This window comes from Rhizobium sp. 05L429 (genome assembly GCF_056397645.1).
The window spans coordinates 57672-115342 of sequence record NZ_JBFTNV010000031.1; the positions used below are offsets into that span (position 1 = coordinate 57672).

Here is a 57671-nt window from a genome sequence, read left to right on the forward strand (position 1 = left end):
TTGTTGTCTTTGAATAGATGTGAGGTTTCGCAATGAACAGAAACACTCGACGCGCCCGCGCCATCGCAATTGCCCAGGCAAAGCCTGATGCAAAGCTCACTGCCCTGCACTATCTGATGCTCGCCGCCGGCGCGACTGCCGCCAGCATTGCGGTTCTTCTGTCCCACTTCATCTGATCCCATCGCAGCTTGAAATGGAAGTTTCCGATATCGCGACTGCCATGTCGCGGTTTTGCGGCGCGCAATTTGCAACTATTGTGCGATCTTCGATAATGCGCTCTTACCGCTTATCCGAAAATTAATATCTAATCTGACACATTGTAGACGAATATTTGGGTGTTTCCGGTCTCGCCGGAAATGAACTGGCAATGATTGCCGCCCGCATCAGGGTCTCCCAGTTGTTTAGTAGATCAGCTMGATATGCACCCGGCTGGCGCCAGAAGGCTGCCTGCGGGAGGAGTGGTGTATGAAAGGCACGACGCGCCATGTTCATTGATAAGATTCTTTCTCGCTTCAAGATTCAGACCAAGGTTCTGATCTTCGTTCTGCCATTCGTCATCACCATTTCAGCCGTCGGTCTGACCGGTCTTTATGCCTCCGGGCTGCTGCAAGGCCGCATGGAGATTTCCAACAGCGTTCTCCAGTCGCTGAGCGGGTTCAAGGATCTCTACGCCTCGATGGACGACTTCCTGCAGACAACCAACGAGCAGGCGCGCGATAAGCTGTATGCTGATATCAAGACCCAGGGGCAGACGCTGAACGCCACTATGGCGCAGATCGGCGACAATTCCGGTCATGCCAACCTGCAGGCCGCCATCGAGGGCACGAACGGCATTTCGGATACCGTCGGCAAGCTCTGGACCCTGCACGAGCAGGAAATGGCCGTTCGCAAGTCGATCGACGATGCCCAGAAAGTGATGATCACCAACCGCTTCAACGTCAGCTACGACGCCAAGCAGTTGGAAGAGAACGTCCGCACCGATGAAGGCAATGCGACCGCGACGCTGCGCGCAGCCGACCGTCTGCTGAAGGGCGGCGATACGCTGGCAACCGCCATGAATGATTTCAGTAAGGCGCAGACTTCGGCCGACAAGCTGAAAGTCGTGACCGATACGCTTCCTGCGATCGTCAAGGCGCAGCGCATGATCGAAATCTCCGTGCCGCAGAACCAGAAGAGCATGACCCAGTCGATGGCGCAGACCGTCAGCGATCTGAAGGCTCAGGCTGCAGCGCCGGAAGCGGGCACGGATGAGGGCGTTGCCAATCTCGGCCGTCTCGTTTCCCGTTTCCGCCAGATGTCGACTTACACCCAGCTCACCGCCACGCAGATGATGCGCGAGGCGACGACGACGTTCGTGGAGCTCGACAGCCGCATCGCGCAGACCAACTCGGTGCTGGAAGATACGCGGCGCCTTGAAAGCTCCATCTATTCGCTGCAGCTCGTGCTTGCCGATTTCAACGCCAAGCCGAACAAGGAAAATCGCGTCCGTCTCAACCAGGAAATCGCGACGCTCAACACCATGCTGAACACCCTCCAGGCAAGTGCCAAGGGTATGAATTTCGCCGGTGACATCGTTGACGCGATTTCGCCTGCTCTCGTCTCGATGGAAAAGGGCGCGCAATCCCTCGTCGATGTGATCAATCAGCGCACGACCGATTATGTCGCCGCGCGGCAGCAGCTCGACGGCGTCTGGGGACAGTTGACCAGCTTCGCGGAAGAGCAGAAGCAGACCGCCGGCACCGAGCGGGATCAGGCCAACAGCATCTCCGTCGGCACCACTGCGCTCGGCATCCTGGTGTCCATCGTCGGTGGCATTGCCCTCGTGCTGACGCTCCAGCGGCCGATCGCCCAGATCACCGCAGCCATGCGCCGCATCGCCGAAGGTGCGCTCGACACAAACATCTCCGGCGAGAAGCGTTCCGATGAAATCGGCGACATTGCCCGCGCACTCGGCATCTTCAAGGAAAATGCCATCTCCAAGATCCGTATCGAGGAGCAGAGCGACGAAGAGCGTCAGGCCGCCGAGCACGAGCGTCAGCGCAACGATGCCGAAAAGCAGGAGATGGATCGCCAGATCGAATATGCCGTCAACCAGCTTGCTGCCGGTCTCGAGCGCATGTCGCAGGGCGATATCTCGACGACGATCGAGACGCCCTTCATCGGCCGTCTCGAACAGCTCCGTCAGGATTTCAACGGCTCGATGATGCGCCTGCAGGCCACGATGAGCCAGATCCGCGACAACGTCGAGATGATCCAGGGCAACGGCAATCAGATGGCTCAGTCCGCCGAGGATCTTGCCAAACGCACCGAACAACAGGCCGCATCGCTGGAAGAAACTGCCGCCGCCGTCGATGAGATCACCGTCACTGTCCGCTCGTCCGCCGAGCGCGCCAAGGATGCCGACCAGATCGTTCGCCAGGCCAAGCGCAGCGCCGATGACTCCGCCGTCGTCGTCAACAATGCGATCGACGCCATGGGCCGCATCGAGGATGCGTCGCGCCAGATCGAGCAGATCATCGGCGTCATCGACGAGATCGCTTTCCAGACCAACCTCCTGGCGCTCAACGCCGGCATCGAAGCCGCCCGCGCTGGTGAAGCCGGCAAGGGTTTTGCCGTCGTTGCCATGGAAGTCCGCGAGCTTGCCCAGCGCTCTGCCGCTGCCGCGCAGGAAATCAAGGGCCTCATCAACAAGTCGACGAACGAGGTGAATTCCGGTTCGCAGTTCGTACAGGAAACCGGCACGGTTCTCGCCAAGATCAGCGCCCAGATCGTCACGATCAGCCAGCATGTCGAAATGATCGCCCGCGCCAGCCACGACCAGTCGAGTGCGCTGCAGGGAGTCAATTCCACCGTCAACCAGATGGACCAGATGACCCAGCAGAACGCCGCGATGGTGGAAGAGACCACCGCCGCAAGCCGCGAACTGGCAAACGAGGCGGACGCGCTGTTGCATCTTGTGCAGCAGTTCAAGATCGACGGCGACAGCGACATGCAAGTCTACCGCGCCGCTTGAGCAGGATTTTCGCGGATCTTAAATGGCCCCGTTTCGGGGCCATTTGTCTTTCCGAGAAAATCACGCGATGATTTTGTAAGAATTCGGCAGATTGAAAGTTTTTCGCGTCGATACCAGAAAACCGTCTTCCAATGGCGGCGCGTTAACAGCAGCAGAAGAAATGGAATGCTACGGCCGAAGAAGGTTAAGAGAAAATTTTCCTTAACGTTTATCAATTAACTTGGCGCTGGTTGTACCCGCCAGGAGTTGTTGATGCCGCGTTTCTTTTCCACGTCCATTGTGCGCCAGATCGTTGCGATCACGCTGCTTCTGCTTGCGGTCAGCACCGCGGCGATTGTCGGCGTGACCTATTACAATCTCGGCAGCTATGTCATGGAGAGTGCGGTATCCGACGCAAAGGATGCAAGCCGCTCGATGGCGGTCCTCTACGGAGCAAGCGATAGCAATGTCCGCATCGACGTGAAGGATAATATGCTTTCCGGCGTCGCCGAAGACAAGATCCCGGCCTTTGCGGATTACTCACTCGTCGACCGTACGGCGCAGTCGATTGCCGGCGTCGCCACCATCTTCGAAAAGCAGGAAAACGATTACGTCCGCGTCTCCACCAACGTAAAGAAGGAAAACGGCGACCGTGCCGTCGGCACCAAGCTCGCCGTGGATCACCCCGCCCAGCCTGTGCTCGCACAAGGTAACGCCTATTATGGTCCGGCGGACCTCTTCGGCCGCAAGTTCATGACGGGGTACTTCCCGATCAAGAATCCGTCCGGTGCGACGATCGGAATCCTCTTCATCGGCATACCCATGGAAGTCTACTACGAGCGGATGAACCATCTGCAGATGCTGGTTCTCAGCGTCGGCCTTGTGGTGATGCTGCTCGTCGGTGTGTTCGCATCCTATGCAATCCGCCGCTCCATAAAGCCGATGCTGGCACTGACATCGAGCGTCCACGCCATTTCGTCGGGCGATCTCGTCAGTGCCATCCCCTGCGTCGAAAAGAAGAACGAATTCGGTGAGATCGGCCGTGCCCTTGCTCTCTTCCGCGACAGCGCGATGGCGCGCCAGGAACTGGAAACGCAGGCCGCCGAACAGCGCGCCCTGAACGATTCCGAGCGCAGCCGCAACGACGCGGAGAAGCGCACGCTCGACGGCCAGATCGATTTTGCCGTCGATCAGCTTGCCGCCGGTCTCGGCCGCCTGTCACAGGGCGACGTCTCACAGACCATCGAAACGCCCTTTGTCGGCCGGCTCGAACAGCTCCGCATGGACTTCAACAGCTCGCTTTTGCGCCTTCAGGATACGCTCACGCGCATTCGAGCGAGCGCCGCTTCCATCCAGCGCAACAGTGGCTCGGTTTCGGCTTCGGCTGACGAACTCTCCAGGCGCACGGAATCCCAGGCCGCAAGCCTGGAGGAAACGGCCGCCGCCGTCGAGGAGATCACCGTCACGGTTCGCTCTTCCGCCGAGCGCGCGCATGAGGCAAACAACGTTGTTGCGGCGACCAAGCGGACGGCCGACAGTTCCGGAGCCGTCGTCAGTGACGCGGTCGCTGCCATGAGCCGCATCGAGAACGCCTCGCAGCGTATCGAGCAGATCATCGTCGTCATCGACGATATCGCCTTCCAGACAAACCTGCTCGCATTGAACGCCGGCGTCGAAGCGGCGCGCGCCGGTGAGGCCGGAAAGGGCTTTGCCGTCGTTGCCCAGGAAGTACGTGAACTTGCACAGCGCTCCGCAACTGCCGCCAAGGAGATCAAGACGCTGATCGACCAGTCGACGCGCTAGGTCAATGCCGGTTCCGAGCTCGTGCAGAAGACCGGCAGCGTGCTCGCTTCGATCAGCCATGAGATCATCGCGATCAGCGGTCACGTCGAGACCATCGCCACGGCGAGCCGCGACCAGTCGGCCGCCCTCCAGGATGTCAACAGCTCTGTCAACGCCATGGACCAGATGACCCAGAAGAATGCGTCCATGGTCGCGGAAGCCACCCAGGCAAGCCGTATGCTAGCCGAAGAGGCTGATATGCTGATGGCGCTCATCGAGCAGTTCCGCCTTGCCGAAAGCGCAGCAGGTCATGGCCGCGCGAGACAGGCGGCCTGACATCCGCATTCGTCTTCCACCGACCGCACCTTTGGGCGACCGGTGGCCTTGTCTGCCGGCAGTGTCAGCCAGGCTGCAATTTGCACCAGGAAGCTGCTCCCAGCTTTGTTGTAAAAGGCGTCCTCTTCCCTTATCCGATCGCGTCTTGTTTGCTGCAGCAATGTTGCTCGCTGCATTCGGCCGGCAATGTCTGCGATTATGAGATTATCGATCATCGTGATGCCCTCTCGTTTATGGACATCAATTGATCTACACATCAAAATTCGCTTCTTGAACAAGTAGATTCCCATTATGTTTTTCATTCATGAAAAACAGCAATTGGGACTCCTATCAGCTTTTCCTGCAGGTCGCCCGCACCGGTGGCCTGACGGGCGCAAGCGCTGCCACCGCTCTCAGCCCAGCGACGATCGGCCGGCGCATGCTCGATCTCGAACAGGAACTCGGCCGCGCCCTGTTCCACCGCAGCCAGACCGGCTACCGCCTGACATCAGATGGGCAGACTCTCGTCGATCATCTGCTGGAGATGGAAGCGGCCGCCCGCAAGGTGGAGGTTTGGCGGCAATCGGCTGACGGCGGCGCCACCGTCAGGATTGCTGCCGGCACCTGGATATCCTGGCTGCTCACGGAGAATTTTGCGGCAATCCGCACGCCGGGCGATGCGTTCTCAATCTCTTTGACGATCGGCGAAGCGCGGGCGAACCTGAACTACCGTGAAAGTGATATCGGTATCCGGGCTTTCGAGCCGGAGGAAAGCAATCTCGCCGCCCGTCTGCTGGGMGAGGTCGCCTATGCCATCTATATCAGGCGCAATGCCAACCAGGACGATCTCAGATGGATCGCCGTCGGCGAGGAGGATGCGATCTCCGCCTATCTGCGCTGGCCATACCGGAATGCTCGATCCGCGATCGTCGCAACGCTCAACCGTCCGCGCTCCCTGCCGGATCTGGTGCGTGCCGGCGTCGGCAAGGCAGTGCTTCCCTGTTTCGTCGGCGATCTCGATCCAGAGCTCGAACGTTGCGGCGGCGAGTTGCCGGAACTGCGCCATCGCCAATGGATCGTCATGAATGCCGAGGATCGCCACCGTCCGGAAATCCGCACGGTCGCCGACCGGATAACGAAGCTTTTGAAAAGTTACACGGATCTCTTCGCCGGCAAGCGCGCCAGCCGCGGGTAGCTGGACATGTTCTACGGCATCAGCCAGCGCACGAGCCCCACCTGGCTGTTTACGCCGAGCTTCGAATAGATGTTCTTCAGATGCGAGCGTGCAGTCTCGTAGCTGACATCGTTCGTCCGCGCGACTTCGCGCAGCGACAGGCCAGCAGCGATACCGGCAGCGATCCGCATTTCCGCCGCGGTCAGCTGGTCGATGCGGGGCAGCGTATCTTTGAAATCAGGGCGCAGTGGCAGGTTCATCCGCTCGATGATCAGCGCCGCTGTCGGTCCCTCGAGAAATTCGGTGATGAAATCCGACTGCATTTTCACCAGCGTGCATTTGAAGCTGGTATTTTTCATCCTGATCACCGTGCTCGCGGGCGGCAATGCGTGGAGATGGTGGCGCAACAGGGCCGACAGGCGGGAAGCAAGTGCATTGTCGTTGACGATGATCCTCCCGGTTGTGCTCACGCCGATCGCTTCGCCCTCGGCGATCATCTGTTCGGCCGCGCTGTTGATGGAACGGATGGTCTGATCCTCGCCGATATAGACGATGCCGACGCCGATCGCGTCGAAGAGCGACAGCCCGTTTTCGTTATGGTGGGGGTCGCTATGCTCGCGGCGGATGAAGTCGAAGGCGCGCMGCAGATGCGGCGCGAGATCGCTGAGGAGCTCGGCATTGCTGCGATTGAAGTCCGGATCGGAAGAGGAGGTCAGTGTCGATAGATTGAAGGAGCGGCCACGCTCCCGCATGATCGTCACGCCGACACTGCTCTCACAGCCGATCCAGCGGATGTAGTCATTGTAGAATTCCGTCTTCAGAAGCTGCTCCCGCGGCAGCATCTGATCGGCGATCACGCCAAGGCCGATTGGCCGGGTGGCAGCGCGCGGCATCCACGGGTTAATGGCGGCGTAATAGCGGTTATAGGCCTCGGTTTCTGCGTTTTCGAGGCCCGAGGACAGGGAAAGCCCACCGGTTCGCGCGATGGCATCGTGAAAAAACAGCGTGGACTTGGCGTCCGGCATTGTCGCGGTGAGGGCGTCGAGAAAGGCTTGCCACGACGTCTCGCCAAAGAGCGCGCCGTAGATCAGATCGGTCAGAACTTCGAGTTTTGCGTGCGGCGAACCGGGCATATGCAGTTCCGTGCGAAGAGATACTCAATTATGCCGCGACTCCGCTGTGCTGACAATTGCGCCAAATAGCGTAGGTCCGGCGCTAGGACGCCGGACCCTATTCTCAGTTTCTTTTTGCGACGATGACCGGGATCAACAGATCCCCCCAGTTGCCGTCGCCGCCGTGATGCCGGGCGGAGCGCACCAGCTCGACCGAAACGCCAGCCTCGACGGCCTTCATCACCGATTGATTCAGCCTGTGCAGATCATTGGCGAGCATGCGGGTCACCGTCTGCTGGTCGTCCGTCATGCTGCTTGCCTGTTCTTCCGTCCGTTCGCGGACGCGCGCAATGGATGCCATGTCGTTTCCTCCTCTACTCGGCAGCCGGTTTGAACTGGGCGTGTTCGGTCGATTCCCCCATGGCCGTCGTTGAAGCCCGGCCGCCTGATATCGCCAGCGATACCGCGTCGAAATAGCCCGTACCGACTTCACGCTGATGCTTGGTGGCGGTGTAGCCGCGCACTTCGGCCGCGAATTCCGCCTGCTGCAGCTCGCAATAGGCTTCCATCTGCCGCTCGCGATAGCCGCTGGCGAGTTCATACATGCCGTAATTCAGCTGGTGGAAGCCGGCCAGCGTGATGAACTGGAACTTGTAGCCCATGGCCCCGAGCTCGCGCTGGAATTTGGCGATGGTCGCATCGTCGAGATTTTTCTTCCAGTTGAAGGATGGTGAGCAATTATAGGCGAGCAGCTTGCCGGGGTGTACCTTGTGTACGCCTTCGGCAAAGCGACGCGCCTGCTCCAGATCCGGCTTCGACGTTTCGCACCAGATGAGGTCGCAATGCGGCGCGTAGGCGATGGCGCGCGCGATGCAGGGCGTGAGCCCGTTTCGCACCTGGTAGAAACCCTCGACCGTGCGGCCAGCATCATAGTCGACGAAGGGCTGGTCGCGCTCATCGATATCGGATGTCAGGAGCTTGGCAGCCTCCGCGTCGGTGCGGGCAATGACGAGTGTCGCAACACCCATGACATCGGCTGCAAGCCGTGCGGCATCGAGGTTGCGGATATGGGCGGCGGTCGGGATCAATACCTTGCCGCCGAGATGGCCGCATTTCTTCTCCGACGCCAGCTGATCCTCGAAGTGAACGCCGGCAGCCCCCGCCTCGATATAGGCCTTCATGATCTCGAAGGCGTTGAGCGGCCCGCCGAAGCCGGCCTCGGCATCGGCGACGATGGGCGCAAACCACGTTTCGACCGAAAGCCCGTTGGCTTCAGCCGTTTCGATCTGGTCGGCGCGCTGCAGCGTGCGGTTGATGCGCTTTGCAAGCTCCGGCCCCGCATTGGCCGGATAGAGCGATTGATCCGGATACATCGCCGATGCCGTGTTGGCGTCGGCCGCGACCTGCCAGCCCGAGAGGTAGATCGCCTTCAGTCCGGCGCGCACCATCTGCATGGCCTGATTGCCGGAGAGTGCGCCGAGCGCATTGACGAAATTCTCTTCATGCAAAAGGTGCCAGAGGCGGGCCGCGCCCATCTCGGCCAGCGTATGGCGCAGCGCTAGCGAGCCGCGCAGCCGCTCTACATCATCAGGCGAATAAGGTCTCTCGATACCGTCGAAGCGTCCCTTGGGTATATTGCCGATGAGCTTGTTAAAATCTGTCATACCAGTCTCCTCTTTAATTTCCAACGATTGAGCGCTGATGACAGGATTTACAAAATTGGTCGAACTATCCAGAAAAACCTTTGATTCCAAGCTGAGAAAGAGGTTAGGATGAGAAGGATTTACAGAGCAGTTTGAAATTTTGTAAATATTTGTAAATCTAGAATGTAAAGGATGTGACATGGCGGAACGGAAGGTATTTGCGGGGCCGAAAGTCAGGCGCATCCGCAATGCGCTGGCGCTGACACAGACCGCGATGGCCGAAGCTCTGGAAATCTCGCCTTCCTATCTGAACCTCATCGAACGCAACCAGCGCCCCCTGACGGTGCAGCTGCTGTTGAAGCTCTCTGCCGTCTACCGCGTCGACCTTGAAGAACTGCGGGGCGAAACTGCCGGTGGCCTCGGTCAGTTGAAGGAGGTTTTCGCCGATCCTTTGCTGGCTGGTGAACTGCCGGGCGATCAGGAGCTTGTCGAGGTAGCGGATGTCGCGCCCAATGCGGCGGGTGGCATGATCAAACTCTATCGCGCCTATCGCGAGCAGGCTGCCCGGCTTTCTGACCTGACTGCTTTGATAGCAGGCGACGGCCATGCGGCAGTCGCTCCGGGTCGGCTGCCCCTGGACGAGGTGAAGGAGGTGCTGGAGCGCCGCTCCGCCTATTTCGCCGGGATCGAGGAGGCGGCAGAAAATTTTGCGAATGGGCTCGCTGCAGGCAGCAGCCTGAAGKACTGGTTGAAGAACGAGCGCGGCATCAGCGTTCGCATCCTTCCCGTCCATGTAATGCCGGATCTTCGCCGCCGGTTCGACCGTCATTCGATGCGCCTCTTCCTGTCCGAGCGTCTTTCGGCAGCCGATCAGGCACAGGAAATAGCGATCGAGGTGGCAAGGCTGGTTCTGCTGCCCCAGATCGAAGCCGAGCTTGGGGATCTGCCATTGTCGTCCGACGAGGCCCGGCGCATCGCCCGCTTCGAGCTGACCCGCAGCGCTGCTCTGGCCTTGATGATGCCCTACGGCGCCTACCTTCTTGCCGCGCAGAGCACCCGCTATGACATCGATCTCATCCGCGCCCGCTTTGGTATGTCCTTCGCCCAAGCTGTATCGCGTCTCGTCATGCTGCAGCGTGCCGGCGCTGGAGGCATTCCCTTTTTCCTCATGGAGATCGATGCCGCTGGCCATGTCATCCGCAGGGCTGGAGCGCAGGGCTTTCCGCACGCGCGCTTCGGCGGCAACTGTCCGAAGCTTAATGTTCACATGGCCTTTCTGGAGCCGGGTAGAGTACTGGCCGAGACGGTCGCCATGCCTGACGGTTCGACTTTTCTGACGGTGGCGCGCACGCTCGAAGGGCCGGTTGTGGAATTCGGCGAACGGGTGCGGCGCACGGCAGTGCTGCTCGGCTGCGACACTGCTTTGCGCGACAGTCTGGTTTACGGCCGAAGTGATGCTTCGCCGGTCGCGATCGGTCCCGCCTGTCGCCTCTGCGAGAGACGCGGCTGCCTTTCGCGCGCCGAACCGCCGGTCACGCGTCCACTCGCCCTGGACGAGACTGCTGCTGGCTTCGGTGCCTTCGATTTTCAGTGATTGTGAAATCATTGACACTGCAGGATTTTACGCTTGTCGGCTCCGAAAATCCTTTCTAGTCTGCAGCAAAACCAGAGGGAATAAGAGGTGTCCGGGGGCGCGATACCTTTACAAACAGGAGATATCATGAGGTCGAGAATCGCCAACCTGACGGCAGTTGCCGTTGTCGCTCTCCTTGCCGCCGCTCCGGCCTTCGCCCAGGAGCGTGTGGTCAACGTCTACAACTGGTCCGATTATATCGACAGTTCGATCCTTGAGGATTTCACCAAGGAGACCGGCATCAAGGTCGTATACGACACTTTCGATTCCAACGAGACCGTGGAAACCAAGCTGCTGGCCGGCGGCACGGGTTATGACGTCGTCGTTCCGACTGCCGACTTCCTGCAGCGCCAGATCCAGGCCGGTGTCTTCCAGAAGCTCGACAAGTCCAAGCTGACGAACCTTTCCAATATGTGGGATGTCATCCAGCAGCGTACCGCCGAATATGATCCCGGCAATGAATACGCGGTCGATTACATGTGGGGCACCGACGGTATCGGTTACAATGTCAAGAAAGTCGCCGAAATCCTTGGACCTGATGTCAAGCCCGGCCTCGAAGTGATCTTCGATCCGAAGGTCGCCGAAAAGTTCAAGGACTGCGGCATTTACGTGCTCGACACGCCGAAAGACGTGATGACGACGGCACTGCGTTATCTCGGCCTCGACCCGAATTCCACCAAACCGGAGGATTTCAAGAAAGTCGAGGAACTGCTGACGGCAGTTCGCCCCTACATCCGCAAGTTCCACTCGTCAGAATATATCAATGCGCTTGCCAATGGCGACATCTGCATTGCCTTCGGCTATTCCGGCGACATGCTGCAGGCCCGCGACCGTGCGGCCGAAGCCAACAATGGCGTCGAGGTCAACTACTCGATTCCTGGGCAGGGCGCCCAGATGTGGTTCGATATGATGGCGATCCCCGCCGATGCCAAGCATGTGGCTGAAGCGCATGAGTTCCTGAACTACATGATGAAGCCGGAAGTCATCGCCAAGGCGAGCGACTACACCTTCTATGCCAACGGCAACAAGGCCTCCCAGCAGTTCGTCAGCAAGGGCGTGCTGGAAGATCCGGCCGTTTATCCGACTGATGATGTGATGAAAGGCCTCTTCACCGTCAGGCCGTGGGATCCGAAGACCCAGCGCTCGGCGACGCGAATCTGGACGAAGGTCGTTACCGGCCAGTGATTTTGGTCAGGCCCGGACGGAAACGTCCGGGCCTTTCAATTCCCGGCCMGGGTGGAGGCCGACTGAAACCTTGTATTTTCGGGGAATAATATGAAGTCTCTCGGCAATATCCGCCGCGCATTCGCGCCCTGGACCGATCCGTCTGCAAAACCCTTCATTGCTTTCAAGAATGTCACCAAGCGCTTCGGTGACTTTACCGCCGTCAACGATCTGTCGCTGAACATCTATCATCGCGAGTTTTTCGCGCTGCTCGGCGCGTCGGGATGCGGCAAGTCCACGCTGCTGCGCATGCTCGCCGGTTTCGAACAGCCGTCATCGGGCGAGATCGTTCTCGACGGCACCGACCTCTCGGGCACGCCGCCCTACAAGCGGCCGGTCAACATGATGTTCCAGTCCTACGCTCTTTTCCCGCATATGACGGTCGAGAAGAACATCGCCTTCGGCCTCAAGCAGGACGGCATGTCGAAGGACGAGATGGCCGAGCGCGTGTCGCAGATGCTGAAGATGGTGAAGCTCGAACAATTTGCGTCCCGCAAACCGAACCAGCTGTCCGGTGGCCAGCGGCAGCGCGTGGCACTCGCTCGCTCGCTCGCCAAGCGTCCGAAAGTGCTGTTGCTCGATGAGCCGCTCGGCGCGCTCGACAAGAAGCTGCGCGAGGAAACGCAGTTCGAACTGATGGACCTGCAGCAGAGCCTTGGCCTGACTTTCGTCGTCGTCACGCATGATMAGGAAGAGGCGATGACCATGGCCGACCGCATAGCCGTCATGAGCCATGGCAAGGTGGTGCAGGTCGCGACACCGGCCGAAATCTACGAGGCGCCGAATTCGCGCTTCGTTGCCGATTTCATCGGCGATGTGAATATTTTCGACGGCAAGGTGACGGCAGCGTCAAACGGTGCCGTCGAGATCGCTGTCGAAAGCGGTTTTACGGTGCGCACGGCTTCGGCCGAGACGCCCGCCACAGGGGCAGCACTCGGCTTTGCCATCCGCCCGGAGAAGATCCGCGTAACACGCGCCGCACCGGCAAATGCCGCGGTCAATGCAGCCAGGGGCGAACTCTGGGACATCGCCTATCTCGGTGACATGACGGTCTTCCACGTGCGGCTCCCGAGCGGCAAGACAGTCAAGGCTTCCTCTCTCAATGCGCAGCGCTCCGTCGAGGACCCCTTCACCTACGATCAGGAAGTCTGGGTTTCCTTCGCTGAAGATGGCGGCGTGCTGCTGAAGGATTGAGACCATGGGAATATTTGCTTCTCGCTTTTACAGCCGGCTCGTCATCATCATTCCCTATGCCTGGTTGCTGCTCTTCTTCCTGGCGCCGTTCTTCATCGTCTTCCGCATCTCGCTCTCGACGACGGCGATCGCCATCCCGCCTTACGAGCCGGTCTTTTCGCTTGCCGACGGCTGGAGCGGTTTCTGGGAAAAGGCTTCAACCTTTTCCTTCGACAATTATGGCTACCTCACGGACGACCCGCTCTATTTCAACGCGTACCTMTCGAGCGTCGTGATTGCAGGGATTTCGACCTTCCTGATGCTGCTGATCGCCTATCCGATCGCCTATGGAATGGCGCAGGCGCCGCGCACCATCCGCCCGACGCTGCTGATGCTCGTCATCCTGCCGTTCTGGACGAGCTTCCTGATCCGCGTCTATTCCTGGATCGCCATTCTGAAGCCTGAGGGCCTGCTCAACCAGCTTCTCCTGTCGCTACACATCATCGACAGCCCGCTGATCATCCTCAACACCAGCACGGCCGTCTATATCGGCATCGTCTATTCCTATCTGCCCTTCATGGTCTTCCCGCTCTATTCGTCGCTCGAAAAGATGGATGGCACGCTGATCGAGGCGGCTCAGGATCTCGGCTGCACGCCGATCCKAGCCTTCTGGCGTGTCACATTCCCCTTGTCTCTCCCGGGCGTGATCGCCGGCTGCATGCTGGTCTTCATTCCGGCTGTCGGTGAATTCGTCATCCCCGATCTTCTCGGCGGCTCGCAGACGCTGATGATCGGCAAGACGCTCTGGAACGAGTTCAACGCCAACCGGGACTGGCCAGTCTCTTCGGCGGTGGCAACGATCCTGCTTCTGATCCTGGTGATCCCGATCGTGTTCTTCCAGAATGCACAGGCCAGAGCCGAAGAGCGGGGGAGATAAGTCATGCTGAGATGGACCCGCTTCAATATCATCTCCGTGGTGCTCGGTTTCGCCTTCCTCTACCTGCCGATCGTGCTTCTGGTGGTTTTCTCGTTCAATGAATCGAAGCTCGTCACCGTCTGGGGCGGCTTCTCCACCAAGTGGTATGTGTCTCTACTCTCGAACCAGGGCCTGCTCGATGCGGCCTGGGTAACCATCCGCGTCGGCCTATTGTCGGCAACGCTTGCCACCATCCTCGGCACCATGGCGGCACTGACCCTGGTGCGCTTCACGCGCTTCCGCGGGCGCATGCTGTTTTCGGGCATGATCTATGCGCCGCTCGTCATGCCTGACGTCATCACTGGCCTCTCGTTGCTGCTGCTCTTCGTGGCGATCGGTTTCGACCGCGGCTTCTGGACGATCACGCTGGCGCACACGACACTGACCATGTGTTTCGTGGCCGTTGTCGTTCAGTCGCGGCTCCTGAGCTTCGATCAGTCGATCGAGGAAGCCGCCCAGGATCTTGGCGCGCCGCCGGTGCGCACCTTCTTCGAGATCACGCTGCCGATCATTTCGCCGGCCGTGTTTTCCGGCTGGATCCTCGCCTTCACCCTGTCGCTGGACGACCTGGTGATCGCAAGCTTCACATCGGGTCCGGGCGCAACCACGCTGCCGATGAAGATCTACAGTCAGGTTCGTCTCGGCGTGACCCCGGAAATCAATGCGGTCTGCACCATCCTGATCGCCATCGTGACGGTCGGCGTCATCTGCGCATCCATCATCACCAAGCGCCGCGAAGTGCAGCGCGAGCGCGATGAAAGGGCTGCGGCCGCGACTGCTTAAGGCTGGGTTTTCGCCGGTGCGCTGAGCAGCGGCACCGGCGAAATGACCGGGTTCGGCCACGAGCCGCCGATAAAGAAGGGCAGGAGCGGCAGATCGACCGCTCTTGCCGGATCAGTCGCTTCCAGCGAGCCGGAGAGTGCAAGCCCGTTCGATTGATAGGTGACGATGCCGGACAGGGTCAGCGTCTGGTCGGAACCGGCAAAACGCGCATCGTGGATTTCGGCGGTGCCATTGGCAAAGTCGGCCTGAAGATCGAGCTTGTTGAAGGCGAAGGCCCCGTTTGCGGCGGCGCTCAGCGGGAAGAACGGCTTCTGCGCTGCCTGTGTCCGGATTGCGGAGACATCGACGCCGGGGATGGTGCCCGCCGTCGTCCAGAATCTGAGCTTGCCGGTCACATCGGCAAGTCCCGTCGTCCAGATCGCCTTCGGTGTCTCCAGCGAAAGATCGRGTGAGCCGCTCGCATGCGGCAGCGGCCCCTTGAGCTGCAATTTCTCGGCAAGTGCATTGAAATCCGCATCACGGATCGAAAGCTGCAGCTTACCGCCACCATCGAAATCGCGGCGGGTCGCCTCCAGATGGGCAGTCATTTCGCCGCCCTCGAACTGGCTGTCGCCGATATCGAACTTCGCTTCCTCGCCGGCAACGATCACGCTGGYGCCGACATCCGCAAGCGAGAAGATACCCATCTGCGCCTGTCGTGCAGAAAGCCGCACGTCGAGATCAAGGAGTTGCAGCGGTCCGATGGGGCTCTGCACGAGCAAATCGCCCAGGCCTCCGGCGGCAAGCCGCAGTGCAAAGGCGTCGAGGAACGGCTTGAGGTTCATCTGGTCGAAGGCAAGCGTCCCGCCGATTTTCGGCCGCTTGCCGGGCGTGACGGTGAAATCCATAACGCCGGTCGCGCTCGCATCGTTCAGTGTCATACTGACATTGTTGAAGCGGAAACCGTTGGACGCCGAGGTCACATCCGAGGTCATCGATGCGCTCTTCAGCGACTCGATCCCCGGCATCGGTTTGCCGGACCATTTCAGGAGGGCGGGCACATCCGGAAAGCTGGCGCTGAAATTGCCGGATACCGCCGAAAGGCTCACCATGCTGCCGACGCCCTGGAAACGCGCGGTCATCAGATTGGAGGCGATCGAGGCCTTCATCTCCGCATTTTTGCCGGCGAAGACGAGCAGTGGCGTGGCCGAGGCAAAGTCGATCTTCAGGTCCTGTGTGTTGAAACGGGCAATGAGGACTGCCGAGATCGCCCTCGACAGCTTCGGCCAGGCGATATCCGCCGCGACGCTGTCGAAATGGTGGACATCGCCCGTCCGCGTATCGGTTATGGTCAGCGTGCCGTCCTCGACCGTCACGGCGCCGATATCGGCGTCGAGCTTCGGATCGAGAACTTCGGTGCCGTTGTCATCCCGCACGCCGCTGATCGCCCGCGCCAGAAGACCGGCATAGCTCCAGTCGATCAGGCCGTTCTCGTCACGCGTCAGCGCGAGGTTGGGCCGCAGCAGGTGGAATTCGTGGAAGCGTGTGCGGCCGCGCAGTGCATCGATCAGGCTGAAATCGGCCGAAAGGCTTTCGATACGGCCGAGCAGCTTGTCGCCGCTTTCGCGCGGTTGGCGGATGGTGACGTCGTTGAGCGTGATGCGCGGCGTCGGCCAGAATTCAAGGACGGGCTTACCCTTGATCTCGGCCTGATAGCCCGTCCACTTCGACAGAGCATCCTCGATGCCGGAGCGGACGAAGCCGGTTGAGATGAGATAGGGGGCGGCGAGCCTGAGTGAGAGGAAGAAGGCAAGCCCGACCAGCAGCACGATGGTGGAGATGCGCGCAAAGGCCGGCAGCCAGCGCGAGGCGGGGCCGATCCTTTTTCGCCATCTGCCTTGTCTTGACGTACCCATGAGCTCCGCCGGAATTTCAGCCGGTTACCCGTTATTTTCTGATTTTGCCGGATATATGAAATACCGGGCATATGCAAATCCCACGCGCCGCGGATCGCGCCGTTGCACACTTTATAACGCATTGCAGCATGATATAAGTCCCGCATTGGGGAGGAGGAATGAATGCAGGAAAAACAGCCGCTTTGGAAGCCCACTGAAGACGCGATCGAAAATAGCCCGATCCACGCCTTCATGCAGCGCTGCAATGAAGACTTCGGTCTCGTCTTGAAAAGCTTTGAGGATCTGCATGCCTGGTCGATCGCCGATCGGGAACGCTTCTGGTCGACCTTGTGGGATTTCTGCGGCGTGAAGGGAGAGCGTGGCGCAGATATTCTCGTGAATGGCGACCGCATGCTGGATGCGCGGTTCTTTCCGCAGGCACGCCTGAACTTCGCTGAAAATCTGCTGAACGGAAGCGGGCAGGGCGATGCCATCATTTTCCGCGGTGAGGACAAGGTCGAAGACCGCTGGTCGTGGGATCGCCTGCGCGCGCTTGTGTCACAGCTCCAGCAGGGCTTTCGTGCACTCGGCATCGGTGAGGGCGATCGCGTCGCCGCCATGATGCCCAATATGCCCGAAACGGTGGCAGCCATGCTGGCGGCCACCTCGATCGGCGCCATTTGGTCGTCCTGTTCGCCTGATTTCGGTGAACAGGGCGTGCTGGACCGTTTCGGCCAGATTGCGCCAAAACTTTTCATCGCATGCGATGCCTATTGGTATAATGGCAAGCTGCAGGATGTGAAGCCGAAGGTGGTGAATGTCGCAAAGAGCCTCGATGCACCGACCATCGTCATTCATTATGCCGGCGATGCAGAAGAGGTCGCGCGCGAAACCGCCGGTGGCAAGACGCTTGCCGAATTCATTGCCCCATATGAGCCGAAATCGGTCGAGTTCGTGCGACTGCCCTTCTCCCATCCGGCCTATATCCTGTTTTCCTCAGGCACAACAGGCGTACCGAAATGCATCGTGCATTCGGCCGGCGGCACATTGCTCCAGCATCTGAAAGAGCATCGCCTCCACTGTGGCCTGCAGACGGGCGACAAGCTTTTCTACTTCACCACCTGCGGCTGGATGATGTGGAACTGGCTGGCAAGCGGCCTTGCCTCCGGCGCTACGCTTTGCCTTTTCGACGGATCGCCTTTCGCGCCCGATGGCAATGTGCTCTTCGACTATGCGGCCGAGGAGAAATTCGCCATCTTCGGGACCTCGGCCAAATATATCGACGCGGTGCGCAAGAGCGGACTGACGCCGCGCACGAGCCATGACCTTTCGAGCCTGCGATTGATCACCTCCACCGGTTCGCCGTTGTCGCCCGAAGGTTTCACCTTCGTCTATGAAGGCATCAAGAAAGACGTTCAACTCGCCTCGATTTCTGGCGGCACGGATATTGTTTCTTGTTTCGTGCTCGGCAATCCGCTGCAGCCCGTCTGGCGCGGCGAGATCCAGGGTGCGGGCCTTGGCCTCGCCGTCGATGTCTGGAATGACGAAGGCAGACCGGTTCGTCAGGAAAAAGGTGAACTGGTTTGCACCAAGGCCTTTCCCTCCATGCCGGTCATGTTCTGGAACGATCCCGACGGMGCCAAATATCGGGCCGCCTATTTCGAACGCTTCGATAATGTCTGGTGCCATGGTGATTTTGCCGAATGGACCGAACATGGCGGCCTGATCATTCACGGTCGCTCGGATGCGACGCTCAATCCGGGCGGCGTGCGCATCGGCACGGCGGAGATCTACAATCAGGTCGAGCAGATGGAAGAAGTGGCTGAAGCGCTCTGTATCGGCCAGGACTGGGATGACGACGTGCGCGTCATACTCTTCGTGCGTCTGTCGCCAGGCATGACGCTGACCGAGGATCTGGCAAAGGCGATCAAGACCCGCATCCGCGTCGGTGCATCGCCGCGCCATGTGCCGGCCAAGATCATTGCGGTCGCAGATATCCCGCGCACCAAGTCCGGCAAGATCGTCGAACTGGCCGTGCGCKAGGTTGTTCATGGCCGGCCGGTGAAAAATCAGGAAGCGCTCGCCAACCCTGAGTCGCTTCAGCTTTTTGCCGGACTGGAGGAGCTGAAGGTTTGACAGAGGAAGCTAAACTACAAGCTTTTGCCGTTGATCAATTCCGCGTTTTGGAAACCTTTCGTTAAGAAAGGTTTGTCAAAGGTGAAGCCATCTTGGAGACCATACATGAAGAGATGGTCTGGAACTGCGGTTCCCGAAACATGATGTTGATCGACTAAGCTCTTGTTTTACCAGCACTAACTCTCTAAGGCAGCCATTGGCTGCCTTTTCTTTGGCAAGCATTCCCAGCAAAATCGTGCAGCGGCTTTGCGCCTGGAATTGCATGAAAATAGGCGCCTAACCGGCAAGCACGCGCTGCGATGGGAAGGTGATCTCCACCAGGGTGCCTTCGTTCGGCGCGGAATTGATCGAGAAGATTGCCCTGTTGGCATCGACCATCGCCTTGGTCAGCGGCAGGCCGAGACCGGTGCCGTCGCCACGATGACGCGACTGCGTGGACGAAACCTGGCGGAATGGCTTCATCGCCTGATCGAGCTCGCTGCGCGTCATCCCGATACCCGTATCGCGCACCCGCATCGCCACGCTGCCGTTCGCCTCATAGGAAGTGGAAACGACGATCTGCCCGCCTGATGGCGTAAAGCGGATGGCGTTCGACAGGATGTTCAGTGCGATCTGCTTGATCGAGCGCAGATCGGCAACGACATCCGGCACCGACTGCGACAGGGCCGTGCGGATGATGACGCGCTGGCTGTTTGCCTGCGGCTGGACCAGAGCAACCGCTTCCGAGATCGCTTCATTGAGACCGACGGAGGCAAAGTCGAGATCCATCTCGCCTGCCTCGATCTTGGAAATGTCGAGCAGGTCGTTGACGATGTCGAGAACGTGTCGGCCGGAACGGCCGATGTCGTTTGCATATTCGATGTAGCGCGGGTGGCCGATCGGCCCGAAGCGCTCGCTCGCCATCATGTCGGAAAAGCCGATGATGGCGTTGAGCGGCGTGCGGATCTCATGGCTGACGCGCGCAAGAAAATCCGTCTTGTGGGCATTGGCGGTTTCGGCGGCACCCTTGGCATTGCGCAACTCGTCCTCAGTGCGCTTCCACTGGGTGATGTCGCGGATGACCGCGCAATAGCCGTTGGATGAGGTCAGGCGGCCCATGGTCATGAACAGCGGCACGAAACCGCCGGCCGCCTCGCGGCCGATCACCTCGCGCCCGTCGTTCAGCACGCTGGCCACACCATGGCCGGAAAGCCCATGCAGATAGTCGAGCACCGCCTTCTGGCTCTCATGTGCAAACAGCATGACGAAGGGTTTGCCGCGTGTTTCCTGTTCGTCATAGTTGAAGAGGGCGCTAGCCGAGCGGTTCATCGAGCGGATATCGCCTTCCGTGCCGATGACGACGACACCGTCGGTCGCTGTCTCCAGAATCGAGCGCAGCTCCTCCACCTCGACCTGCAGCTTGGCGACCTTCTCCACCATCCGGTCGGAGCGCTGGTCGAGCCTGATAACCTCGCCCCTGCCTTCTTCCCGGTTCTCGACCGGCATCAACGCCAGCATCATAGCGTTGGAATCTTCCCAGCGCACCGATTGCAGACGGGCCGTGACCGGCACCAGCCTGTCATCGGCTTTGACGAGCATCATCGTGCCCGCACCGTTTTCAAGGTCGTGACGCTGCAGCAACGCATCGAGGCCCCCCACCTCGGAGAGTGCCTCGACGGAAGCGTAGCCCGTCAGCCGCAGGAATTCCGGATTGCCGTGGATCAGTTGGTCGCCGGCATGGATCAACACGGCAACAGGCAGCAGATCGACGGTGGCAGCCGAGAGCCCGTCCGTCATCTTCACACGCGGCGGAATGAAACTGGTCAGAACCTCGATCTGGCTGACCGTCTCCTGCAGACCTTCGGTCACTTCGTCTTCGGCTTCACCTGCGGGGATCTCTTCGGCCTCGGCGGCAACCTCTTCCAGCAGTGGCTCCGCAGCAGCTTCGAAAATTGCTTCCTGCGGAATTGCCTGCCCGACGGAAGGGGTTTCGGCAACGGCTTCTTCGGCCGCCGGCGCCTCTCCTACATCAGGTTCAGGCTGCGGCGTGGCGACCGGTTCTTCGTGGTACGTGCCGAAGGCTTCGAGGCGTTTGGCGATCTCGCGGAAATTCGCCTGCTCGGCGGCTGTCAGGCCATTGCCGGCGCTGTGAAGCTGCACGACCTTGTCACTGAAGCGGCGGTTCGGCGTTTCGGAAATGCGCAACGCCGGCGGTTCCTCCTGTCTGTCGCGAGGCGGCTGATCTTCCCGCTGACCGGCAACATCAGGCTCGGAGGCGGACTGTTCTTGGACGACAGGTTCCGGTGCTGACGCCTCTTCCGGGATGGTTACGTCCGTCGCTACTTCGACTTCCGGCACGGTGTCTTCTTCGACATCAGCGTCCGGATTCACAGCCTCGTCGGTCTGCGGCATAACTTCGGCAATGACTTCAGGCTGTTCTTGCGGCATTTCGGCTTCCGCCGGTGCCGTCTCTTGCGGCTCAGCTTCATTTGCCGATCCGAGATAGGAGGCATCATGGCCGATGCCGTCGGGTCCGAGCGCCAGGCCAAGCGCCAGGGGATCTTCCTGGGCGTCCGACAGGCGCACCACGCCGAAGCCGCGGAAACCATCGAAATCGCGGTTGCGCGTATAGGTCGGCAGAGCTGCCAGGTCGACGGGTACGACGAGGCTCGTGCTCTCGATCGGCCAGTAGATCGTCTTGCCGGACCAGGTATCACGCCGCGCCAGCGCTTCGGAGAGCTTCGATTCCGGATCGAGGTTGAAGAGGGCGGCAACGTCGGAGAAAGCGCTGCCGATGATGTTGCTCGCATGCGGGCCGACAGCCTCGGCGAATTCATGAGAAACTTCGCTGAAGCGGCCTTCCGCATCGATCTTCCAGACGAAACGGGTGGCGCGGCTGTTCGGCTTGAAGACGAAGCTGCTCTTCCTTGGGCCGGCTGTAGGCTCTTCTGGGACAACGGGTGCTGCTGCGAAGTTTTCGGCAACGGAAACGGCCGGCTCAACCCGCTCGACGACTGGAGCCCCCGCGCCGGCCTCTACGATCTCTTCCTCGGAAGCAGATGCTTCGGTCTGCTGCTCGACCTGCTCGCTGGCGTCATCGACGACCACTGTTTCAGGCTCGGTAATGCTTCCATCTGCCGACGGCTCGGACTGGGCCTCGGCTTCGACCGGTTCGCTCATCTCAACCGGGCCTTCGGTCTCGCCGGTAATTTCCTCCAGTGTCTCCTCGACCTCTTCAATGCCAGAAACTGCGTCGATCGCCTCGGCTTCCGTGAAGCCGGCCGCGGGTGCGGCAATACTGGGAGTTTCGTCCGTTGCGGCTTCTGCTGGCGCACTCTCTTGAATATTGACGGAAGGTTCGATCGGGTCGAGATGACCGATCGCGGTTTCAACKGCGAAGAGAAGGTGGAGTGCCGGCTCGTCGTTGAGTTTGCCGACGGCAGCCGGCAAGTGGCCAAGGCCGGTCGCAACCGGGCGCTTTACCAGGCGGTCTGGATGGGCGCCGGCGAGCGTGATCAGCGTCCTTGCCGCCTGCTGCGTAATGCCGAGCGAGGCGAAACCGGGCGAAGCGGCAATGACTTCGCCCTCGGCTCCGATCACGGCCATATGCGTATCCGGGTCGTCGAGGCCTTGCAGCATTTGCGCAGCATTGGCGCCCGCCGTCAGCGGGGGCGTGGAGACCGGAACGGAAAACAGAATGGCCTTCTCGCCCGAAGCGAGACGGATAAGCTCTGACGACGCGGAAGCCTGAACGCGCTGAAAGCCCTTGGCGATGCGGATGACGAAGGTTTTCCGGGCGCCGATCTCGCCAAGCTGACGGGCAGTCGCCTCAAGTTGGCGGAAGGTGATGTCGGCATGGCTGACACCCTGGTCGAGCAGATCATAGACCGCGGTGTGGCCAAAAAGCTCGGCGCCGGCACCATTCGCCCAGAGCAGGCGAGAAAGATCAGCGGAAAAGAGCACCATGGCCTCGCCACGCGAGAATCGCTCACGCACCCGCACATGCACGGCGATATCGATGAACGGATACTGGACTGCGGGCATGATCGAACCTGTCGCTTTCGGGCTCTTCAGAATTAACAGCTTATTAATAACTGCAGGTCTGCGACCGGTCCAGAAGAGCACGGAGCTTTCGGCCGGAAAGGTTAACGCATTGTGCGTTGCACAACGATGTTGCAATGCACAATAAGATGCTGTATATAAGATTTATCCAATTTATCGCGGGCACAGATTTGCCCATCTAAAAGGACGCGATCCGATGGCTACCATAAAGACCGACGACGTTTTTTCAATTGCCTCCTTCGACCCGAGCAAGCTGGCTGAGTCCTTCCGCGACTTCACCGAAAAGGGTGCTCAGCAGTCCAAGGAAGCCTATGCCAAGCTGAAGTCCGCCGGTGAAGAAGCAGGCAAGACGCTGGAAGCAACGGTCCAGACCGCGCAGGCCGGCAGCGTTGAGATCGGCCTCAAGGCAATCGATGCGCTCCGCGTCAATGCCGAACGCTCGCTCTCCCACATGGAGGCGCTCCTTGGCGTCAAGTCCGTCGCCGAATTCTTCGAGCTTCAGACCTCTTTCCTGCGCAAGCAGGCTGAATTGACCGTCGAGCAGGCGAAGTCGCTTCAGGAAACCACCAAGCAGGTTGCCGAGAAGGTCGCAAAGCCTTCGAAGGAAGCTGCTGAAAAGGCCATGGCATCCTTCAAGATTGGCTGATCTGCCAGGCTCGATAGATAATAAAGGCTGGACCGAATGTTCAGCCTTTTTGTATATTGAGCGCAAATCGGGGCTTGAATTAAAGTTCAAGTCCTCGTATGTGACCCCCGTCGCGGCGTGCGCGGCATTGTGCGGTTGTAGCTCAGTTGGTTAGAGCGCAGGTTTGTGGCACCTGAGGTCGGAGGTTCGAGACCCCCCAACCGTACCATTCTCTCCCATAAGTTGGTTTGCCAGTTCGGCAATGCACGGCATCGGCGCTTTTTGATGTCAAAATGATGCCTGCTCGCATTTTGCTATTGCCGTTAACACTAGTTTACMTATTTATGAGCAGTGCGATGCAGCAATTGCCCGTTGTTTTCGTTGCATTGCGAAATGCTGGCGGCTTGCCGCTTGGGGGTAGGACAGTCCACCGAGGCATTATAGGAGAATTCAATGTCCATTTCTGTACAGAATATTGAGGAATCGACCGCTGTTTCCCCGATTGACGTGGCAGCCGCGGTTAAAGGCGCACGTGATGCGGTTGGCTACAGTATTGAAGACCTCGCAGTTACCTGCGGTCTGGCCAATGGGGAAATCCTCGAAATCGAAAATGGCGAAAGTGCCGATCCGGCAAAGCTAAGGCGTATTGCTGCAGCGCTGCAGGTTCCGGTTTCTGCCTTTCTGCATATGTAGGTGCGACAAGGCCGGTTGGCATCTCCGACCGGCCGTCGTCCCTTTTAAGGGACATGATTGGAACTCTTGCGCCTCCCGCGCCGTTCAACGGTCGACGGGAGTATATGTATGTCCAAGACCCTTCTTTACGGCGCAACGAAGATCGACGAGACGAATGCCGCCTATGCGGCTGTCGCCAGTCTCGAACAGTTCCAGTGGAAGAACCGCGTGTTCATTCTCATCGCCGACCGCGACAACTCCCGCGCAGCCCGCCAGGAAAACCAGCTGCTTGCCGACCGCGCCGCTCTTGAGGAACGGGATATGGTTATTCTCAAGCTTGTCGGATCGAGCATAAAACCGCTCTTCGGAAGCGGCGACGGGCTGAACGGCGAGGCGCTTCGAAAGGAACTGGACGTGCCTGACACGGGTGAATTTGCCGCCTTCCTGCTTGGCAAGGATGGCACCGTGAAACTGAAGGCCAGTGAGCCGATCACGTCAGGCGAACTCTTCGCCATCATCGACAGCATGCCGGTCCGTGCTGCCGAGGCAGTCAGAGACGACAAATAATCCAATATTGCAATCGTAAAGGAGCCGGCCATGTCCGTCCCGAACGACCCTCTTCCCGACCAGCCGCCAATGCCCTCGCCAGGCTGGAGACCGGTGCCGCCGATCAAGGAGCCGGAGCCCGATCGCCTGCCGGATGAAGTGCCGCTCCCCAACCCCGATGAAAACGAGGAACCGGCAAAGCATCTGAGCGCGAGAGCAATACCAGCAAAAGTGTACAGCGGTTTTGCGTAAAGAGTTACGCGAAAACAAGGGGATGGAGCATGAAATGCTCTAAAGGAACATCTGCCTTTCTTCGTCGACGAGTTCTTGCAGGAAATCGATGACGCTGCGCACGCGCACCAGATCGCGCGCGCTTTCGTGGTAGGTTGTCCAGTAGGCGCGGCGGATGGATACCTGCGGCAGGATGCGCACCAGTTCCTTGTATTGCCGGGCGATATAGTCATGCAGGATGCCGATGCCGGCGCCGGAACGCACGGCCTCCGTTTGGCCGATCGCAGTCGAGATTTCAAAACCCGCGTCCCAGCTGCGCATCACCTCGCCGGAGAAATTCAGCGAGGCGGTGAAGATCAGGTCTTCGACATAGCCGATGCGCGGATGCACCTTCAGGCCATCGACATCCTCGGGCTTTCCATGCTTCGTGAGATACTCCCACGATGCGTAGAGGCCGAGCGTGTAGTCGGTCAACTTGGATGAGACGAGCCGTCCCTGTTCGGGTCGTTCCAGCGTAATGGCAATATCCGCTTCGCGCTGTGACAGCGAGAAGGAGCGCGGCACCGGCACGAGCTGGATCTTGAGTTCCGGATGGCGCTCGATCAGTCTGCCCATGCGTGGCGCAAGAAAGGAAACACCAAACCCATCGGGTGCGCCGACGCGCACCGTTCCGGCAATTGCCGTATCCGTGTGGCCGAGATTGGCCTGCGCGGCCAGCATTTCCGTTTCCATCCGCTCGGCCGAGGCAAGAAAGACTGCGCCTTCGGCGGTCAGCTCGCAGCCATTCGTCCGGCGGATGAAAAGCCGCGTCTTCAACGCCTCTTCCAGCGAGGTAAGCCTGCGCGAAAGCGTGGCGTGATTGAGCCCCAGCCGCTTCGATGCGGCGAGGATCTGCCCGGTGCGGGCGACGGCCAGGAAAATACGAACGTCGTCCCAGTTCATGGCTTGGAACGCATCACGATGGGTTCGACGTCGACAAGCGTCAGTGACGTCACCATGCCGGCCGTCTCATTCTTGTATTTCAGGAAATGCGGCGTCCGCAGATGGGCCTCGTATGCCTCCTTGTCGACATAGACCTCCAGGATACGGATCACGTTTGGACGATCCTTGATGGAAACGGCATTCAGCGAAAGGACGCCGTCCTCCAGCGCAACGGACGCCTCGATTTCCTCGGTAAGCAGCGCCCGGTAGGCTTCGAGCGTGCCCGGATCGATCTCCAGTTCCGCCATTCTGACGACAGGTTTTCCGCTCATCGTCTCGACCTTCCCTTTGACTTGTCCGCGTGCGATGCCAATTTTGAAGCAGGAGCATCAACCACCGCGACAGAGCTATAATTTACGCACAACGGTTGCTTATTATAGCGCATTGATTTGTGAAAATTGAAGTGCGATTGTTGCGTCATCCAAAAAGATCAGGAGGAACACCCATGCGTGATATCGGTCATTTCATCGGCGGCAAGAAGGTTGCCGGCACCAGCGGCCGCACCAGCGACGTCTTTAACCCCGCAACCGGCGAAGTGCAGGMAAAGGTCGCGCTGGCGAGCGTCGAGGAACTCCGCGCCGCCGTCGAAAACGCCAAGGCTGCGCAGCCGAAATGGGCGGCCACCAACCCGCAGCGCCGCGCCCGCGTCTTCTTCAAATTCGTCGATCTCCTGAACCAGCACATGGACGAGCTTGCGACGCTGCTTTCCAGCGAGCACGGCAAGACGGTCGAGGATTCCAAGGGCGATGTCATCCGTGGCCTCGAAGTCTGCGAATTCGTCTGTGGCATTCCGCATCTTGCCAAGGGTGAATTCACCGAAGGCGCCGGCCCGGCGATCGACATGTATTCGATCCGCCAGCCCGTCGGTATCGGCGCCGGCATCACGCCGTTCAACTTCCCGGGCATGATCCCGATGTGGATGTTTGCCCCGGCAATCGCCTGCGGCAACGCCTTCATCCTCAAGCCCTCCGAACGCGACCCATCCCTGCCGATCCGCCTTGCCGAACTGATGATCGAAGCCGGTCTGCCGGCTGGCATTCTGAACGTCGTCAACGGTGACAAGACCGCGGTCGACGCGATCCTGACCGACCCTGATATCGCTGCCGTCTCCTTCGTCGGCTCCACGCCGATCGCCCGTTACGTCTACGGAACGGCTGCAATGAACGGCAAGCGCGCCCAGTGCTTCGGCGGTGCCAAGAACCATATGATCATCATGCCTGACGCCGATATGGACCAGGCTGTCAACGCTCTGATGGGCGCAGGATACGGCTCTGCTGGTGAGCGCTGCATGGCCATCTCCGTTGCCGTTCCCGTTGGCGAGGAAACCGCCAACCGTCTCGTCGAGAAACTCACGCCCAAGATCGAATCCTTGCGCATCGGCCCCTATACCGATGACAAGGCCGACATGGGGCCGCTGGTCACCAAGGATGCGTATAACCGCGTCAACGGCCTTATCGACCGCGGCGTCGAAGAAGGCGCAAAGCTTCTCGTCGACGGCCGTGGCTTCAAGCTGCAGGGTTATGAAAACGGCTATTTCGTCGGTGGTACGCTGTTCGACAACGTCACACCGGACATGGATATCTACAAGACGGAGATCTTCGGACCGGTTCTCTCCGTCGTTCGTGCMAAGAACTACGAAGAAGCCCTCGACCTGCCGATGAAGCATGAATATGGCAACGGCGTCGCGATCTACACCCGCGACGGCGACGCTGCCCGCGACTTCGCCTCCCGCATCAACATCGGCATGATCGGCGTCAATGTTCCGATCCCGGTTCCGCTCGCTTATCACTCCTTCGGCGGCTGGAAGGCTTCGAGCTTCGGCGATCTGAACCAGCACGGCACCGATTCGATCAAGTTCTGGACCAGGACCAAGACCGTCACTGCCCGCTGGCCGTCAGGCATCAAGGGCGGTGCCGAATTCGTCATGCCGACGATGAAGTGATCCAACTTATCTTTCGCCATCTGGAAACAGGCCCGAGAAGGGCCTGTTTTCGTTTGAAACGCTGCGGCGAGCAGTCGCGGGAAACGTGAATGTGAATTTCATATTTTGGAATTGTTCAAAACTGTGAAACCCACTATATACGGTCCACAAATGATTTAGGAGATCGGCATGCGGTTGACGAAGCAGACCAACTATGCGGTTCGCATGTTGATGTATTGTGCAGCCAATGAAGGACATTTGAGCCGGATTCCGGAGATTGCCAGAGCATACGGTGTTTCCGAGCTCTTCCTTTTCAAGATTCTGCAGCCTCTCAACAAGGCAGGCCTCGTCGAGACGGTGCGCGGTCGCAATGGCGGTGTACGCCTTGGCAAGCCGGCGACCGATATCACCCTTTTCGACGTGGTAAGAGTCACCGAAGACAGCTTCGCCATGGCGGAATGCTTTGAGGACGGCGCGGTCGAATGCCCGCTGGTTGATAGTTGCGGCCTGAACACCGCGCTGCGCAAGGCGCTGAACGCCTTCTTCGACGTGCTGACCGAATATTCGATCGACGATCTGGTAAAGGCAAGGCCACAGATCAATTTCCTGCTTGGCCTTACCGGCGAACAGCATTATCGCAAGCCCGCCATTCAGGCGCCGGCTGCCTGATATCTGACCATTCTGATATCGTCATGAACCACGGCTGTTTTCCATGGCCGTGGTTTTTTCATTCGCGCTCACGGCTGTTGATATATCAGAGCCCGTTGAAACCGTTCTCAACGCCCTTCCGCGACGCGAAATTATACCAAACGCGACAAAAATACGGTTGAACGTGCTTCAATCTTGCAAATGTGGGCCTATTTTTGACCGAAAATTTCTAAAATTGCTTTTCTGGAAAAATTTTCTGCGGATGCCGTTGCGTTCAGCAAATAAATATCGTTCCATCGGCCCGCTGATCGGGGTAATGAGCGCCCGATCTCTAAAGATCAAAAAAGAACAAACCTGGGAAACGACATCATGAAAAAGTTCTCTGTCCTGCTCGCAGCGACAGCCCTGGCTTCGGTCATGGCTACCGCCGCGTATTCCAAGACGCTTGTCTATTGCGCCGAAGGATCGCCGGAAGGCTTCGATCCTAGCCTCTACACGGCAGGCACGACCTTCGACGCGTCTTCGCGTACGGTCTACAGCCGCCTCGTTGAATTCAAGCACGGCGGGACGGAGATCGAGCCGGGTGTTGCCGACAGCTGGACGGTTTCGCCCGACGGCAAGGAATATACCTTCAAGCTGCATCCCGGCGTGAAGTACCAGACGACCGATTTCTTCACCCCGTCGCGTGATCTCACCGCCGACGACGTCGTCTTCTCCTTCGAACGCCAGATCAAGTCCGACAATCCCTGGAACAAGTATGTCGAAGGCGGTTCCTACGAATATGCTGCCGGCATGGGCTTCCCTGATCTCATCAAGTCGGTCGAGAAGGTCGATGACCTGACGGTCAAGTTCACGCTCAATCATCCGGAAGCACCGTTCCTGGCCGACCTCGCCATGGACTTCGCTTCCATCGTTTCCAAGGAATATGCCGACAAGCTCGCCGCTGACGGCAAGATGGCCCAGCTCAACCAGCAGCCGCTGGGCACCGGCCCGTTCACCTTCGTCGCCTACCAGCCGGATGCTGTTATCCGCTACAAGGCTAACGAAAGCTACTTCAAGGGCAAGGAAAAGATCGACGATCTCGTTTTCGCGATCACCCCTGATGCCGCTGTCCGCGCCCAGAAGCTGAAGGCCGGCGAATGCCACCTCATCCCGTATCCGAATGCTGCCGACGTTAGTGAGCTCAAGAAGGATCCTAACCTCACGGTCATGGAACAGGCTGGCCTGAACGTCGGCTTCCTCGCCTACAACACCCAGCAGGCTCCGTTCGACAAGCCGGAAGTCCGCCGCGCGCTGAACATGGCGATCAACAAGCAGGCGATCATCGACGCCGTCTTCCAGGGCGCTGCACAGGTTGCCAAGAACCCGATTCCGCCGACCATGTGGTCCTATGACGACAAGATCCAGGACGACAAGTACGATCCGGAAGGCGCCAAGAAGGCTCTCGAAGCCGCTGGCGTCAAGGACCTTTCCATGAAGGTCTGGGCAATGCCGGTTTCGCGTCCGTACATGCTGAACGCTCGCCGCGCCGCCGAACTGATCCAGGCAGACTTTGCCAAGGCCGGCGTCAATGTCGAGATCGTCACGCATGAATGGGCCGAATACCTGAAGCTCTCCTCCGACGTGAAGCGCGAMGGCGCCGTCATTCTCGGCTGGACCGGTGACAACGGCGACCCTGATAACTTCATGGACACGCTGCTCGGTTGCGACGCTGTCGGCGGTAACAACCGCGCTCAGTGGTGCAATAAGGACTACGACGCTCTGATGACGAAGGCCAAGGAAACGGCTGACGTTGCTGCACGCACGAAGTTCTACGAGGAAGCGCAGGCGATCTTCAAGAAGGAAGCTCCCTGGGCCCCGCTCGACCACTCGCTGGTATTCGTTCCGGTGAGCAAGAAGGTGTCGGGCTTCCATATGGACCCGCTCGGCATTCACCGCTTCGACGGCGTTGATATCGCCGAATAAGAAAAATGATAAACTGCCCGGCTAAAACCGGGCTTGACCGGCGGTCAGGCTTCCACCTGACCGCCGGAAACTATTGGACAACCTTGCTATGTTGCGATTTCTCATCGGGCGCCTCGCAGTCCTGATACCGACCTTCCTAGGCGTTTCGCTCATTGCCTTCTCGTTCATCCGCCTGCTTCCTGGCGACCCCGTCATGCTGTTGTCGGGCGAACGTGTCATGGCACCCGAACGTCACGCCCAGATCATGCATGATCTCGGTTTCGACCGGCCCATGTATGTGCAGTATTTCGATTATCTCGGAAAAGTGCTGCACGGCGATCTCGGCACCTCGATCGTCACCAAGCGCCCGGTTCTCGGCGAGTTCTTCACGCTCTTCCCGGCAACGCTCGAACTTTCTCTCTGCGCCATCCTGGTGGCAATCTTTCTCGGTGTTCCGGCCGGCGTTTTCGCTGCTGTCAAGCGCGGAACCTGGTTCGACCAGAGCGTGATGGGGGTCGCCCTCATCGGCTATTCGATGCCGATCTTCTGGTGGGGCCTGCTGCTCATCATCTTCTTCTCCGGCTATCTAGGCTGGACGCCGGTTTCCGGCCGCATCTCGCTGATGTATTTCTTCAAGCCTGTCACCGGCTTCATGCTGATCGATAGTTTGCTCTCCGGCCAGAAGGGCGCCTTCGCGTCGGCCGTCAGCTATCTCATTCTGCCGACCGTGGTGCTTGCCACCATTCCGCTTGCGGTTATCGCCCGCCAGACCCGCTCGGCGATGCTCGAAGTGCTGGGMGAGGATTATGTGCGCACGGCCCGCTCCAAGGGTCTCGCACCTCTGCGCGTCGTTGGCGTCCATGCGCTCAGAAACGCCATGATCCCTGTTATCACCACGATCGGCCTGCAGGTCGGCGTGCTGCTCGCAGGCGCCATTCTTACCGAAACGATCTTCTCCTGGCCGGGCATCGGCAAGTGGATGGTCGATGCTGTCTTCAAGCGCGACTATGCAGTCGTCCAGGGCGGTCTTCTCATGATTGCCGGCATCATCATGCTGGTGAACCTGATCGTCGACCTGACCTACGGCTTCATCAATCCGCGTATCAGACACTAGGAGCGGTCCATGAGCACGATAACTGCAAAATCCGACCAGCCCTCCGCCCTGACGGAATTCTGGTATTATTTCTCGCGAAACAAGGGCGCCGTCATCGGCCTCTTCGTTTTCCTCATCATCCTGCTGATGGCGATCTTCGCACCGCTCGTCTCGCCGCATGCGCCGACCGAGCAGAACCGCCAGCTTCTGCTCTCCGTCCCCTTCTGGATGGATGGCGGCAGCTTCTCCTATCCGCTCGGAACGGATGCCGTCGGCCGCGATATTCTTTCGCGCCTGATCTTCGGCGCACGTTTCTCGCTGTTCATCGGTGTCGTGGTCGTTACGCTATCGGTGGTTGCCGGTGTCTTGATCGGCCTCGTTGCCGGTTATTTCCGAGGTCGCGTCGATATCGTCATCATGCGCTTGATGGATATCATMCTCGCCTTCCCGTCGCTGCTCCTGGCCCTTGTGCTTGTGGCGGTGCTCGGCCCCGGCCTGCTCAATGCCATGATCGCGATCTCGATCGTCAACCAGCCGCATTTCGTGCGCCTGACACGCGCCGCCGTGATGGGCGAGCGTGAAAAGGAGTATGTGGTGGCCTCCCGGGTCGCCGGTGCCGGCACCTTCCGCCTCATGTTCAAGACGATCCTGCCGAACTGCCTCGGACCGCTGATCGTCCAGGCAACGCTTGCCTTCTCCGCCGCGATCCTCGATGCAGCCGCCCTCGGCTTCCTCGGCATGGGCGCCCAGCCGCCGACACCCGAATGGGGCACGATGCTCGCCGAATCCCGCGAGTTCATATCGCGCGCCTGGTGGGTCGTAACATTTCCGGGTCTCGCCATCCTGATCACCGTTCTCGCTATCAATCTGATGGGCGATGGCCTGCGTGATGCGCTCGACCCCAAGATGAAGAGGTCCTGAGATGGCGCTTCTCGAAATTGAAAATCTCGTCGTCGAATTTCAAACCTCGACCGGGCCTTTTCGCGCGGTCGACGGCGTTTCGCTGAAAGTCGACGCAGGTGAGGTTCTGGCGATCGTCGGCGAATCCGGCTCGGGAAAATCTGTCTCGATGCTGGCTGCCATGGGCCTCMTGCCGTGGACGGCAAAGGTGACGGCCGACAAGATGCTCTTCGACGGCCAGAACCTGCTTGGCATGTCCGGAGCCAAACGGCGCGAGATCATCGGCAAGGATATGTCGATGATCTTCCAGGAGCCGATCGCCAGTCTCAATCCCTGCTTCACCGTGGGCTTCCAGATCGAGGAAGTGCTGAGGATTCATCTTGGTCTCGACAAGGCGGCGCGGCGCAAGCGCGCGATCGAGCTTTTCCAGGCGGTCGGCATTCCCGATCCCGCCGAGCGGCTCGGCCACTTCCCGCATCAAATGTCGGGTGGCCAGTGCCAGCGCGTCATGATCGCCATCGCAATTGCCTGCAACCCGAAGCTTTTGATCGCCGACGAGCCGAMCACGGCGCTCGACGTGACCATCCAGAAACAGATCCTCGATCTCCTGATGCGCCTGCAGACGGAACATCGCATGGGTCTGATCATCATCACGCACAATATGGGCGTGGTTGCCGAAACGGCTGACCGGGTGATCGTCCAGTACAAGGGCCGCCAGATGGAAGAGGCCGATGTGCTCTCGCTCTTCGAATCTCCGAAGAGCGACTACACGCGGGCACTGCTCGCAGCCCTTCCTGACAATGCGACCGGCGACCGGCTGCCGACCATCGGCGAACTTTTCAATCCGAATAAGACTGTGGAGGGAGCGGCCTGATGACGCCAGTTCTCGAGGGAAAGAACATCGTTCGCGACTATTACCTGCCGGGCGGCATGTTCAAGAAGGCGCGAACGGTCCATGCCGTCAAGGGCGTGAGCTTCAGTGTCGAGCAGGGCAAGACGCTGGCGATCGTCGGCGAAAGCGGCTGCGGCAAGTCGACGCTCGCCCGTATCATCACGATGATCGACCCGGCGACGGCGGGCGAACTCTTCATCGACGGTAAGAAGGTCGATATCTTCAAGGGTGACCTGACGCCGGAAATCCGCCGCAAGGTGCAGATCGTCTTCCAGAATCCCTATGGATCGCTCAACCCGCGCAAGAAGATCGGCGACATCCTGATGGAGCCGCTGATCATCAACACCAATACGCCGACCGCTGAACGCCGCGATCTCGCGATGGCGATGCTGAAGAAGGTCGGCCTGCAGGACGTTCATTTCAACCGCTATCCGCACATGTTCTCGGGCGGCCAGCGCCAGCGTATCGCCATTGCGCGCGCGCTGATGCTGAAACCACGGCTTCTGGTTCTCGACGAACCGGTCTCGGCGCTTGATTTGTCGGTGCAGGCGCAGGTGCTCAACCTGCTCGCGGACCTGCAGGACGAACTGAACCTGACCTATGTCTTCATCAGCCACGACCTTTCGGTCGTCCGCTACATGGCAGACGACGTGATGGTGATGTATTTCGGCGAAGCAGTCGAATACGGCACGCGGGATCAGGTTTTCAACGATCCCCAGCATAGCTATACAAAGACCCTGTTTGCAGCGACGCCGCGTGCGGATGTCGAAACGATCAGGGCGCGCCTTGCACGCAAGAATGCTGCCGTAGCTGCGGCCTCCTAGAGCAATTCCAGCAAAAGTGCGCAGCGGTTTTGCGTCCGGAATTGCGCGAAAACAAAGAGATAGAGCATTTCCATGTTTCGAAGAAATATGGAGATGCTTAAATGCCGCAGATATCCCACGTCGAAACGATGAGCGAGACGAGCAATGACCGAGAATAACCGAACGCTCCATGCAATCATCGTCATGGGGGTGAGCGGTTCCGGCAAATCCTCGGTCGGCGAAAAGATAGCCAAGGCTCTGCATCTGCCCTTCGTCGAGGGTGATGCTCTTCACCCTGCCTCCAATGTCGAGAAGATGTCGAAGGGCATTCCATTGACCGATGAGGACCGGATGCCCTGGCTCGACCGCATCGGCGAGGCGATGAAGGCATCGCTTGCCAAGGGCGAAGGCACCATCGTGTCCTGCTCTGCGCTGAAGCATATCTACCGCGAACGCCTGCGAGCGGCAGCCGGCGGCAACCTCTACTTCGTCTATCTCGAAGGGTCGAAAGAACTGCTGACGGACCGCATGGGCCACCGCAAGGGGCACTTCATGCCCACCTCATTGCTGGAAAGCCAGTTGGAGACGCTGGAAGTACCGACGGGCGAACCGGGTGTCGTCACCGTCGATATCGATGACACGATCGAGGGTATCGCGGCAGAAGCCCTGAAGGCTCTCGCCGCTCTCGGCGTTACGGGTTGAAGCGGTCAGGCGAATAAGCCGAAATTTTGATGAACGGCGTCTCGCCGGTCATCAGTTCGGCCAGCACACGCCCTGTCACCGGCCCGAGCGTCAGCCCGTGATGGGCATGGCCGAAGGCAAACCACAGGCCCTGATGGCGCGGCGCCTTGCCGATAATGGGCATCATGTCGGGCGTGCAGGGGCGGGCGCCCATCCACGGTTCCGGATCCAGTCTCTCACCCAGCGGAAAGATCGTGCGGGCCACCACTTCGGCCCGGTCGAGTTGCACCGGTGTCTTCGGCGCGTCGAGCGTGGCGAATTCCGCACCCGTCGTGAGGCGCACACCACGGTTCATCGGCGCCAGGAAATAGCCGCGCTCGGAATCCAGCGTCCAGTTGTTGAGCACTGCATTGCCCTGGACGCTGTAATGCATGTGATAGCCGCGTTTGACGCCGAGCGGGAAGGAATAGCCGAGGCGCCGGGTCGCGACCGCCGCCCAGGGGCCGAGCGCCAGCACGACCTCGTCGGCCTCCAGCCACCCCTCCGACGTCATGATCTTCCAGCCGGACCCGATTGGCCCGAGTGATGCCGCGTCGCCGGTCACAAATCGTCCGCCGAGGCTTTCGAAATAGCTGCGGTAAGCACGCGTCAACGCATGCGGATCGAGCACCGACCAGGGATCGATCCAGCGAAGKCCGCCAACGAAATCCCCGGTGATATCAGGCTCCAGGCGAGCGATATCGGCCGAACTCAGGCTCTCGTAGCTGACGCCGAACTGATCCTTCCAGAGGGCCGCTTCCGTAAAGGCCTCGTCGCGCTTGGCGCCGGTGCGGAAGATCTTCATCCAGCCATCCCTGCGGATCAGCGTTTCGGCATGCGACGCCTCGATCAGGTCCTTGTGCTCCATGATCGAATTCTCGATCAGCGGTGCATAGGCCTTGGTGATCATCTCGTGCCGCTTCGGATTGGAGTTCCACCAATAGCGGGCAAGGAAGGCGAGCTGGCCGGGCAGCGCCTTCAGATGATAATGCGCATCGATGCGGTTGTTCAGCGCGTAGCGCAGCAGCAGGCCGAGCTGCTGGGGAAAGCCGTAGGGCATGACGCCTTCGCGCTGGATCAGGCCGGCATTGCCGAAGGAGGTTTCGTTACCCGGCTCCTTGCGGTCGATGAGTGTAACCTGCCGGCCGCGGCGTTGAAGATGAATGGCCGTCGAAACCCCGACGATACCGGCGCCGAGCACGATTGCGTTTTTCGTCATTTTCCCCTGCATTCCGCTATGTTTTAGGCCTTAAAATGCCCATCTCAATGCTGCGGCGCAAACGAAAAATCGCATTTCATTTCAAAATCATTGCGCTTTTAAGTGCGGCATTTTCGGCCCTGATGCGAACAGTCAGGACGGCGGCATTGAGGAGAGAAAAGACGAGCGCATAAAGCGGCATGCCGAAGGCAAGCGGCAGGGCGGCGATCTCACCTGTCACGATCATGTAGTTCGGATGTTTGAAAAAGCGGTAGGGGCCGCCTTCGACGAGCGGCGCACCAGGCAGGATGATGATACGCGTCGTCCAGCGCTCCCCGAGTGTGGTCAGCACCCACAGTCGCAGCACCTGCAACAGCATGAAAAGACCGAACCAGAAGAGCTGAACCGGCTGTCCCGCTGCCAGCATCCACAGCCCGGCGAGCCAGCCCGTGTGGAGCGCCACCATGTAGGGGTAATGATCGGGCGCGATCTCGCGCCCCCCCTTTGCAAAGAGCGCCATCGTGTTGCGGCGCGCGATAACCAGTTCCGAAAGCCGCTGGGCGGTCACGAAGGCCAGCAATGTGATGGAAGGCCACATCATGCGACCCTCCGCAGGGTCACGCAGCTTGCCGTAAAGCCCGGCCCCATGGCGATCATCGCCGCCCGGTCCGGCAAACCTCTGCCGATAGCACGCTCCAGAACGAAGAGCACGGTCGGCGAGGACATATTGCCGTAGTCTGCAAGCACCGACCGCTCGATGTCGAGCGTGTCTGGCCCCATCGAAAGCGTGCTCTCCATTGCCGCCAGCACTTTCGTGCCGCCGGGATGACAGATGAAACGGTCGATATCGCCGCGCTTGAGGCCGCTGCGCGCCAGGATGCCGTCGATCGCCGGGCCGAGCTCCTTTTCCGCAAAGGGCGGTAGTCCCTGCGCCAGCAGGATGCCGAGCCCGGTATCGTCGATCTTCCAGCCCATGATGTCGAGCGTATCAGGAAAGAGGTGATCGCCCGCCGATTCCACTTCTGCCATGCCGCCTTGGCCTGATCGTAGCACGCAGGCTGCAGCCCCGTCACCGAAGAGGGCGGTGGCGATGATGTTCGGTTTCGTCAGCTCATCCAGACGGAAGGCCAGCGTGCAAAGCTCTATGGCGATGAAGAGCACGACGGCGCCCGGGCGGCTGCGCGCCAACCGCGAAGCGATGCCAAAGCCGGAAACGCCGGCAGCGCAGCCAAGCCCGAAGACGGGTACACGCTCGATATCCGCGCGAAAGCCGAGCCGGCCGGCGAGCCGCGCATCGAGGCTCGGCGTGGTGATGCCGGTGGAGGAAACCGTTACCACGCAATCGACCTGATCGGCCGTCAGCCCCGCCTGATCGAGCGCGCGCGTTGCCGTCGCGACGAACAGCGAACCGGCGACCTCCTCATAGGCCTCCATTCTGTCTTGCCAGCCATGCGTCTCTTCAAACCAGGAGAGGGGACGGGCGGCATGCCGCTTTACGATACCGGCATTGTCGAAGACGCGCGCGAGGTGGCGGAATTCCTTGAAGCGATCCCCAAAGAGGCGCGAGGATGCCGCGGCGGCTTGGCTCTGGGTGATGATATGGTCAGGCACTGCAGTGGCGAGACTTAAAAGTCTGACGGATTGAGTCACGGTATGCTCCTTGTCGTTCCCGGCGGAACGAGTGGAAAACACGCGGGCGCGGAGGTTTATTCGGTACGCTATTCTTCACGAAGCAGTGATCGAAAAATGCGAAAGCCTGTCGAATAAAGCTGCCAGCAGCGGTGTTCACTCCTCGCAACGTCATTTTTTGAGGAGTTATCCCATGACGATCAAGACTGTCCGCATCGCTTCCCTCGTATTCGGCAGCTGCATTGCCGCTTCCGTCTTCTCCGGCCCCGTCTTCGCAATCGGCAACGATAGCAGCACCATGCCGGTCTGCAAGAAGGGCGAGATCTACGACCAGAAGACCAAGAAGTGCGTCAAGCAGCAGAGCTCTAACGTGACGGACGAAAACCGTACCGATTATGCCTATTCGCTCGCCAAGGCCGGTCGCTATGAAGAAGCGCTCGCCATGCTCGACACCGTCAAGGATCAGAACACCGCTGAAGTGCTGAACTATCGCGGTTACGCCACCCGCAAGCTCGGCCGCACGGATGAGGGCATCTCCTACTATCTGCAGTCGGTGAAGCTTGATCCGCAATATGCCAAGGTTCGCGAATATCTCGGCGAAGCCTATGTCATCAAGGGCCAGCTCGATCTCGCCAAGGAGCAGCTGACGACGATCAAGGCGATCTGTGGCACCGGTTGCGAGGAATATCAGGACCTTAACGCCGCGATCATCGATCCGTCGAAGATCTAAAGCAATGCCAGCAAGAGTGTGCAGCGGTCTTGCGTCCGGAATTGCGTGGAACAAAGCTGCACGCTTGCGCGGGGCAGGAGAAAGACAAGGTTGATTGAAGGGTATTTCTGGATGTCGGTCGCACACACCACATTTCCTGCCTATAGTCGCGCCAGAACGGAATCGCCGGCCCGGCCGGCGGTTCCAAGACAGCCAACACGCGCGGAGGCGGCCATCGCGAGCGAAGCGGATATCAGGAGCGGCCTGACGGAAAATCTTGCCCGTCTGTGGCGCTATGGCCTCGTCCTTTCGCATCAGCGCGATGTCGCCGATGATCTCGTGCAGGCGACCTGCGTTCGTGCGCTGGAGCGGGTCGATCAGTTCGTGGCAGGCACGCGGCTCGACCGCTGGCTGTTTTCGATCCTGCATTCGATCTGGCTGAATGAGATCCGTGCCCGCCGCGTTCGCCAGGGGCAGGGCTTCGTCGATGCCGACGAGACGCTGATATCAGATGGCGCCCGCGACACCGAAACGCATGTTATGGCGAACCAGGTTTTGAAACAGGTGAACGCGCTGCCGGAGGCGCAGCGATCGGCGGTTTTCCTCGCCTATGTAGAAGGGCTTTCCTATCGCGAGGTCGCCGCCATACTGGATGTTCCGATCGGCACCGTGATGAGCCGGCTGGCAGCTGCCCGCGCGAAGCTCTCCGAGACTGTATCGGCAGGGGGATTTGAATGAGCACGAAGCACAGAATGCCCTCCGACGAGGAACTGACCGCCTTCATCGATGGTGAACTCGGCGCCGAAGAGGCTGCCCGCATCGAAGCGCTGATCGAGGCCGACGAAGCTGTCGCCGAACGGCTGGAATTCCTGGCGCGTGCAAGCCTGCCTTACAAGCAAGCCTTTGCGCCGCTACTCGATGCCGCTCCGCAGGCAAAGCTCGAATCCATGCTATCGGCCATTCCTGCCGCCCGGTCTGCAAGGCCGGCTGCCTTCGTCAGCCGTCGAGGCTTTCTCGGCGCACTTGCTGCTTCGGTCGTTGCCGGCATCGCCGTCGACCGCGCCGTGATCGGTCTTGGCACGGGGCTCTCGGGCAAGGACGAAAACAGCGAATGGCGCGCCGTCGTCGCCGAATATATCTCGCTCTATACGCCGGAGACGCTCGCCGGTCCGGTCCCGCCCAGAGACGTGCAGGTAGCGCAGCTCGCCAGTCTGGATGGCAATCTCGGCCTGCAGCTTTCTCCAGAGCAGGTTGCTCTGCCTGATATAGATTTCAAGCGCGCCCAGATCCTGCAATATGATGGCAAGCCGCTCGCCCAGATCGCCTATCTGGATCCCGAGACCGGTCCCATGGCGCTCTGCATCGTCGCCTCCGACGGCGGCCCMAAAACCCCCGATATCGAAGGCCGCAAGGGCATGAATGTCGTCTACTGGGCGAACGCTACCCACGCCTTCATGCTGATTGGTCACGCCCCGGTCGACCGCATGACCGAGATCGCTGACGCGGTGCGGAGCAAGATTTCCGTCTGACGCGCAAGTGACGATACTGGACCGTAATCCATCAGTTCACCGCGCTCGCAAGCCGAAGATTTGCCTGTGATACGCTGCCATCTGTTACCGGCGGCCGGGCGTTGACCTCGATGACACCAGAGGTTTGCGGCTTCAGGGCCGGCCGCTGCGCCTTGGCGGGCAACGGCGCGCCTGCCGCCTTGCCGGGTGAGCAATTCCCCGACGTGCTGCTCTCGACTTGCGGCTTGCTGTCAGCGCTGTTGAAGTAATGGACACTGCGGGTGCAGACACCGTTGCCGGACATGGTCGAAACCATCGAATAGCCCTGCATGCCGGCCGGCAGCCTGTTGAGGCCGACATCAGTCAGATTTCCCTGAGATGCCAGTATCATGCTGTCGGCCTGTTGCATCATTGCAGCAGCTTCGCGGTCCATCGCTGCGGATATGCGGTCTAGATCGGCAAAGGGAGCGGATGGCCAGAACGGATCGAAAAAGCCCGAATCCGGCTGACTGTCGAACCGGACTTGCGGCGGTCGGTCACCCGCGTAACGAATGCGCTCAAGTGAACCATCCGGCAGTCGCACGACGAGCACATGGGTATCGGTTGATTTGTGGGCGACATCCTCAGCCGAAGCCGGGCCGGCAAGCTCGGCTGCTGCGATTGCCACGGCGCTTATGAGAAATGCGATACGAAGCCTCTGCACAATGGCCTCCTGAAACGGGAAGATCACCATCCGATTTCCCGCGCGAATGAAGTGCAGCGGGCACGACCAGGATGATCATTGTGGCGCGGGCCAAATTTGTGGCGCGCTGCTGCGACGTGGCGACGCAGAATGCGAACGCCGAAAGCATGTCGCGCAAAAGTGTTCAGCGGTTTTCCAATAACGACCTGCCTCAAACAAATTTGAAGCGTGGCGCGCAAATCTGAAAAATTGCAACACGCTTCAGAACGGTTGGGTCTTGTCGGAAACCTGGCTGGCCTGATTGGCGGGGACGAGGCGGTTCAAGCAATTGACGTAGGTCGTATACATCTGCTGGAGCCGCGAGAGGGGCACCACCCATTTCTCTTCATTTCCGGCAAAATCCAGCTCCATATCCGGCGTGCCGATAAAGGAATTCTTGAGCATCTTCTTGATCTGGGCAACGCCCGTCTTCTCATCCGCAGGCAGGACGCGAAGCGTCTTGCTGTCGAAGAATTCGGCCGCTACGGCCTTGGTGCCGGAATACCCGACAAGTGTCACCTTGGTTGTGGTGCCCTCCGGAATATCCCAGCCATCCTTCGAAACGAGCCACATGACGCTGTCGAGGCTCTGGCGGAATTCGACCGTCTTGCCGAGTTCATTGTTCCAGACCAGCCGGCAATAGGAGGGCTTCTCACCAACGAACCCGACCGACCACTGCCGCGCATCGCCCATCCATTCCGTCTCGCTCCGGGCGGTGGCYGGAATGAGAAGTGCCGTCAGCAACAGGGCAGAAAAGGTCTTCATGGCTCGAACCGTCTCCAGGGAGTCACGGTGATTCTATCGGCGGAAGGTTGAGGTTTTGCTACTGCGGCGGGTCAAAGCCATGTTCATTTCACCGTGCAGCCCTCCGGATCGGCGATGATGATCGCAGGAAACGAAGGAATTCTTCGGCATCTGAGCCTTTCCACAGCCTGTGGCTACAATTCTGGGCAACAGGTCGGGAATGACGCCAAAACGATATCCGGCACGACTGGAAAATCAAGGAATTAAGGGCATTTAGGGAGAATTGGCTGGGGAACCTGGACTCGAACCAAGATTAACGGAGTCAGAGTCCGTCGTTCTACCATTGAACTATTCCCCAGCAGACGCTGCCGAAGCATGGCTTGGCTGCTGTGCGGCGCTTATAACCAAAAGCAGGCGGATTGCAAATACCCGTTTTGAAAAAATTCGGTCGTTCCAATCCGGGTGAAAATTGAAGGTTTAAAATCCGGAATCAAAAAGAATTTGGTGATTTCGTCGGTCGCTGATATCCTCGCCGCAACGCAAAAATCGAATGAGCGCCTGCGGCATACCTTTCTGGACTTGCGCGGCGCGATGGAAAAAGAACGTGGAAGACCCCGAAGGCGGCGCAAAGCTGCAATTTGACGGGGCGTCGGCGGCAGGGCGCAAGGACGGCAAGAAGTCCAGGCGCCGCAAGGGCAAGCGTGACGGGCAATCCCGCAACGCCGCTCATCCCGCTTCGCATGATCTCTCTGGCCATGCCGGGGAGGCTGCGCGCCCGAAGGAAGACCCGGAAAGCCCGGCCCGCAAGCGGAAACGCCGCCGTCGTGGTGCACGTGGCACATCCCAGCCCGACATTGCTGTGCAGCCTCAGGCAGTCGTTCAGATTGCCACTCATGGTCATGGTTCGCGGCCGGAGGGCGATTCGTCGTCCAGTCGACGCAATCGACGCAAGCATCGCAGCAAGCGGGGTCTTCAGGGCAGGCCGCTGGCTCCTGTCCAGACGCCGCCGTCCGCAAGGCCTGAGCATCGCACTGAGGCGCCTTCGCGCCCCGTGCTGCGCGAAGGGCAAGATGCTGAAGCGGCAAATCGCCGGAACCGCCAGTCGGGTCATGAAGAGGAGCGGGCAGGGGGCGAACATCCCTGGCCGGACGAGCTTTATGCCGCGCTCGATCTCGGCACCAACAATTGTCGCCTGCTGATCGCCCAGCCCACACGCCCCGGCCAATTCCGCGTCGTCGATGCCTTTTCCCGGATCGTGCGTCTCGGCGAGGGGCTTGCTGCCAGCGGCAGGCTGTCCGACGAGGCGATGGAGAGGGCAGTCGACGCGCTCCGGATCTGCGCCTCCAAGCTCAGAAACCGTGAAATCCGCCGCATGCGGCTGATCGCGACGGAGGCCTGCCGCCAGGCGGCCAATGGCGAGGATTTTCTGAAGCGGGTCGTGGCCGAAACGGGGCTGGAACTCGAAATCATCGATCGCGAAACCGAGGCGCGGCTTGCCGTTTCCGGCTGCTCGTCGCTGGTCGGCCGTGAGACGCGCTCCGTCGTTCTCTTCGATATCGGCGGCGGCTCCTCGGAAATCGCCGTCATCCGCATCGGCGACAGCCGTTTTGCCCGTCTTGCCAATCACATCACCCATTGGACTTCATTGCCTGTCGGCGTCGTCACCCTGTCGGAGCGCCATGGCGGCCGTGATGTGACGCCGGAAGTTTTCGAGGGCATGGTGAGCGAAGTCGCAGGCATGCTGTCGAATTTCGATTGCCCGGAGATCGAGATTGGCGTGGATGGTGATTTCCACCTTATCGGTACGTCTGGCACCGTGACCACGCTTGCCGGCGTGCATCTCGACCTGCCGCGCTACGACCGCCGCAAGGTCGATGGCATATGGCTGTCGGATGACGAGGTCTCCGCCATGCAGGCGAAACTTCTCTCCTGGAATTTTGAAAGCCGCGCCGCCAATCCCTGCATCGGGCCGGATCGCGCCGATCTGGTGCTGGCCGGCTGCGCCATTCTGGAGGCGATCCGCCGCCGCTGGCCGAGCCCGCGCATGCGTGTCGCCGATCGTGGCTTGAGGGAAGGCCTGCTCACCGACATGATGGCCGATGACGGCGTCTGGCGGCGGCATCGCAACCGCCGTGGCCAGCGAGGAAATAAGGGGTAGGCATGACCAAGCCAACGATCGCGGGAAACCGCACCGGCCGCAAGCTCGGCCAGCGCGTCAAGAAAAAGAAGATGAAGGCCTCTTCGCGCCAGTGGCTGGAGCGCCATATCAACGATCCCTATGTGCAGCGCGCCCAGCTCGAGGGCTATCGCGCCCGCGCGGCCTTCAAGCTGCTGGAGATCGATGAGAAGCACCACATCCTGAAGGGCGCACGACGCATCATCGATCTGGGGKCTGCTCCCGGAAGCTGGTCACAGATCGCCGCGAAGGTGACGGGGTCGACGGACCAGGATGTCCGTGTGGCCGCAATCGACTTTCTGGAAATGACGCAGCTACCCGGCGTCACGGTACTGCAGCTCGACTTCCTTGATCCCACAGCCCCGGAAAAGCTCTTGGAAGCCGTCRGCGGCACGCCGGATCTGGTGCTTTCCGATATGGCGGCACCCACGACCGGCCATCACCGCACCGACCATCTGCGCACCATGCATCTCTGTGAGGTCGCAGCCCACTTCGCCATCGAGGTGCTGGGCGAGGGCGGGCACTTCCTCKCCAAGACCTTCCAGGGCGGCACGGAGCGGGATCTGCTCACCCTGCTGAAACAGCATTTCCGTCAGGTCGTGCACGTCAAGCCTGCCTCATCGCGGGCCGAATCGGTGGAGATGTTCCTTTTGGCGAAGGGTTTCAAAGGCCGCAAGGTCGAGGCCGAGCCCGAGGACGCTTGATCTTTGGGTCAGTCCTGCGGATGATCAAGCGACCAGGACTGGATACCGCCGATCCCATGCTTCTTTACGTTACACTCGGAACCAACGATCTCTATCGCGCCCGGCATTTCTATGATGCCGTTCTGCCGGTGCTCGGCTACCGGCGCCAGCGCCATTCGGAGGAGGAGATCGGCTATGCCAGTGATGGCGACACGCGTTGCCGTTTCTGGGTGGTAACCCCCTTCAACAGAAGGCGGGCGGCGAACGGCAACGGCTCCATGATCGCCTTCGAGGCCGAAACGCGGGCGGCTGTCGATGCCTTCCATGCGGCGGCGATTGCTGCCGGCGCTGTCGATGAAGGCGAGCCGGGGTTGCGCTCCTATCACGCGCATTTCTACGCAGCCTATGTCAGGGATCTCGACGGCAACAAACTATCTGCCGTCTGCGAAAAAGACGAATAGCCGCCTGCTTACTTGACCGGCTGCTGCTCGGTGTTGATCGTCGGCGGCACGCGCTGGGCGCGGTGGCCGGATACGGAAGCCCCCGCGTCCTTGGCCATGCGGGCAAAGGGGATCGTCGCAATCACTGTCAGACCGGCGATGACGAAGAAGGCGATGTGGAAATCGATGACCTGCAGCTCGGCTCCGCGGAAATAGATCGAGGTTTCCAGGATCGAGGCGGCAAGGGCAACACCGAGCGCCAGGCTGATCTGCTGCATGACCGAGGCCATGGATGTCGCCTGGCTTGCCTGTGCATCATCGATATCCGCGAAGGCCAGCGCATTGACGCCGGTGAACATGAAGGAGCGGGAGAAGCCGCCAAGCAGCAGCACGCCGATGATGACAAGATGCGGCGTATCCGGTGTGAAGAGGCCGGTGACAGCGGTAACGACCGTCGTCACGGCGCCGGCGCAGAGAAGCGTGGTACGGAAGCCGATCGCCTTGTAGACGCGGCGCGCGATGAACTTCGTGGAGATGGCGCCGATCGCGCCGGCAAACGTAATGAGGCCCGACTGAAAGGGCGTAAGGCCAAATCCCAGCTGCAGCATCAGCGGCGTCAGAAAGGGCATGGCGCCGACACAGATGCGGAACAGCGTGCCGCCGCTCGTCGAGGCACGGAAGGTCGAATTCTTGAACAGGTTGAGATCGAGGATCGGCGTCGGATAGCGCCTGGCATGGCGGACATAGAGAAAACCACAGACGATGCCGATGGCCGTGGCCGAGATGCCTATAACAGGCGGCAAGGCCGGAAGGCTGACGACCGAAAGGCCGAAGACGACGCCCGCAGCCGCAAGGCTGGTCAGGATAAAACCGTAGAAATCGAGCTTCGGCGGCGCTGTCGCCTCTATCTCGGGCAGATAGATCGTTGCGAGCCACACGCCGGCAACGCCGACCGGCACGTTGATCAGGAAGATCCAGTGCCAGCTGAAATAGGTGGTGATGAAGCCGCCGAGCGGCGGACCGGCGAGCGGGCCGACAAGGGCCGGGATCGTCAGCAGCGCCATGGCCGAGACCAGTTCGCTCTTCTGCGTCGTCCGCACCAGCACGAGACGCCCGACAGGCGTCATCATCGCGCCGCCCATTCCCTGCAGGAAGCGTGCGAAGACGAATTCAACGAGGCTGGAGGAAAAAGCGCAGAAGATGGAGCCGACGACGAAGACACAGATCGCCAGCCGGAAGATATTCTTGGCCCCGAAGCGGTCAGCCATCCAGCCGCTGATCGGAATGAACACCGCAAGCGCCACCATGTAGGAGGTAAGCGCCAGCTTCAGGGTAATCGGCCCGACATGCAGATCGGCCGCGATCGCCGGCAGGGCCGTCGCGATCACGGTGGAGTCCATCTGTTCCATGAAAAGGGCGACGGCAAGGATCAGCGGGACAATGCGGTTCATAGGCGAATGCCTTGGATGGATGGGGATGAGGCTTGGGAGGCCCGTGCTGTGTAGTCCCAGTTCCGGGCTCTGCCAATCCCACAATCGGCTTCCGTTACACGTTTGGATCACGACTGCGTGAGACGGCTTGCCCGATACTTACGCCTCTCAAGATTGACATATGCTTACCTGACCGGAGCAAGAAATCTTGCAAATCTGGCCGGAATATATCGGGGGTCGTGCGGCGACGCACCGCACAGTGTCGAGGATGGATATATGACGAATTTTCATGGAATAAAGCGGCGCACGCTTTTTGCCGCAGGCCTCGGCCTGCTGGCCGCGCCGGTCATCTTGAGGGGAACGGCCCAGGCAGCCGCAACTGGAGAAACAGGCAATATGGAAGTCACACCGCAGCCGCAGATCAATCAGTTCAAGCTCGGCTCCTTCAAATTTACTGCTGTCCGCGACGGTTTCAACGTGCTCGAAAAGCCCTATGAGACCTTCGGTTCGAACCAGGATCCGCAGACCGTCCAGGCGCTTCTCGCCGCCAATTTCCTGCCGGCCGACAAGTTCGCAAACAGCTATGCGCCAGCCGTTGTCGACACCGGTTCCGATGTCATCGTCGTCGATACCGGCTTCGGTGCGGCCGGCCGCGAACGGGGCATGGGCCAGTTCGCTGCTGGGCTGAAGGCCGCCGGTTATTCGCCTGATGACGTCACGGTCGTGGCGCTGACGCATCTGCATGGCGATCATATTGGCGGCCTGATGGAAGGCGGCACTCCGGCGTTCAAGAATGCCCGCTATGTCATCGGCCAGGCTGAGTATGATTTCTGGTCGGATAAGGCGCGCGAAGGCACGCCGGCCGAAGGCGGCCACAAGGCGGTGCTCGCCAATGTCGTGCCGCTCGCTGAAAAGGCGACCTTCGTCAAGGAAGGCGATACGGTCGCGCCGGGTCTCACCGCGATGCTTGCCACCGGCCATACGCCCGGCCACATGGTCTTCCATGTCGAATCCGAAGGCAAGCGGCTCGTCATGACCGGCGACACGGCAAATCACTACATCCTGTCGCTGCAGCGGCCGGATTGGGAGGTGCGCTTCGACATGGATAAGGCAAAGGCGGCCGCAACCCGCAAGAAAGTGTTCGACATGATCGCCACCGACAAGATCGCCTTCCTCGGCTATCACATGCCGTTCCCCTCGGTCGGCTTCGTCGAGAAACAGGAGACCGGCTATCGCTTCGTGCCGAAGACCTACCAGTTCGACATCTGAGCCATACGCATAGCTCCCATGCATGCGCATCAGCCCGAAAACCGGAAACGATTTTCGGAAAGCCGGATGCGTAGATTCAAAGAGATAGAGCGTCCCTTGTGCATCCACGTGGACATATGGCGCTCCAGGCCCGGCCATGTGCCGGGCTTTTTTGCTATTTCCTTCCTGTCATAGACGTGTTACCAGCCCTCGCCAACTTCCATAAACTCATGCACACCGCCGGTGCGGACGATTCGTACCGGGTGGAACGCATTTTTCTTTCTTGAAGGAATTTGGCCATGGCTCGCATCATTGAAACGCCAACCGGATTGGACGCACTCACCTTCGATGATGTGCTGCTGCAGCCCGGTCATTCCGAAGTCCTGCCGGGTCAGACGAGTGTCGCAACACGCCTCGCCCCCGATTTCGAGCTGAATATCCCGATCATTTCTGCCGCAATGGACACCGTGACCGAAGGCCGCCTGGCAATCGCCATGGCGCAGGCCGGCGGCCTTGGCGTCATTCACAAGAACCTAACCCCCATCGAGCAGGCCGAGCAGGTTCGCCAAGTCAAGAAGTTCGAAAGCGGCATGGTCGTCAATCCCGTGACCATCGGCCCGGACGCGACGCTCGCCGATGCCCTGGCGCTGATGAAGATGCACGGCATCTCCGGCATCCCGGTCGTCGAGAAATCCGGCCGCCTCGTCGGTATCGTCACAAACCGTGACGTCCGCTTCGCATCCGACCCGACCCAGAAGATCTACGAACTCATGACCCATCAGAATCTGGTGACGGTCAAGGAAAGCGTCGATCAGCAGGAGGCCAAGCGCCTGCTGCACTCTCACCGCATCGAGAAGCTGCTGGTCGTCGATGGTGAAGGCCGTTGCGTCGGTCTGATCACCGTCAAGGATATCGAAAAGGCACAACTGAACCCGAACGCGTCCAAGGATGCGCAGGGCCGCCTGCGCGCCGCCGCTGCCGTCGGCGTCGGTGACGATGGTTTCGAGCGTGCCGAACGGCTGATCGATGCCGGCGTCGACCTGCTCGTCGTCGACACGGCCCATGGTCATTCGGCTCGTGTTCTGGAAGCCGTCGCCCGCGTCAAGAAGCTCTCCAACTCCGTTCGCATCATGGCTGGCAATGTCGCAACGGCCGACGGCACGAAGGCGCTGATCGATTCCGGTGCCGACGCTGTCAAGGTCGGTATCGGCCCGGGTTCAATCTGCACCACACGCATCGTCGCCGGTGTCGGCGTTCCGCAGCTTGCTGCCATCATGTCGGCTGTCGAGGCCGCAAGGGCGCAGGATATCCCCGTCATCGCCGATGGCGGCATCAAGTTCTCGGGCGACGTGGCGAAGGCCATCKCGTCAGGTGCTTCCGCCGTCATGATCGGGTCATTGCTCGCCGGTACTGATGAAAGCCCGGGTGAGGTCTATCTCTACCAGGGACGTTCCTTCAAGGCCTATCGCGGCATGGGTTCCGTCGGCGCCATGGCGCGCGGCTCCGCTGACCGCTACTTCCAGGCGGAAGTGCGCGACACGCTGAAGCTCGTGCCTGAAGGCATCGAAGGACAGGTGCCCTACAAGGGTCCGGTCTCCGGCGTCCTGCATCAGCTCGCAGGTGGCCTCAAGGCCGCGATGGGTTATGTCGGCGGCAAGGATATCAAGGAGTTCCAGGAGCGCGCCACCTTCGTGCGCATCTCCGGCGCCGGCCTGCGTGAAAGCCATCCGCATGATGTCACGATCACGCGCGAAAGCCCGAACTATCCAGGCGTCGGCGTCTGATCATGGAAATGGGCAGCCGGGTTCCGCTCTGGATCATCGCGCTGCTCGCGGCCCTCTGCCTCGTCGTCCTCGGCTGGACCACCTTCGGCTTCACCATGCCCTTCGAGCATGAGACGGGGCAGGCGGTGCTCGATAGCTATTTTGTAGGCTACGACGAGGCTGCAGTCTTTCATATGCAGACGCTGCTCGACCAGAACGAGACGGCAAGCCGCATTCTCCGGGCCATGTATTTCGGCCCGGAACTCATCTTTCCGGCCCTGCTGACCGCCCTTCTATTCCTGATTTTTCTGCGGCTCGGACCGATCGAAACATGGCGCGGCCGGCAGGCACCCCGCCTGCTTGGCCGGATCACCTACATCCTGCCTWTCATTTACGGCTTCGCCGATTATGCCGAAAACATCTCAAGCCTGGTCGCCTTCAGCGACAGTGCTTCGGCAAGCTTTGCCGCGTATCTCCTGCCGTGGATGACCAAGCTGAAATTCGCAAGCCTCGCCGTCTGCGCCATTCTCATTGTGCGAGTCGCAGTGCTCCGGCAAGTGCGAGAAGACTGAACGCTTACGGCGACCAGCGCCATGCCGGATGGGCAAGCCTTGCCGCAAGGAAGTCCCCGAGCACTTCCACTTTTGTCGGCCGGGCACGCGCCGTTGGCGTGACGAAATAAAGCGCACCCTTCGGCAGGCTCCAGTCGGTGAGGATCGCTTTCAGGCGCCCGTCGGCCAGATATTCATAGGCCATGAATTCCGGCAGTTCGACGACGCCGAGGCCGCGCAACGCCATCGGAATCAGTGCTTCGGAATTGGTGGCCCGCAGCTGTCCGTTGGGTACCACGATCTCCTCTTCTCCGGCCTTGTTGCCGAAGCGCCAGATATCCTGCCGCGGCCGGTAGGCATAGCCGAGGCAATGATGGGCTGCGAGATCTCGCGGGTGTTGCGGGCAACCGTATTTCTCAAGATAGGCGGAGGCGGCAAGAATGAAGGGCGCGACCGACGTCAGCCTCTTCGCCACGAGCGAGGAATCGGGCAACACCGCAATACGCAGCGCTGCATCGAAGCCTCCGCCCACGAGATCGACCACCGCATCGCTCATATGCATGTCGATCGAAACCTCGGGGTAGAGTTCGAAGAAGTCCGGCAGGATCGGCGCCAGCCATTGCCGTCCGAAAACCATGGGAACGGCGAGGCGGATCAGCCCGCGMGGCTGGCTGGAAAGTTCACGCGCGGCATTTTCGGCCGCTTCCGCCTCGGCATAGATGCGCTGGGCGCGATCCACGAACCGCAGCCCGAAATCCGTCAAAGCCAGTTGACGCGAAGTGCGGTTGAAGAGCCGTGCGCCGAGGCGGTCTTCCAGCCGGCTGACCGCTCTCGAGACCGTCGGCACAGAAACCCCCAGCGTCTTGGCAGCGCGGACGAAGGAGCGTTCCTCTGCCACTTTGGCGAACATGGCGAAGCCTTCGAAGTCCGGAAAGCCCATCGTTTCATTCCTGCAATGATACTTTTCATTTGTTTCTATTCAGAAATGAAACGCTCGTCCACATCTTCAATTCAGTCGAATACAACAGGAGACGACGACAATGACACTGAGACTGAATGGAAAGATTGCTGTCATCACAGGCGCAACGTCGGGCATCGGCCTTGCCACGGCAAAACGCTTTGCAGCGGAGGGCGCGCAGCTTTTCATCACCGGCCGCCGCAAGGATGTGCTTGATGCGGCTGTCGCCGAGATCGGCGGTAACGTCACCGGCATCCAGGCCGACTCGGCAAAGCCTGCCGATCTCGACCGTCTCTACGAGCTGGTGAAGGCGAAAGTGGGCCGCATCGACGTGCTCTTCGTCAATGCCGGTGGCGGTTCGTTTGCGCCGCTCGGGGCCATCACCGAAGAACAGTATGACGATACTTTCGGCCGCAACGTGAAGGGCGTGCTCTTTACCGTGCAGAAGGCCCTGCCACTGCTCGGAAACGGCTCCTCGGTCATTCTKACCGGTTCCACTGCAGGTGCATCCGGCACGCCGGCCTTCAGCGTCTACGCTGCATCGAAGGCAGCAATTCGCAGCTTCTCCCGCAACTGGATCCTCGACCTGAAGGATCGCGGCATCCGCATCAACACGCTGAGCCCCGGCCCGACGGAAACGACCGGTCTCGTTGAGCTCGCCGGTCAGGACAAGGCGCAGCAGCAGGGCCTGCTGGACTATATGGCGTCGCAGGTTCCGATGGGCCGCGTCGGCCGCCCGGAAGAAATCGCCGCAACGGCGCTTTTCCTGGCATCAGATGATTCAAGCTTCATCACCGGCGCCGAAATCTTTGTCGACGGTGGCCTCGCCCAAGTCTGACCTTCAAGACGGCCCGCTTCACGGCGGGCCGCCAGGGCTCTGGAATCCGCCCGATCTTTCCGCTACTTCTCCGGCAGTCGCCGAAACGAAGGGAATGATCGATGACCGGCTTTGAGATGTTCTGGCCCCTGCTTGCCCACGTCCTGCTGGTCTATATCCTGTATGGGCTGCTTGGCCTGCGCCGCGGCAAGGTGGTTCATGAGGGCCGGATGAAGAAATCCGACTATCGCGAGAATCGTGACGAACCGCCTGAGAGCCTTTTCGTCAAGAACAGCCTCGCCAACCAGTTCGAGCTGCCGGTGCTTTTCTATGCCTGTGGCATTCTTCTCTATATCACCGAGGCGGATAACCTGGTGGCCGTCGTGCTCGCCTGGCTTTTCGTCGTCCTGCGATATGCCCATGCCTATGTGCATGTTACCAGCAACGACCTGCGCCTCCGCAGCCCTCTCTTTGCCGCCGGTTTTGTCGTGCTCGGTGTCATGTGGGCCTGGCTTGCCGGCTGGATGTTGTTTTCCTGATCCGGAGCCATCAGGTAACACAGTTTTGTTCCTCCGTTATCGGCCGCTGACCTATGTTCCCCCTTGCCGATCGGGCATGGGGTAGGGAACAGAGGAGGTCTGTCATGGAAAAGCCCACCATTACGCAGGCAATGATCAATGCCTATGACGAATATACGCATCTGACGCTGGATCGTCGCAGCTTCATGGACAAGCTGTCGAAGCTGGCCGGCTCGGCGACAGCAGCGGCGGCAATTGCGCCCCTTTTGGCTGCCAACAAGGCAGCAGCAGAAGTGATCGCCGAAAATGACGACCGTCTGACTGCCCAGGATGTCACCTATCCGGGGAGCGGTGGCGACATGAAGGGCTATCTGGTGCAGCCGAAAGATGCGACCGGCAAGCTTGGCGGCGTCATCGTCATCCATGAGAACCGCGGCCTCAACCCACATATCCGCGATGTCGCCCGCCGCATGGCGCTTGAAGGCTTCGTCGCGCTCGCTCCGGATTTTCTCTCGCCGCAGGGCGGCACGCCCGAGAATGAGGATCAGGCGCGCGACATGTTCAGCAAGCTTGATGCGGCCACGACCGTTGCAAATGGCGAGGCGACCGTCGCTTATCTTTCCAAGCTCGATGCGACGAACGGCAAAGTCGGCGCGATCGGCTTTTGCTGGGGCGGTGGCGCGGTCAACAACCTCGCGGTCAAATCGCCCGAGCTGAAAGCAGGTGTGGCCTATTATGGCGCACAGCCGCAAGCCTCCGATGTCCCCAACATCAAGGCTGCGCTGCTGCTCCACTATGCCGGCCTCGATGACCGCATCAACGCCGGCATCGATGCCTATAAGAAGGCGCTGGAGGACAATGGTAAAAAATTTCAGATCTACGTCTATGACGGCGTCAACCATGCCTTCAACAACGATACGTCGGCCGCCCGCTATGACAAGGCGGCAGCCGATCTCGCCTGGAGCCGCACGATCGAGTTTCTGAAGCAAAACATTGCCTGATCTGGGTTTCGGCATGCTACCGCAACGCGACGAAGGAGAGCGACAAGCGGCCAACCCGCCTTGCTGAACAGAGCGTTAACAGGCCTTTTTGCACAGGCCAAAACGGGGCATAAGGCCCCGTTTTACATAGGCTCTTGCCATTGCTTAAAATCCGACCATTTCCATTTACGACGGATGAATACCTGCATGTCATATCGGCCCGACGCGCCGGTATGACACATCACTTCCGCCGCTTAATAACGAGACAGATGGGAACCACATGGGCGCGGACATTTCGGATCGCATTGCTCTTCGTAGGAAGCCGAAACAGGAGCGCAGCATCCAGCGGCTGGATCTCATTCTCAACGCAGCCGCCACCATCATTGCGGAAAAGGGCGTCAGCGCCATGCGGATGACCGAGCTTGCCGCCGCCGCGAAGGTTCCGATCGGTTCGGTCTATCAATATTTCCCGGAAAAGGCGGCGATCGTCAAAGCGCTGTTCGACCGCCATGCGCAGGCGATCCAGCAGAAGACGGCCGAGATGTTTGCGGATGTTCGGTCCCTCGACGAAGCGCTCGACCTCATCTCCACGATAATCGACTGGTATTATGCCGAATACCGCAACGATGCGGCCTATCTGGGGGTCTGGRTGGGCACCGAGACCGATCAGGATCTGCTACGCCTGAACATCGAGCATAGCGGTCAGGTTGCCGAGATCTTTCAGGATGCCGTCCGCCGTCTCTCGCCGGAACTCTGCGATGAGCAAATGAAAGCGCGCACTTACCTTTTCAGCCACTTGATCGGCGCGGCAATCCGCCTTGCGGTGCTGAGTGAAGATGGTTTCGGCGAGCGCATTCTCGACGAATGGAAGCGCGTGATCCGCGCCTCCCTTTTTGCTCCGACGTCCGCCTCGGCAGCTTAAGACTACCAGCTCGGCATCATGCTGGCCGCAGCCTTGAGCCGCGGATAGTGACGGGCGTGACCGGTCTTCAGATCCTGGTCGAGGCTGTCTTCGATGACAGTCGGCGTGATGTTGTCGAGGCAGGCGGTGATGTGCGCGGTAATGGCATTCATCAGCGACAGGGAAACGCCGGGCCGTTTCATGATGCCGATCTGCACCGGCGGCAGCGCCGGGAAGCCGTCTGCCTGGCTCAATACCTTCATGCCTGTGCGGAGTGCCGATTCCGGCATGACCGAAACCGCCATGCCGGCGAGCACGGCGGAGGCAACCACGGTGCAGGACCAGCTTGTGAACAGGATCTGATACTCGCGGCCGACGGCATCGAGCGCCGAGCAGGCAAGCTGCCGCCATTGGCAGTCGCGCCGGCCGACGGCAAGCGGCACCGGTGCATCGTCGCGGATCGGATGGTTGGCCGAACTCACCCAGCAAAGCGGTTCCGTCCGCACCACATCCGAAATACGCTCGCGCGGATTATGGGTGACAAGCGCGATATCGAGTTCGCCCTTGTGCATGCGCTCGGCCAGATCGACCGATGGCTCGCAGACGATGTATAGTTCCACATTCGGATGTGTCTTGGCGAAGCGGCCGATGATCTCGGGCATATAACGGTCGGCATAATCATCGGGCGTGCCGATGCGCAACGTACCTTCCAGCCTGTTGTCGTCGAAGGCGGCGATCGCCTCATTGTTCAGGCGGATCATGCGCCGGGCATAGTTGAGCAGTTTTTCGCCTTCCACCGTCAGGCGGTTGCCGCGACCATCCTTGATGAAGAGTTGTTTGCCGATGCGCTCTTCCAGCCGGMGCATCTGCATGGAGACGGCAGACTGCGTCTTGTAGACCTTGTCGRCAGCCTTGGTGAAACTGCCGGAGTCCACGATTGCGATGAAGGTCTGCAACTGGTCGATATCAAGAGGCGCCGACATGATCCCATCCACCCATAAAGATCTCTGATGTTAATCATTAGAAACATTCGTTGGACTGATCAATAGGTCTTTGGCATCTTCGGGATGCAAATCAAGCAAAGTGAAGGACAGACACCCTGCTTGTCCGCCTGTGACCAGCTTGACCCTTCCTGCACGACCTCGCAGGCGGGGTGGGCTGTTCTGCGCCCCGAAGAAAGGAGAGTTCGATGCGCACTCATGAACAGACACTAGAACTCGACTGCGGCAAGCTCGCCCCGACGTTCATGCAACGTCTCATGGCTGGCCTTGCGCCGCTGGCAAACGCCCTTCGCATTGTGCGCAATCGCTCGCAGGTGAACGGGCTGCATGAGCTCGATGACAATCAGTTGCGGGATATCGGCCTGACGCGGGCCGATGTCACCTCCGCTTTCCTCGCTTCGACCTTCTTTGAAGATCCGTCGGAGCATCTGACACAGGCGGCCAAGCGCCGCTGGCATATTGCGGTCATGCGCCCCTACAGGGACTGAACGCACGCATTTCCCCGCAGGGCGATAGCCAATAGCCCTGCTGCTTAACCCGGTGATCGGCTTTCCCAAGCCATCTCCGGGTTTTTTTATTTTTTAGCCGCGGGGGCAGGGCTTTCGGGAGCAGGCGTGGGTTTCGGCCGATAGGCCTCGAAGATTGCCTCAAGGCTCTTCTGATAGTTTTTCTGCACCTCGAGACCGCTGTCGAACATTGAATTCAGCATCTGGGTATAGCTGTCATTGACCGCTTTCGGTTCTTCCTTCGGCTGTTCCGGGGTCTTTGCCGCCGGCTGCTGAAGTCCCGCCATCATTTCCTGGAATGCCTTGGCGAAGGGATTGTCGAGGAACGGGTTGGCGGGCTGCGACTGAGGTTCCGGCTTTGGCACGCTGAACATCAGCTGCATGGCCTGCGTGAAGGGATTATCGAAAATGCTGGGCTCGGGCGCCGCTTTCGGCTTCGGCGCAAAGCCGGTGCTCTCAAGCCATCCCTGGATTGTCTCGCCCATGGCGGTATTGACGAAGGGATTGACCGGCGAGGCCATCTGCCCGGTCGATTGCTTGAAGAGCCCGCCCATAAGCGTACCGGCCATGACCGGCAGCATCTGCTTGTAGATCTCCTGGCCTATGCCCGTCATCTGGGCCGCCTGCGCCGCAATGGCGCGCGAGACCTCCTTCGAACCGAAAAGCTGGGAGAGGATGTTGTTACCGTCAGAAACGCCCTCAGGCGTGAAAGCCTTGCTCACATCCTCGAAATATTTGGCATAATTTCCCGAGGCCACTGCCTGCATCAGGCCGACGAAATCATAGGGGTTGCTGGTGCTGCGTTTGAGGCCGGTGGAAAAAGCCGGCATCAGCGCGGCCATCGCTTTCGTTGCCTGTTCCTGGGCGAGGTTGAACTGCTTGGAGATTGCATCCATCGCCGCCCCGTTCTGCGCCTGCATCATCATGTCGAAAAGTGGCAGCATGAAAGTCCCTTTCCTGTATAGCGGCGCATGTCAGCGCCACTATAGCCGGAAATGGGAATGCGCAAACGGCTTTTTGGAGGGGGAGAGCCGCCTCTTAGTATTGATATTCCTGGAAGACCGGCTCGACCGAGCCGTTCCAGCGGCCGTGATAGAGCGCTAGCAGATCTTCGGCGAGCGTCGCCTTCTTTGCCAGAACCTCATCGAGTGGTGCCAAGAAGATGCTCTCGTCGACGCCGTCGCCATTCAGCCTGTTGCGTGCCTTGAGGCCGGCGCGGGAAATATTCACGACCTCGCGCGCCGTATCGATCAGCGCATGGCCACGGAACCTGGCCTTGAGGCCTTCCTCCGGCACAGCATTGCGCAGGACATTCACTTCCTCGAAACGCCAGTCCTTGGTCAGTGCGTCGGCGGCCTCAAGAGCGGCGTCATCATAGAGCAGGCCGACCCAGAAGGCCGGCAGGGCACAGATGCGGCGCCACGGGCCCCCGTCCGCACCACGCATTTCCAGGAACCGCTTGAGGCGCACGTCGGGAAAGAGGGTCGAAAGATGGTTCGTCCAGTCGCCCATCGTCGGCTCATGGTCGGCAATCTCGCCCTTCAGCGCACCGTTCATGAACTGCCGGAAGGTGACGTGGGTCGCCTTGTGATAGTGCCCGTCGCGCATGACGAAATACATGGGAACATCGAGCGCCCATTCGGCATAATCCTTGAAGCCGAAATCGTCGCGGAAGGTGAAGTCGAGCAGGCCGCTGCGCCTGTTGTCCACGTCACGCCAGACATCGCCGCGCCAGGAGAGCATCCCGTTGGGCTTGCCTTCGGTGAAGGGAGAGGAAGCGAAAAGCGCTGTCGCCAGCGACTGCAGCTTCATCGATACGCGCATCTTGCGGCGCATGTCGTCTTCCGAAGAGAAATCGAGATTCACCTGGATCGTGCAGGTGCGATACATCATGTCGAGACCGCGGGTGCCGACCTCGGGCATGTAGCTGGTCATGATCTCGTAGCGCGACTTCGGCATTTGCGGGGTTTCCGCATAGGTCCATGTCGGGCTGCCGCCAATGCCGAGGAAACCGATGCCCATAGGCTCGGCGATCTCGCGCACTTGCGCCAGATGCTGGTTGGATTCCTTACAGGTCTGATGAATGTTCTCGAGTGGTGCGCCCGAGAGCTCGAACTGGCCGCCGGGCTCGATCGAGATCGCGCCCATGCCGTTCTGCTCGCCGAGACCGATGATGTTGTCGCCATCCGTGATCGGCTCCCAGCCACTCTTGGCCTGCAGGCCTTTCAGAAGTGCGGAAATGCTGGCTTCGCCAAAATAGGGAACCGGACTGTTGTCCTTGCGGAAGAAGACGAACTTCTCATGTTCGGTGCCGATACGGAACCGTTCCTTCGGCTTGTTGCCGGCGGCAAGATAG

General features: G+C 59.9%; 53 protein-coding genes, 2 tRNA genes and 1 pseudogene (1 of these 56 only partly in view). 38 read left to right on the forward strand and 18 right to left on the reverse strand.

Features of this window, described 5'->3' with window-relative positions:
• Positions 1–32 precede the first annotated feature (32 nt).
• The 4 genes and pseudogenes from AC1DNW_RS26940 to AC1DNW_RS26955 all read left to right on the forward strand — a co-directional run bounded on the left by AC1DNW_RS26940 (position 33) and on the right by AC1DNW_RS26955 (position 6284).
• On the forward strand, positions 33–176 hold the full coding sequence (locus tag AC1DNW_RS26940; protein WP_477836724.1) for a hypothetical protein: 144 nt from the start codon (positions 33–35) through the stop codon (positions 174–176).
• 308 nt (positions 177–484) lie between these two features.
• Positions 485–3013: a methyl-accepting chemotaxis protein gene (locus AC1DNW_RS26945; protein ID WP_113311550.1), complete on the forward strand. Its 2529-nt coding sequence runs from the start codon at positions 485–487 to the stop codon at positions 3011–3013.
• Between the two features lie 252 nt (positions 3014–3265).
• Positions 3266–5110: pseudogene (locus tag AC1DNW_RS26950) on the forward strand (methyl-accepting chemotaxis protein).
• A gap of 304 nt (positions 5111–5414) precedes the next feature.
• The gene (locus AC1DNW_RS26955; RefSeq protein ID WP_477854917.1) at positions 5415–6284 is read left to right on the forward strand and encodes a LysR family transcriptional regulator; all 870 of its coding nucleotides are present in this window, start codon (positions 5415–5417) and stop codon (positions 6282–6284) included.
• Between the two features lie 11 nt (positions 6285–6295).
• Here the strand turns inward: AC1DNW_RS26955 and AC1DNW_RS26960 are convergent, their stop codons facing one another.
• The 3 genes from AC1DNW_RS26960 to aceA all read right to left on the reverse strand — a co-directional run bounded on the left by AC1DNW_RS26960 (position 6296) and on the right by aceA (position 9039).
• Positions 6296–7396 (reverse strand): helix-turn-helix transcriptional regulator, encoded by a 1101-nt coding sequence (locus AC1DNW_RS26960; RefSeq protein ID WP_477854918.1) that lies wholly within the window; start codon positions 7394–7396, stop codon positions 6296–6298.
• Positions 7397–7499: 103 nt separating this feature from the next.
• Positions 7500–7736: an SMc00767 family acetate metabolism repressor gene (locus AC1DNW_RS26965; protein ID WP_113300706.1), complete on the reverse strand. Its 237-nt coding sequence runs from the start codon at positions 7734–7736 to the stop codon at positions 7500–7502.
• A 13-nt stretch (positions 7737–7749) separates the two neighbouring features.
• Positions 7750–9039: an isocitrate lyase gene (gene aceA, locus AC1DNW_RS26970; protein WP_113311546.1), complete on the reverse strand. Its 1290-nt coding sequence runs from the start codon at positions 9037–9039 to the stop codon at positions 7750–7752.
• 178 nt (positions 9040–9217) lie between these two features.
• On the opposite strand from aceA, the gene AC1DNW_RS26975 reads away from it, so the two are divergent.
• From AC1DNW_RS26975 to AC1DNW_RS26995, 5 genes are all read left to right on the forward strand, one after another.
• Positions 9218–10612: a helix-turn-helix domain-containing protein gene (locus AC1DNW_RS26975; RefSeq protein ID WP_477854919.1), complete on the forward strand. Its 1395-nt coding sequence runs from the start codon at positions 9218–9220 to the stop codon at positions 10610–10612.
• Between the two features lie 126 nt (positions 10613–10738).
• Entirely contained in the window at positions 10739–11836 is a 1098-nt protein-coding gene (locus AC1DNW_RS26980) for a polyamine ABC transporter substrate-binding protein (RefSeq protein WP_113300703.1), read from the forward strand.
• A 90-nt stretch (positions 11837–11926) separates the two neighbouring features.
• Positions 11927–13069, forward strand: coding sequence for an ABC transporter ATP-binding protein (locus tag AC1DNW_RS26985; protein ID WP_477854920.1), 1143 nt, complete (start codon positions 11927–11929; stop codon positions 13067–13069).
• Positions 13070–13073: 4 nt separating this feature from the next.
• A complete protein-coding gene (locus AC1DNW_RS26990; protein ID WP_477854921.1) occupies positions 13074–13985 on the forward strand; it encodes an ABC transporter permease subunit in 912 nt (303 codons plus the stop codon).
• 3 nt (positions 13986–13988) lie between these two features.
• A complete protein-coding gene (locus AC1DNW_RS26995; protein WP_113300700.1) occupies positions 13989–14807 on the forward strand; it encodes an ABC transporter permease subunit in 819 nt (272 codons plus the stop codon).
• Here the strand turns inward: AC1DNW_RS26995 and AC1DNW_RS27000 are convergent.
• On the reverse strand, positions 14804–16702 hold the full coding sequence (locus AC1DNW_RS27000) for an AsmA family protein (RefSeq protein WP_477854922.1): 1899 nt from the start codon (positions 16700–16702) through the stop codon (positions 14804–14806). The genes AC1DNW_RS26995 and AC1DNW_RS27000 overlap by 4 nt on opposite strands.
• 162 nt (positions 16703–16864) lie before the next feature.
• Between AC1DNW_RS27000 and AC1DNW_RS27005 the strand changes: the two genes are divergently transcribed.
• Complete coding sequence (locus AC1DNW_RS27005) at positions 16865–18817, forward strand: acetoacetate--CoA ligase (RefSeq protein WP_477854923.1); 1953 nt, start codon at positions 16865–16867, stop codon at positions 18815–18817.
• A 276-nt stretch (positions 18818–19093) separates the two neighbouring features.
• Here the strand turns inward: AC1DNW_RS27005 and AC1DNW_RS27010 are convergent, their stop codons facing one another.
• Positions 19094–22840 carry an ATP-binding protein gene (locus AC1DNW_RS27010; RefSeq protein ID WP_477854924.1) on the reverse strand — a complete coding sequence of 1249 codons (3747 nt, stop codon included), beginning with the start codon at positions 22838–22840 and terminating at the stop codon, positions 19094–19096.
• Between the two features lie 214 nt (positions 22841–23054).
• On the opposite strand from AC1DNW_RS27010, the gene AC1DNW_RS27015 reads away from it, so the two are divergent.
• The 5 genes from AC1DNW_RS27015 to AC1DNW_RS27035 all read left to right on the forward strand — a co-directional run bounded on the left by AC1DNW_RS27015 (position 23055) and on the right by AC1DNW_RS27035 (position 24953).
• Complete coding sequence (locus tag AC1DNW_RS27015) at positions 23055–23504, forward strand: phasin (RefSeq protein ID WP_113300696.1); 450 nt, start codon at positions 23055–23057, stop codon at positions 23502–23504.
• Between the two features lie 131 nt (positions 23505–23635).
• Positions 23636–23712, forward strand: a tRNA-His gene (locus AC1DNW_RS27020).
• Positions 23713–23936: 224 nt separating this feature from the next.
• Positions 23937–24176, forward strand: a complete 240-nt coding sequence (locus tag AC1DNW_RS27025) for a helix-turn-helix domain-containing protein (RefSeq protein WP_113300695.1) — start codon at positions 23937–23939, stop codon at positions 24174–24176.
• Positions 24177–24284: 108 nt separating this feature from the next.
• Entirely contained in the window at positions 24285–24722 is a 438-nt protein-coding gene (locus AC1DNW_RS27030; RefSeq protein WP_113311539.1) for a DUF4174 domain-containing protein, read from the forward strand.
• Between the two features lie 30 nt (positions 24723–24752).
• A complete protein-coding gene (locus AC1DNW_RS27035) occupies positions 24753–24953 on the forward strand; it encodes an MSCRAMM family adhesin (RefSeq protein ID WP_113311538.1) in 201 nt (66 codons plus the stop codon).
• 39 nt (positions 24954–24992) lie between these two features.
• On the opposite strand, the gene AC1DNW_RS27040 is transcribed toward AC1DNW_RS27035, so the two are convergent.
• Together AC1DNW_RS27040 and AC1DNW_RS27045 are read right to left on the reverse strand one after the other, a co-directional pair.
• The gene (locus tag AC1DNW_RS27040) at positions 24993–25874 is read right to left on the reverse strand and encodes a LysR family transcriptional regulator (protein ID WP_113311537.1); all 882 of its coding nucleotides are present in this window, start codon (positions 25872–25874) and stop codon (positions 24993–24995) included.
• The gene (locus AC1DNW_RS27045) at positions 25871–26185 is read right to left on the reverse strand and encodes a putative quinol monooxygenase (RefSeq protein WP_113311536.1); all 315 of its coding nucleotides are present in this window, start codon (positions 26183–26185) and stop codon (positions 25871–25873) included. Before AC1DNW_RS27045 ends, AC1DNW_RS27040 begins: the two co-directional genes overlap by 4 nt.
• Positions 26186–26358: 173 nt before the next feature.
• Between AC1DNW_RS27045 and AC1DNW_RS27050 the strand changes: the two genes are divergently transcribed.
• The 9 genes from AC1DNW_RS27050 to AC1DNW_RS27090 all read left to right on the forward strand — a co-directional run bounded on the left by AC1DNW_RS27050 (position 26359) and on the right by AC1DNW_RS27090 (position 34816).
• Positions 26359–27855, forward strand: a complete 1497-nt coding sequence (locus AC1DNW_RS27050; protein ID WP_477854925.1) for a CoA-acylating methylmalonate-semialdehyde dehydrogenase — start codon at positions 26359–26361, stop codon at positions 27853–27855.
• Positions 27856–28023: 168 nt separating this feature from the next.
• Complete coding sequence (rirA, locus tag AC1DNW_RS27055; protein WP_113300689.1) at positions 28024–28503, forward strand: iron-responsive transcriptional regulator RirA; 480 nt, start codon at positions 28024–28026, stop codon at positions 28501–28503.
• Between the two features lie 43 nt (positions 28504–28546).
• Entirely contained in the window at positions 28547–28855 is a 309-nt protein-coding gene (locus AC1DNW_RS27060) for a hypothetical protein (RefSeq protein ID WP_162748628.1), read from the forward strand.
• Positions 28852–30447 (forward strand): ABC transporter substrate-binding protein, encoded by a 1596-nt coding sequence (locus AC1DNW_RS27065; protein WP_477854926.1) that lies wholly within the window; start codon positions 28852–28854, stop codon positions 30445–30447. The genes AC1DNW_RS27060 and AC1DNW_RS27065 overlap by 4 nt, the downstream gene beginning before the upstream one ends.
• Before the next feature lie 88 nt (positions 30448–30535).
• Positions 30536–31540 carry an ABC transporter permease subunit gene (locus tag AC1DNW_RS27070; protein ID WP_113300687.1) on the forward strand — a complete coding sequence of 335 codons (1005 nt, stop codon included), beginning with the start codon at positions 30536–30538 and terminating at the stop codon, positions 31538–31540.
• 9 nt (positions 31541–31549) lie between these two features.
• Complete coding sequence (locus tag AC1DNW_RS27075) at positions 31550–32440, forward strand: ABC transporter permease subunit (RefSeq protein WP_113300686.1); 891 nt, start codon at positions 31550–31552, stop codon at positions 32438–32440.
• A gap of 1 nt (position 32441) precedes the next feature.
• Entirely contained in the window at positions 32442–33293 is an 852-nt protein-coding gene (locus AC1DNW_RS27080; protein WP_477854927.1) for an ABC transporter ATP-binding protein, read from the forward strand.
• Positions 33293–34135: a dipeptide ABC transporter ATP-binding protein gene (locus AC1DNW_RS27085; RefSeq protein ID WP_113300684.1), complete on the forward strand. Its 843-nt coding sequence runs from the start codon at positions 33293–33295 to the stop codon at positions 34133–34135. The genes AC1DNW_RS27080 and AC1DNW_RS27085 overlap by 1 nt, the downstream gene beginning before the upstream one ends.
• A 144-nt stretch (positions 34136–34279) precedes the next feature.
• A complete protein-coding gene (locus tag AC1DNW_RS27090; protein WP_113311534.1) occupies positions 34280–34816 on the forward strand; it encodes a gluconokinase in 537 nt (178 codons plus the stop codon).
• Here the strand turns inward: AC1DNW_RS27090 and AC1DNW_RS27095 are convergent.
• The 3 genes from AC1DNW_RS27095 to AC1DNW_RS27105 all read right to left on the reverse strand — a co-directional run bounded on the left by AC1DNW_RS27095 (position 34806) and on the right by AC1DNW_RS27105 (position 37682).
• A complete protein-coding gene (locus AC1DNW_RS27095; RefSeq protein ID WP_477854928.1) occupies positions 34806–36053 on the reverse strand; it encodes an NAD(P)/FAD-dependent oxidoreductase in 1248 nt (415 codons plus the stop codon). The genes AC1DNW_RS27090 and AC1DNW_RS27095 overlap by 11 nt on opposite strands.
• Before the next feature lie 76 nt (positions 36054–36129).
• Complete coding sequence (locus tag AC1DNW_RS27100; RefSeq protein WP_113311532.1) at positions 36130–36633, reverse strand: isoprenylcysteine carboxylmethyltransferase family protein; 504 nt, start codon at positions 36631–36633, stop codon at positions 36130–36132.
• On the reverse strand, positions 36630–37682 hold the full coding sequence (locus tag AC1DNW_RS27105; protein ID WP_113311571.1) for a type III polyketide synthase: 1053 nt from the start codon (positions 37680–37682) through the stop codon (positions 36630–36632). The genes AC1DNW_RS27100 and AC1DNW_RS27105 overlap by 4 nt, the downstream gene beginning before the upstream one ends.
• A gap of 172 nt (positions 37683–37854) precedes the next feature.
• Between AC1DNW_RS27105 and AC1DNW_RS27110 the strand changes: the two genes are divergently transcribed.
• The 3 genes from AC1DNW_RS27110 to AC1DNW_RS27120 all read left to right on the forward strand — a co-directional run bounded on the left by AC1DNW_RS27110 (position 37855) and on the right by AC1DNW_RS27120 (position 39899).
• Positions 37855–38391 carry a tetratricopeptide repeat protein gene (locus AC1DNW_RS27110; protein WP_113300680.1) on the forward strand — a complete coding sequence of 179 codons (537 nt, stop codon included), beginning with the start codon at positions 37855–37857 and terminating at the stop codon, positions 38389–38391.
• A gap of 111 nt (positions 38392–38502) precedes the next feature.
• On the forward strand, positions 38503–39108 hold the full coding sequence (locus AC1DNW_RS27115; RefSeq protein ID WP_113311531.1) for an RNA polymerase sigma factor: 606 nt from the start codon (positions 38503–38505) through the stop codon (positions 39106–39108).
• A complete protein-coding gene (locus AC1DNW_RS27120; protein WP_113311530.1) occupies positions 39105–39899 on the forward strand; it encodes an anti-sigma factor in 795 nt (264 codons plus the stop codon). The genes AC1DNW_RS27115 and AC1DNW_RS27120 overlap by 4 nt, the downstream gene beginning before the upstream one ends.
• A 31-nt stretch (positions 39900–39930) precedes the next feature.
• Here AC1DNW_RS27120 and AC1DNW_RS27125 read toward each other — a convergent pair whose 3' ends face one another.
• The 3 genes from AC1DNW_RS27125 to AC1DNW_RS27135 all read right to left on the reverse strand — a co-directional run bounded on the left by AC1DNW_RS27125 (position 39931) and on the right by AC1DNW_RS27135 (position 41701).
• The gene (locus tag AC1DNW_RS27125) at positions 39931–40581 is read right to left on the reverse strand and encodes a hypothetical protein (protein ID WP_477854929.1); all 651 of its coding nucleotides are present in this window, start codon (positions 40579–40581) and stop codon (positions 39931–39933) included.
• 240 nt (positions 40582–40821) lie between these two features.
• Entirely contained in the window at positions 40822–41364 is a 543-nt protein-coding gene (locus AC1DNW_RS27130; protein WP_113311528.1) for a hypothetical protein, read from the reverse strand.
• A gap of 263 nt (positions 41365–41627) precedes the next feature.
• Positions 41628–41701: transfer RNA gene (locus tag AC1DNW_RS27135), tRNA-Gln, on the reverse strand.
• Between the two features lie 246 nt (positions 41702–41947).
• On the opposite strand from AC1DNW_RS27135, the gene AC1DNW_RS27140 reads away from it, so the two are divergent.
• Genes AC1DNW_RS27140 through AC1DNW_RS27150 form a run of 3 tightly spaced genes read left to right on the forward strand, consistent with a single transcriptional unit; the run spans position 41948 to position 44663 of the window.
• Complete coding sequence (locus AC1DNW_RS27140) at positions 41948–43501, forward strand: Ppx/GppA phosphatase family protein (RefSeq protein WP_113311527.1); 1554 nt, start codon at positions 41948–41950, stop codon at positions 43499–43501.
• A 2-nt stretch (positions 43502–43503) separates the two neighbouring features.
• Positions 43504–44223 (forward strand): RlmE family RNA methyltransferase, encoded by a 720-nt coding sequence (locus AC1DNW_RS27145; RefSeq protein WP_477854930.1) that lies wholly within the window; start codon positions 43504–43506, stop codon positions 44221–44223.
• A gap of 56 nt (positions 44224–44279) precedes the next feature.
• Complete coding sequence (locus AC1DNW_RS27150) at positions 44280–44663, forward strand: VOC family protein (protein WP_113311570.1); 384 nt, start codon at positions 44280–44282, stop codon at positions 44661–44663.
• An 8-nt stretch (positions 44664–44671) separates the two neighbouring features.
• Here the strand turns inward: AC1DNW_RS27150 and AC1DNW_RS27155 are convergent, their stop codons facing one another.
• A complete protein-coding gene (locus tag AC1DNW_RS27155) occupies positions 44672–46093 on the reverse strand; it encodes a DHA2 family efflux MFS transporter permease subunit (RefSeq protein ID WP_113300657.1) in 1422 nt (473 codons plus the stop codon).
• Positions 46094–46348: 255 nt separating this feature from the next.
• Between AC1DNW_RS27155 and AC1DNW_RS27160 the strand changes: the two genes are divergently transcribed.
• From AC1DNW_RS27160 to AC1DNW_RS27170, 3 genes are all read left to right on the forward strand, one after another.
• Positions 46349–47341 (forward strand): MBL fold metallo-hydrolase, encoded by a 993-nt coding sequence (locus AC1DNW_RS27160; RefSeq protein WP_113311525.1) that lies wholly within the window; start codon positions 46349–46351, stop codon positions 47339–47341.
• A gap of 278 nt (positions 47342–47619) precedes the next feature.
• Positions 47620–49104: an IMP dehydrogenase gene (gene guaB, locus AC1DNW_RS27165; protein WP_477854931.1), complete on the forward strand. Its 1485-nt coding sequence runs from the start codon at positions 47620–47622 to the stop codon at positions 49102–49104.
• A 2-nt stretch (positions 49105–49106) separates the two neighbouring features.
• Positions 49107–49655, forward strand: coding sequence for a hypothetical protein (locus AC1DNW_RS27170; RefSeq protein WP_477854932.1), 549 nt, complete (start codon positions 49107–49109; stop codon positions 49653–49655).
• Positions 49656–49659: 4 nt separating this feature from the next.
• Here AC1DNW_RS27170 and AC1DNW_RS27175 read toward each other — a convergent pair whose 3' ends face one another.
• Positions 49660–50574: a LysR family transcriptional regulator gene (locus tag AC1DNW_RS27175; protein ID WP_477854933.1), complete on the reverse strand. Its 915-nt coding sequence runs from the start codon at positions 50572–50574 to the stop codon at positions 49660–49662.
• A 100-nt stretch (positions 50575–50674) separates the two neighbouring features.
• Between AC1DNW_RS27175 and AC1DNW_RS27180 the strand changes: the two genes are divergently transcribed.
• From AC1DNW_RS27180 to AC1DNW_RS27195, 4 genes are all read left to right on the forward strand, one after another.
• Positions 50675–51430 carry an SDR family oxidoreductase gene (locus tag AC1DNW_RS27180; protein WP_113300653.1) on the forward strand — a complete coding sequence of 252 codons (756 nt, stop codon included), beginning with the start codon at positions 50675–50677 and terminating at the stop codon, positions 51428–51430.
• Between the two features lie 101 nt (positions 51431–51531).
• Entirely contained in the window at positions 51532–51948 is a 417-nt protein-coding gene (locus tag AC1DNW_RS27185) for an MAPEG family protein (RefSeq protein ID WP_113311522.1), read from the forward strand.
• A 104-nt stretch (positions 51949–52052) separates the two neighbouring features.
• Positions 52053–52928 carry a dienelactone hydrolase family protein gene (locus AC1DNW_RS27190; RefSeq protein ID WP_113311521.1) on the forward strand — a complete coding sequence of 292 codons (876 nt, stop codon included), beginning with the start codon at positions 52053–52055 and terminating at the stop codon, positions 52926–52928.
• A gap of 259 nt (positions 52929–53187) precedes the next feature.
• Entirely contained in the window at positions 53188–53829 is a 642-nt protein-coding gene (locus AC1DNW_RS27195; protein WP_477854934.1) for a TetR/AcrR family transcriptional regulator, read from the forward strand.
• A gap of 2 nt (positions 53830–53831) precedes the next feature.
• Here the strand turns inward: AC1DNW_RS27195 and AC1DNW_RS27200 are convergent, their stop codons facing one another.
• Entirely contained in the window at positions 53832–54791 is a 960-nt protein-coding gene (locus AC1DNW_RS27200) for a LysR substrate-binding domain-containing protein (RefSeq protein ID WP_477854935.1), read from the reverse strand.
• Between the two features lie 206 nt (positions 54792–54997).
• Here AC1DNW_RS27200 and AC1DNW_RS27205 point away from each other — a divergent pair, with 206 nt between their 5' ends.
• Positions 54998–55297 carry a YjiS-like domain-containing protein gene (locus tag AC1DNW_RS27205; protein ID WP_112541455.1) on the forward strand — a complete coding sequence of 100 codons (300 nt, stop codon included), beginning with the start codon at positions 54998–55000 and terminating at the stop codon, positions 55295–55297.
• 86 nt (positions 55298–55383) lie between these two features.
• Here the strand turns inward: AC1DNW_RS27205 and AC1DNW_RS27210 are convergent, their stop codons facing one another.
• Positions 55384–56259, reverse strand: coding sequence for a DUF937 domain-containing protein (locus AC1DNW_RS27210; protein WP_113300647.1), 876 nt, complete (start codon positions 56257–56259; stop codon positions 55384–55386).
• Between the two features lie 94 nt (positions 56260–56353).
• Positions 56354–57671, reverse strand: the 3' portion of a protein-coding gene (locus AC1DNW_RS27215; protein ID WP_113311520.1) for a glutamate--cysteine ligase. 56 nt of this gene lie beyond the right edge of the window; 1318 of the gene's 1374 nt are visible here — the last part of the coding sequence; its start codon lies beyond the right edge, outside the window; its stop codon occupies positions 56354–56356.

Excerpts from the sequence above, each read along its gene's own strand:
- AC1DNW_RS26945 (WP_113311550.1), top strand. The coding sequence starts at position 485 with ATGTTCATTGATAAGATTCTTTCTCGCTTCAAGATTCAGACCAAGGTT.
- AC1DNW_RS27110 (WP_113300680.1), top strand. The coding sequence starts at position 37,855 with ATGACGATCAAGACTGTCCGCATCGCTTCCCTCGTATTCGGCAGCTGC.
- AC1DNW_RS27090 (WP_113311534.1), top strand. The coding sequence starts at position 34,280 with ATGACCGAGAATAACCGAACGCTCCATGCAATCATCGTCATGGGGGTG.
- AC1DNW_RS27085 (WP_113300684.1), top strand. The coding sequence starts at position 33,293 with ATGACGCCAGTTCTCGAGGGAAAGAACATCGTTCGCGACTATTACCTG.
- AC1DNW_RS26940 (WP_477836724.1), top strand. The coding sequence starts at position 33 with ATGAACAGAAACACTCGACGCGCCCGCGCCATCGCAATTGCCCAGGCA.
- AC1DNW_RS27040 (WP_113311537.1), bottom strand. The coding sequence starts at position 25,874 with ATGAACTGGGACGACGTTCGTATTTTCCTGGCCGTCGCCCGCACCGGG.
- AC1DNW_RS27155 (WP_113300657.1), bottom strand. The coding sequence starts at position 46,093 with ATGAACCGCATTGTCCCGCTGATCCTTGCCGTCGCCCTTTTCATGGAA.
- AC1DNW_RS27035 (WP_113311538.1), top strand. The coding sequence starts at position 24,753 with ATGTCCGTCCCGAACGACCCTCTTCCCGACCAGCCGCCAATGCCCTCG.
- AC1DNW_RS27150 (WP_113311570.1), top strand. The coding sequence starts at position 44,280 with ATGCTTCTTTACGTTACACTCGGAACCAACGATCTCTATCGCGCCCGG.
- AC1DNW_RS27100 (WP_113311532.1), bottom strand. The coding sequence starts at position 36,633 with ATGATGTGGCCTTCCATCACATTGCTGGCCTTCGTGACCGCCCAGCGG.
- AC1DNW_RS26995 (WP_113300700.1), top strand. The coding sequence starts at position 13,989 with ATGCTGAGATGGACCCGCTTCAATATCATCTCCGTGGTGCTCGGTTTC.
- AC1DNW_RS27160 (WP_113311525.1), top strand. The coding sequence starts at position 46,349 with ATGACGAATTTTCATGGAATAAAGCGGCGCACGCTTTTTGCCGCAGGC.
- AC1DNW_RS27025 (WP_113300695.1), top strand. The coding sequence starts at position 23,937 with ATGTCCATTTCTGTACAGAATATTGAGGAATCGACCGCTGTTTCCCCG.
- AC1DNW_RS26965 (WP_113300706.1), bottom strand. The coding sequence starts at position 7,736 with ATGGCATCCATTGCGCGCGTCCGCGAACGGACGGAAGAACAGGCAAGC.
- AC1DNW_RS27015 (WP_113300696.1), top strand. The coding sequence starts at position 23,055 with ATGGCTACCATAAAGACCGACGACGTTTTTTCAATTGCCTCCTTCGAC.
- AC1DNW_RS27060 (WP_162748628.1), top strand. The coding sequence starts at position 28,547 with ATGGCCGTGGTTTTTTCATTCGCGCTCACGGCTGTTGATATATCAGAG.
- aceA (WP_113311546.1), bottom strand. The coding sequence starts at position 9,039 with ATGACAGATTTTAACAAGCTCATCGGCAATATACCCAAGGGACGCTTC.
- rirA (WP_113300689.1), top strand. The coding sequence starts at position 28,024 with ATGCGGTTGACGAAGCAGACCAACTATGCGGTTCGCATGTTGATGTAT.
- AC1DNW_RS27190 (WP_113311521.1), top strand. The coding sequence starts at position 52,053 with ATGGAAAAGCCCACCATTACGCAGGCAATGATCAATGCCTATGACGAA.
- AC1DNW_RS26980 (WP_113300703.1), top strand. The coding sequence starts at position 10,739 with ATGAGGTCGAGAATCGCCAACCTGACGGCAGTTGCCGTTGTCGCTCTC.
- AC1DNW_RS27185 (WP_113311522.1), top strand. The coding sequence starts at position 51,532 with ATGACCGGCTTTGAGATGTTCTGGCCCCTGCTTGCCCACGTCCTGCTG.
- AC1DNW_RS27115 (WP_113311531.1), top strand. The coding sequence starts at position 38,503 with ATGTCGGTCGCACACACCACATTTCCTGCCTATAGTCGCGCCAGAACG.
- AC1DNW_RS27030 (WP_113311539.1), top strand. The coding sequence starts at position 24,285 with ATGTCCAAGACCCTTCTTTACGGCGCAACGAAGATCGACGAGACGAAT.
- AC1DNW_RS27205 (WP_112541455.1), top strand. The coding sequence starts at position 54,998 with ATGCGCACTCATGAACAGACACTAGAACTCGACTGCGGCAAGCTCGCC.
- AC1DNW_RS27210 (WP_113300647.1), bottom strand. The coding sequence starts at position 56,259 with ATGCTGCCACTTTTCGACATGATGATGCAGGCGCAGAACGGGGCGGCG.
- AC1DNW_RS27045 (WP_113311536.1), bottom strand. The coding sequence starts at position 26,185 with ATGAGCGGAAAACCTGTCGTCAGAATGGCGGAACTGGAGATCGATCCG.